Origin of the sequence: Methylobacterium longum (assembly GCF_022179385.1) — a bacterium.
Taxonomy (GTDB): domain Bacteria; phylum Pseudomonadota; class Alphaproteobacteria; order Rhizobiales; family Beijerinckiaceae; genus Methylobacterium; species Methylobacterium longum.
Genome location: NZ_BPQS01000039.1, coordinates 1 through 49,023 on the forward strand (window position 1 = coordinate 1; position 49,023 = coordinate 49,023).

Here is a 49,023-nt window from a genome sequence, read left to right on the forward strand (position 1 = left end):
AGGTTGCGGGCCGGACGGAGCTCGAGCGCTTCTTCCAGTCGCAGTCCAGCCGGCCGGCCGGGAAGGAGGAAATCTACCAAGCCTATCTGAAGTGGCGGCAGGCACGCTGACCGCCGCTACGGCCAGGGAGGCCGATACCGGCGGACCTCGGCAGCAGGAACGCTGCACGCGGTCGAGGAGGGACGCGCCAGCCACCGCGATGACGTCGCCGCGGCCGGGCCCCGTACCGGCCGCGACCGCACAGGTGGGCGGCCCGCGAGCCGGCGGCGTAGCGGGTCCGTGACGGCGGTGGCCACCTCGAGCCCGTTCAGCATCACCTCGGACCCGTGGCGCGGGTCGCCATCTGCTGTCACCATCAGGTCGCTGACCTGCGGGAATGTGTGGCGGGTCGTCCGCGGCCGCCCGGCCAGTCCGCGCGCCGGGACCGGCGCCCGGGCTACGCGCTGTCACCGCGATGCAGGCGCGATCAACGCGGCATGGGGCGGACTGCCTGCCGGGACACCCGCTCCCCGTGGTCGACCGCTCGACCCGACCGCGACCCACCGAAGCCGCCCCTGTTCCACACCAAGTAGCCGAGTCCGGCCGCCACGCCGGCGAGCGTGGCGATCATGGCGACCTCGCTCGACATGGCCCCGGCCCTGGCACCCCGGCGCCGGGCCTGGAGAGCACTCGTCTTGGCGCGCACGAAAGCCCGCGTGGCGGCCCCGGTCTCCTCGGCCGAGAGCAGCTTCCGGGCTGCCGGGATCAGCTCGTGGACATGGCGGTGCAGATGCTGGTCCACGAGGAAGGTGACGTCCTCGAACGTGTTGAGCCAGCCGGCCGAATCTCTCCGCCGGTAGCGGGCGAGCTGTTGGAGTTGCCGCGTCACCTCCGCGTGGCCGTTTCGGAGGTCCTCGGTCAGCGCGCGCGTCTGGCTGTCCCGGCTCAGGGGACCGTACAGGCTCGCCCCGATGGCGCGCGCGTGCAGCTCAAGCTCGTCGATGAGATCGGCCAGCATCCGCTCGCGGCTGCCGACCGAACGGCGGGCATTCAGCGCATAGGGAATATCTCGGATCAGGCTCCCGATATTCTCGTGGTCGCGCTCGATGAGTTGCCATACGTCCATTCTCACGATCCTCGCTGGTGATATAGCAACAGCTTCGAACCCCCCGCCGCCGCCGACCGTTCCCATTCGAATCTGCGCCGGCCGGATTCCGCTCTCGGAAGGGCGCGTGCGGATGGCGTGTCGGCGCGCCGGCCGGGCGCGAATGGACCGGCTTGAAACGGTCGGGTTCGGGCATGGACGAGGATGCCCTTCAATGGGCGGCTTTCCGAGGAGGGGAGCCGCTGGCATGTGCCCTGTCTGCGGATCTGAACGCGCGGACATGCAGCCCCGGCGCTCCCACGAGGGCGTTTTCCCGTCGCCACATTCCGGTTCGCCGCCTCTGGCAGGCTGACGCGCCCGAAGGGCGTCGCGTTAATCGGACTGGGTCCATGGTCTCGGCTCATGCGAGTGGCCTCCACTCTCAATCACACCGGCACCGGACACCGATAACCGCATCGCGGACGGCCCGTGAGTTCCAAGTTAATCCTGCTGAGGAAGTAAATCGTGACGATAGGGCAGATCGTGAGACGAATACTCGGAAAAAACTTTCAGCCCGTGGGGAAGTTGTATAGATCAATATTTGTAGATATTCACAAAATTGCAGCATTTATCGGGGATCAGATACCGGCGGGGAGCCGATGCCTCGATATCGGCGGCGGGGACGGGATGATCGTGAGCGCGATGCTCGAGCAGCGTCCAGACCTTCACGTCACGATGACGGATATCGCGCCCAACATCGGTAGTTTCATCGATCCGAAATTCCTGGATCGCGTGATGCTCCATCCTGCGACGACAGCTAAAAGCGTAGCCGGGACTGGGCGGTCATTCAACGCCATCACGATAGCGGACGTTCTCCATCATGTGCCCGCCGACGCGCGATCGATGTTCTGGTCGGATCTGCGGGAAATCTGTCGAGATACCGGTTGCAGGACGATCATCGTAAAGGATGTTTGCCCGGGCACGCTCAGAGGCTTTCTCAGCCTGATGTGTGACAGGTACATCACCGGAGACCGGCACGTCACCCTGATAAGGCCGGATGACATGATCGCCGACATCAAGCATATATTTCAAACAGATGCTGTAGATATTTCTCACTCGGAACCCGACAAGGCCAATTACTGCCTCGTTGTGAATTTGAAATAGCGCAAGCAGGTCCGTTTCGTCTCGCGCCTCAGCCGATCAGACCGGCACGCAAGCGCGGAAGCACCCTGTCGATGAGGCGCGTGTCGTGCAGGAAGCTTGGCAGGTGAGGGCCGAGCGAGAGGATGGCGAGAAAGGTGCGCAGTAGCGCACTCGCACTGCCTCGGCTTGCCGCAGCCAGGCCGGTATTGACCCGGATCGAGGCCTCGGCCTTGCGCAGAATGCCGGCGCGCGCCGCAGCCGGCAGAAAGTCCGCGTGAGCCGCCAGGACGATGCGCATCTGCGCCTCGAAATCAGCGGCGTCGCGGCTGCCGCTGACCGTCATGGATTGCCCATGGACCCGAAATCCCGTCAGGACATCGGCATGGTAGACGGTGTCGCCGTGCCGGGCGATCTTGAGGTAGAGATCCCAGTCTCCGGTGTACCAGAGGTCGTCGCGGATGCCCCCGACTGCCATGAAGGCATCGCGGCGGATCACAGGTGCCGGCACCGCGATGAAGTTCTGGACCATGAGTTTGCGCAGCAGCAGGCCGGGTTCCAACGGCGCGTTGCCGGACGGCAGGGGGGAACGCCAGATTCCGATCGCGCGTCCGCTCGCGTCGATGACTTGCGACGGGTGCAGGTGCATCGCGGCTTGGGGGGTGTCGGCCAGCCATGCCTTCAGATGCGCGGCGCGGCCGGGAAGCCAGATATCGTCCTGATGCAACATTGCGACATGTTCGGCCCGCGCCTGCGCGAAGCCAAAGTTCGTCTTGGCGCGCCAATGTCCCAGGTCCGGTCGGCGGAGGATATGGAGGTCGAGACGGTCGCTATAGCTTGAACTGAGTCGTGCCGTGCCGTCGCCCGGGGAGCTGTCGACAACGAGGTATTCGATGCCGGAGCTTGATTGGGCAACGAGTGAGTCGAAGGTCTCGCCAAGCCAGCGCTCGCCATCATGAACCGGTATGACAACGGTGAGCCAGGGCTTCATACTACCTCGCACACGATCCTGAGCTTCCCGATGGCGGCTCGGCGGGATGAGTTTCGCGCAGATCCGTCGCCTCGGTGGAAGCCTCTCTGCTGACGATCATCGCGAGCCCGTGCCGCCGCCGCGGCGCCGATGTCTCATAGTCATTGCAGCCAATCGAACAGCGATGAACGCGGGATTAAGATCGTGCGACCGACGGGGTCGTCCGACCCGCGGGAGCGGTCCGCCCTGATGCAGGCTTCCGATCCAGAACGAGGACGGACAGATCGGCGACGGGCGGCGACACCCGGGGGACCGCGTCACCGAACCCTCTTAGCTGTGCCTTCGCCCTCGCTCGTGTCCGCCCTGCCGCGGACCGGCGAAACGGTTTTGTCCCTCGCTCTTAGCTGATAGACCGGATCGTCTGTTCGAGAGGGGGCATATCCATTTCCGACGATGCGTGGTCGACGGCGCTGGGACTGTTTGCGGTTCTGCTCCTGGTGTTCGCCAATGGGTTCTTCGTGGCGGCGGAATTTGCCCTGGTCTCGGTGCGTCGCAGCCGCGTCGCCGAGTTGGTATCGGAGCAGCGGGCGAACGCGACGGCGCTCCAACGGGCGACGGACCGGCTCGACGCCTATCTCGCCGCGACCCAGTTCGGCATCACCCTGTCCTCCCTGGCACTCGGCTGGATCGGCGAGCCGGCCCTCGCGCACCTGATCGAACCGGGCCTGGACTGGCTGCCGTTAGGCCTCGGGGCCGTCGCGTCCCACACGGTCGCAGTCGCGATCGCCTTCTCGATCATCACGTCCCTGCACATCGTGCTAGGCGAACTCGCCCCGAAGAGCCTGGCCCTGCAGCGGAGCGAGCGGACCGCCCTCGCGGTGGTCCGGCCGCTGAGCCTGTTCCTGCTCGTATTCCGGCCGGCGATCCTGGTTCTGAACGGGCTCGGCAACGGTGTGCTGCGACTGCTCGATCTGAAGGCCGGGCACGGCGAGGGCTCGCTTCACTCCACGGCCGAACTCAACCTGCTCATCCAGGCGAGCCAGGAGGCGGGCCTGATCCGTGAGGTCCAGCAGGAAGCCGTGGAGCGCATCTTCGCCATCGGCGAGCGCAAGGTCCGAGACATCATGACCCCGCGCCACGAAGTCGAATGGGTCGACGCCGACGACCCGCGTGAGGAGATACTCAAGGCCGTGCGCGCGTGTGATCACGCCCAGGTCGTGGTGAGCCGCGGCGACGTGGACGAACTGGTCGGCGTGGTGCGCAAGCAGGATCTGCTCGACCAAGTGCTCGACGGCAGGGACATCGATATCGCCGTCGCCACCCAGCCGCCCATCGTCGTGCACGAGAGCATGACCATCCTGGCCGTGCTGGAGACCTTCCAGAGCCAGCCGATGCGGATGGCAGTGGTCGTCGACGAGTACGGCAGCCTGGAGGGCATCGTCACCCAGACCGACCTGCTGGAGGCCATCGCGGGCGACATACCGGAAGTGGGAGAGGAGCCCGACGTGGTCGAGCGCCCTGACGGCTCATTGCTGATCGACGGCATGATGTCGGCCCGCGAGGCTTTCGAACGACTCGACCTGTCTGAGAACTCGGCCTCGGACGACTTCAATACGCTGGCCGGCTACGTGATCTTCCAGCTAGGACGGATACCGACCGCGGGGGACGCCTTCGAGGCCGGCGGGTGGCACTTCGAGGTCGTCGACATGGACGGACGCCGGATCGACAAGGTCCTCGCGATTCGGACAGCCTGATCGACGCACCGGTCCGGTGTGACGCGCGAGGTCCGCCGCACGCGTCCTGCGGAGCGGAGCCGTCGAACCGGAGCGCCCGCCTCCGGCACTCGCGTGGCCGTGCGCTTGGGCGGGGGCGGCCCGGGCTCGCTCATCCGGGCTGCCTATCGGATCCCGCCATCGCTGAGGCGGTACCACGCGATGATCGCCGAGACGTAGAGGCGATGGAGCGCGTGCATCGGCAGCGGTGCAACCGGTGTGAGCGGCAGCGGCAAGGCGTCGGCGTTGCCGGTCGCGAGATAATCGGCGATCGCCCGTCCCATCGACGATTGGAGTCCGACGCCGCGCCCCTGGCAACCGATATCGATCAGGAGCCCCGGGGCCGGTTCGTGGAGGTGCGGGAGGAAGTCCCGGGTGATCGCGACCCGTCCACACCAGCGATGGTCGAACGCAGTCCCGTCGAGCTGTGGGAAGAGCTTGCCGACGATGCGTTCGAGATGGGCCCAGTCCGCGGGTCCGCGGGGCTCCCGGAACGGGCCCCGGCCGCCCATCAGGAGGCGCCCGGTATGGTCGAGGCGGAAGTACAGCAGCAGCTTGCGGGTGTCCGAGCTGACCTGTCCCTCCGGCAGGATCGAGCGGCGCAGGTTGTCGGAGAGCGGCGCCGTGGCGATTTGGAACGAGTTCGCTGCGATCACCGTCTGGGCGAGGCCCGGCCACAGGGCGCCGGTATAGCCGTTGGTGCACAGGACGACGCGCTCGGTCGAGAGCCGCGCGCCCTGGGCCGTCGTGACGGTCCAGCCTGATCCCGTCCGGGCGAGGCCGGTGACGGGGCTGCCCCCGTGGATCGCGGCGCCGGCTTTCAGCGCCGCGCGGGCGAGGCCGCGGGCGTAGCTCAGCGGCTGGATCGCGCCGCCGCGATGGTCGAGCCAGCCGCCGAGGTACCGCTCGGTCCCGAGCAGCCGGTCGGTCTCGGCCTTGTCGAGGACCTGGGCCGGCGCGCCGAGCGCGATCCATTGTTCGGTCCGGCGCGCGACCTCCGCCAATCCGGCCTCGGTGTGCGCCCCCTGGATCCAGCCCGCGCGCCGGTGCGGCACGTCCATCCCGTGCCGGGCGATCAGGTCGAAGACCGTGTCGGCCGTGCCGCCCGCGAACCGCGCGAGACGTTCGCCACGCTCGCGCCCGAGCTTGGCGACGAGGTCGGCGGGATCGTATTTCAGGCCCGGGATGACCTGCCCGCCGTTGCGGCCCGAACCCCCGAAACCGACGTCCCGGGCCTCCAGCACCACCGGGCGGATCCCGCGCTCGGCCAAGTGTAGGGCGGTCGAGAGCCCGCAGAAGCCGCCGCCGACGATCACAACGTCGGCCCGCCCCGATTCGGTCAAGGGCGGCGTTTCCGGCGCGGGCGCTGCGGTCGTGGCCCAGAGGGCCGGTGCCAGGGGGAACGGTTCGGCCAAGGCGGTTCCTCCGGTGCGCGTCCGCGGAACCGGAGGCCGGTTTCGCGGATGGGAGCGCGTCACGATAGGGGGGTGGGGCCGTTCCCGACGGCGGCGCGATCGGGAGCGGCGCTAGAGCGGATGCAGCACCCGCTGCAGGAAATCCTGGGTCCGCGGGTGCTGGGGACGGTTGAGGATCTCGGTGGCCGGGCCCTGTTCGACGAGCACGCCACCGTCGAGAAACAGCACCCGGTCGGCGACCTCGCGGGCGAAGCCGATCTCGTGGGTCACCACGATCATCGTCATGCCCTCGTCGGCTAGCCCGCGCATCACCCGCAGCACGTCGCCGACGAGTTCGGGATCGAGCGCGGAGGTCGGCTCGTCGAACAGGATCGCGTCGGGCCGCATGGCGAGCGCCCGGGCGATGGCGACGCGCTGCTGCTGGCCGCCGGAGAGCTGATCCGGTCGAGCGTGTTCCCGGCCCGACAGGCCCACCCGCGCCAGCAGGGCGCGCGCCTGCTCTTCGGCCTGCGCGCGGGATTCGCCCTTCACGTGGATCGGCCCCTCGACGACGTTTTCGAGCGCCGTGCGGTTGGCGAACAGGTTGAAGCGCTGGAACACCATCGAGACCCGGGTCCGGATCGCCTTGATGCTCCGCTTGTCCCGCTCGACGCGCTGGCCGCCGACGCGGATCTCGCCGCCGTCATAGGCCTCCAACCCGTTGATGCAGCGCAGCAGCGTCGACTTGCCGGATCCCGAGGGTCCGATGATGCAGACGACCTCGCCCTTGGCCACCTCGGCGGATACGCCTTTGATCACCTCCAGCGATCCGTAATGCTTGCGCACGTCGGTCAGCACGATCATCGCTGGCGCGCCTTCCCCTCGAGATGCCGCACCAGCAGGATCAGCGGCAGGCTGAGCGCGAGGTACATCAACGCGACCATCGTGTAGACGCTGGTGTTCTTGAAGGTCGAGGAGGCGATGAGCTTGCCCTGAAGCGCCAGCTCGGCGACCGTGATGGTCGAGGCCTGCGAGGAATCCTTCAGCATCATGATCATGATGTTGCCGTAGGGCGGCAGGGCGATGCGCACGGCCTGGGGCAGGATCACGCGGCGCATGGTCATCCACCAGCCCATGCCGATGGAATGCGCCGCCTCGATCTGTCCGCGATCCACCGCCTCGATGCCGGCCCGGAAGTTCTCGGCCTGGTAGGCGGAATAGGCGATCCCGAGCCCGATGATCGCCGCCTGGACGGCCGTGAACGACAGTCCGAAATCCGGCAGCACGAAGTAGATGTAGAACAGCTGCACAATGATCGGGATGCCGCGCAGGACGTTGATCATCACAGCGCTGAGGCCGGAGAGCAGGCCGATGCCGGAGACCCGCAGCACCGCCCAGAACAGCCCGAGCAGGGTCGAGACGGCGAGGGAGGCCAGCGTGATCAGGATCGTGAGCTGGACGCCCTGGAGCAGGATCGGCAGGTATTCCTGCGCGTCGGCGAGGAACTCCCGCACGCCGCTCACGACCGGTCGGCCGAGGGCGGTAGGCCCCACTTGGTCAGGATGCTCTGGAGGGTCCCATCCGCCTTGAGCTTGGCGAGTGCGGCATCGATCTTGGCCAAGAGCTCCGTATCGCCTTTGCGCACGCTGATGCCCACGGAGGCGACGACGCTCGGCTTCAGGGTGTCGACCAGGCGGACCCCCGGGAATAGCCCTTGCTTGACGTAGTAGGCGAGGATCGGCGCATCGGCGAAGCCTGCCTTCAGGCGTCCGGAGTTCACATCGCGGATGATGTCGGGGATCGTGTCGTAGATCTTCACCTCGGCGAACAGGCCGGACTTCTTCAGCGGCTCGACGAAAGCGGTGCCGACCTGGGCGCCGACGGTCTCACCCTTCAGGTCCGCGAAGGCGGCGTAGTCCTTGGTGTCGGCCTTCGGGACGATCAGGCCCTCGCCGTACGCGTAGACCGGCGCGGAGAACGCCACGACCTCCTTGCGCGCGGGGGTGATGAACATCGCGGCCGAGATCAGGTCGATCTTCGAGGCGGTGAGCGCCGGGATCAGCGTCGAGAATTGCAGGGGCTCGACGGCCACCGCGAAGCCCGCCTCCTTGCCCACGGCACTCACGAGATCGACCATCACGCCCTGGATGGAGTTGGTCTTGGTGTCGAGGAAGGTGAAGGGCAGGCCGGTCGGCGTGGCGCCGACGCGGAGCGTCGGCTCCGCCCGGGCCGGTCCGCCGGCCAGCAGCGCCATCACCAGGCACAGGCTCGGAAACAGGCTTCTCATCGCGCGGCTCCTCAGGCATGGCGGCTCGGTCACCGGCCTGTTTTCATGCTGATGAAGATTACCGCATGCTTGGTGTCTCGACGCAAGCTCCTTTCACGTGCATGAAATCGGTGTCGAACCAGCAGGATGAAGCCGCGGTGAGCACGCCGAAGGTCGAAACGACGATGCCCGCCGATCCGGTCGACCGGGCGGTGGGGCGGCGTCTGCGCGCCCTGCGCCAGGAGCGCCGCCTGTCCCTGGAGACGGTCGCGGCGAGCACGGGGCTCTCGATCGGTTTCATCAGTCAGGTCGAGCGTGGCCTGTCATCGCCGTCGCTGCGGGTCCTCGCGCTGCTGGCCGACACGCTCCAGACCGGGATCGGCGGCCTATTCGAGCCTGCCGCCGCACAGCCGGACGCCGACCCGATCGTCGTGTTCGAGAAGGATCGGCCCGAACTCCAGCTCTGGCGCGCCGGCATCACCAAGCAGTTGCTGACGCCGCCGGGCGGGGCACAGGGCCTCAGCCTGTTCCACATGGTGCTCAAGCCGGGAGCGAGCACCGGCGCGGAGCCGTTCGCGCACGACGGCGAGGAGGCCGGCTTGGTGCTCGAAGGGCGCCTGACCCTGGTGGTCGAGACGCGCACGCTGGATCTCAAGGCGGGTGACAGCTTTCGCTTCGCCAGCCGCCGGCCCCATCGCTTCGGCAATCCCGCCGCGCGGGGGCGGACCGTCGTGCTCTGGGTCAACGTGCTGGGCGCGCCGCAGGCCGTGTGAGGCCCCGCCCGGCGCCCTGCGTCCGACATCTGCGAAGATCGATCCTGAAGCCGTCCGGCCCGGCGTAGCCCTTGTCCCACGGCGATCGGCCGTCGATGCTGCGCCGCATCGGCCGTGACGCGAGGCGGACAAGACATGGAAACGATCGGTCGTGATTTGCGCGAGATGCAGCGCGTCCCCCTCGCGGCATCGCATATCGCTGCGCTTCAGGCGGTGGGCACCGAGCGGCACTTCCCGGCCGGGACGTTTCTCGTTCATGCCGGCGAGCCGGCCGATCGCTTCGTCTATGTCCGGGACGGCGAGATCGAGGTGGTGAACCCGTTCACCGGTGAGCGCCACCTGCCGTCCACGCTCGGGCCGACGCAGTTCATGGGGGAAATCTCGTTCCTTAACGGCGGCACTTGGTCGATGCCCATGCGGGCGGTCGTCGAAACGACCGTGATCGAGGTGCCGCGGACGGAGATGCTTCGTCTGATGTCCGAGATCCCCGAGATGTCGGACATCGTCATCACGGTCCTGGCCGCCCGGCGGCGGCGGCAACTCGACTCCCGCGACGGCACTTTGGTGCTCCTCGGCGAGGACGACGATCGGGCCGTTCGACGGATTGCGGAGTTCGCGAGCCGCAACCGCTTTCCCTACAGATCCTACCCGCTCGGCAGCCCGGAAGCCGGGGCCGTGGCGACGAGCTGCGGGATCGCGTCCGACCGGCCGGCGGTGATCTTCGGGCGCAACATCCTCGTGGCGGACCCGACCCCCGACAAGGTCGCCGACCTGCTCGGCCTCAACTACGCGCTCGTCGACGACGAGGCCTTCGACGTGCTCATCGTCGGCGGGGGACCGGCCGGCGTGGCAGCGGGGGTCTACGCGGGCGCGGAGGGGCTTCGCGCCCTCGTGGTCGAGGATATCGCGATCGGTGGCCAGGCCGGAACGTCGAGCCGCATCGAGAACTACATGGGTTTCCCGACGGGGATCTCCGGGGCCGATCTCGTCTGGCGCGGGGAGGTCCAGGCCATGAAGTTCGGGACGCGGTTCGCGATGCCGCGGCGGGTGACCAAGCTGGAGCGGCTCGACGACGGCGCGTTCTGCGCGACGTTCGACAACGACCAGCGCGTTCGCGGTCAGGCCGTCGTCGTGGCGACCGGTGTCCAGTACCGGCGCCTGCCGATCGAGCGGCTCGAGGCGTTCGAGGGCGCGGGCATCTACTACGCGGCGACCGAGATCGAGGCTCGCTACTGCAGGAATACGGAGGCGATCATCATCGGTGGCGGCAATTCCGCCGGGCAGGCGGCGATGTATCTGAGTCGCTCGGCCCGGTGCGTTCGTCTCCTCGTGCGCGGGCCGTCGCTCGCGACCTCGATGTCGCGCTATCTCTCGAGTCGCCTGGAGGCGGACCCGGCGATCACGATCGAATATGGCGCCGAACTGAGCGCGCTCCACGGAGGCGAAAGTCTCGACGCCGTGACGATCCGCAACGCCGTCGACGGGACGGCCCGAACGATCCCGACCCGCGCCGTGTTCGTCATGGTGGGAGCCGCTCCCAATACCGGGTGGCTCTCGGGTCTCGTGGATCTCGATCACAACGGCTTCGTGCTGACCGGCGAGAGGATCGGCGCCGATTCTCCCTATGCAACGTCGCACCCGGGAATCTTCGCAGTTGGGGACGTACGCGCCGGATCGGTCAAGCGAGTGGCCTCGTCCGTGGGTGAAGGCTCGGTCGTTATCTCCAAAGTCTGGGATCATGTCCGACGCTGAGGGTCCCGCGCGTCAGGTCGGCTCCGTGAGCGGGGATCGGGCGCGAGGATCCGGTCGACGATGAGGCTCATGCGATCGGCGGATCAACGCGCGTCAGGTATCGTCGGGCGCGACAATCTGCACGATCCCCACCCGACGGCAGGCGGCACCGTGAGCAAGGGGCAAGATCAGGAAGCCCTTGGATCGGTTCTGATAAGAATGTTCGATGCCCGCGCGCTCGCTACAGCGATGACGATCCTCAATCGCTTTGCCGGCAAGCTTGTGGAATAATGCGGCCACATGCTACCGATACAATTCTGCTCCGGTCTCTGCACCCGTTCAGGTTCATGGAAGCGCGAATCAATTGGAACTCATGGCTGAGCTGATCGAGGCGCCAGGATGCGCAGGCGGCCCCGCGCGGGACCCGAGGCGGTGAATTCAATTTCGGGGCTGTCCGACTTTCTGCTCTATCTCGCGACGGCGCTCAGCCTGATCGGCCTCTATCTCGCCACCTACACCTTCGCGACCGCGCATAATGAGCTCGCGCTCATCCGGCAGGACGTGACGGCCGCCGCGGTGGCGCTGGGACTCAGCCTCGCCGGCTTCGCATTGCCGCTCGCAGCGGCGATCTTCAACGCGCAGTCCCTCCTCGACTGCGTGGTCTGGGGGCTGATCGCCCTCATCGTCCAGATCCTCGTCTACTGGCTGGTGCGCCTCGCGATACCGGACCTGTCGCGGCGCATCGCCGACGGGCGCATGGCCCCGGCCGTGCTGCTCGGTGCGGTCTCCTTCGCGGTCGGGATCGTGAACGCCGCCGCGATGACCTACTGAGACGCGCCGCGATGCCGCCGATCCTCCCATCGGACGAAGCCGGGACGGCCCGGCGTTCCAAGCGCTCGGCGACCATCTCCCTCGTGCTGCTCGCCGGCGCCGGCGCGGCCGCGTTCTCCTTCGCGCGCCGCGATCCCTCGCAGCGCGAGGAGGACGCCCTGGTCTACGCCACCGACGGCGCCTGTATCGCGGACGGCGTGCGCCCGGCTGACGCCTGCGTCGCGGAATACCGCGCCGCGCTCGACAATTACGCCGCCAGCGCGCCGCGATACCCGGATCAGGCGGAGTGCGAGCACCATCACGGCCCGGGCGGATGCACCGCCAGGACGGGGGCGACCCCCGGCGACACGCTCAGCTTCGTGCCGCTGATGGCGGGCTACATGATCGGTCGCACCGCGGCACAGGGCCTTCCGGTCCAGCCGCTCTACCGGCACGCTCCGGAGGAGCAGCGCCAAGCCTCCGCCGGCACCTCTGGCGGCTATTGCACCGGTTCTGGCGGCCGCGTGTTCACGACGGGCGGCGGGTCCGTCGCCCGCGTCTCCTCCGCGGTGGCCCGCACCACGACGGGCGCGCCGCGCACGATCGCCCGCGGCGGCTTCGGCGGAACGGGACGGGCCGTCTCCGCCTCCGGCGGTCATACGGGCGGGTCCGGGGGCGGCTGATGCGCCGCGTGACCATCCCGGAACGGCCCGACTGGCGGGCGCGTGCGGCCGAAGCGGGCTTCGCCTTCCATACCTTCCCGGACGGCCCGTACTGGGACGAGGGTGCCTATTACGCCTTCAGCCTCGCGGAGATCGAGGACGATATCGAGGCGCCGACCCGCGAACTCCACGCGCTCTGCCTTGCCTTCGCCGAGCGCGCCGTGCGCGACGGCGCCATCCTGACCTCGCTGGCCATCCCCGAGCACGCCTGGGACGCGATCGCCGACAGCTTCCGGAGGCGCGATCCCACCCTCTACGGGCGAATGGATCTCTGCTACGGCGGGGCCGGAACCGGGCCGGCCAAACTCCTCGAATACAACGCCGACACGCCGACGGCCCTCTATGAGAGCGCGGTGTTCCAGTGGCTCTGGCTCGAGGACGGCCTCGCGCGCGGCTCCCTGCCGCCGGGCGCCGACCAGTTCAACGCGCTGCACGAGCGGCTGATCGCACGCCTCGCAGAGATGGGCCTGCCCGGCACGCTCGCCTTCGCGTGCTTCCCCGACGCGCCGGAGGATCGCGGCACGGTGGCCTACCTTCAGGACTGCGCCGTCCAGGCCGGGCTGCGCGCGCCCTTCGTGCCTGTGGAGGCGATCGGCCTGGGCGGCGACGGCCGCTTCCTCGGCGCCGACGGCCGGTCCCTCGACGCCGTGTTCAAGCTCTACCCCTGGGAGTGGATGTTCGCCGACGCCTTCGGGCCCGCCATCGGTGCCTCGCCGACGCGCTTCCTCGAGCCTCCCTGGAAGGCGATCCTATCCAACAAGGGAATGCTGGCGCATCTCTGGGCCATGGCACCCGGCCACCCGAACCTGCTGCCGACCTATTTCGAGGACGATCCCGCCAAGGCCGCTCTCGGCACCTCCTTCGCGAAGAAGCCGCTCTATGCGCGAGAGGGCGCGAACGTGCTCCTCGTCCGCGACGGCGCGGTCCTCGAACGCGACGAGGGCCCGTATGGCGCCGAGGGCCATGTGCGCCAGGCGCTCGCGGAACTGCCGGCCTTCGCGGGTCGCCATGCCCTGGTCGGGAGCTGGGTCGTCGGCGCGGAACCCGCAGGCCTCTGCGTGCGCGAGGAGGCGCGTCGCATCACCACCGACCGGGCGCGGTTCGTGCCGCATCTGATCACCGGATGAGTGCGATCGGCGCCGTCCCTCGGCCAAGCAGGCGAGGCTGCGGCGGTTCGACAGAGACCCGGCACTGACTTTGGCTGATGCAGTCCGTCATCCCCGAGCTCCGCGCACAGGGGCTCGTCGGACCGACGGAACGGCGTCCGCCTCGACCAGGATCGGCGCGATCGCTGTGGGGCTGATCGGAGCCGCGGGAGAACGTCGCCTTGGGGCCGCTTCGTGCAGGGCGCAGGCCGCGACGCGATCCGGGCCCGGCGTGAAGCGCGGCGCGTCATCCTGACCGTCGCGGTCCGGTCGCGGACCGGTGCCGCATCCGCGGTGGCGCGGACTTTTTGTTGTCCCTGCGTCTCACGGCCGTCTCGGGCACCGGCAGACGCGAGGATCCGACATTCTGGGATCATTTTAAAATCGCTCATGAGCGCGTTCTTCTGCCGACGCCTCGAAGTAATAATGATCTGTGGGGCATCCAAATCCGAGTATACAAATCTTCAAACGGCCAGTGCGCCGAGGATCTTGACGTGGCGAACCCGCCCACGTTTACTCACCATCGACTTGGAAGAGTTTGCGGATATCGACGATATCGCAGTCGATTCTGTCTTCGAATACGCGATCAAGCGTGACGAAACGTTAAGGAAGTTTGGGGATCGCGCGATCCTCGATCGCAGGGGCCGCGCAGCCGAGTTCCGCCCGGGCTTCGTCGTCACCGACGCCCACCCGAGGGGCGATCGCGAACGGGCATGGTGGGGACTACGATCATGGCACGTCTTGAAGGTCAGCGATGAATCTGTCGACGATCGTCGAAGTCAAGCGACCCACGTCGCTGGATGAAATACAGGGCTGGCACGACGGCTGCTCCTGGCTGGCCGGGGGGACGTGGCTGTTCTCCGAGCCGCAGGCGGCGCTGGACACGCTGATCGACCTCGATCGCCTGGGCTGGGCGCCGCTGACGGTGACGGAGGCCGGCCTCGAGATCGCCGCGACGTGCCGCATCGCGGACCTGCGGGCCTTCGAGGGGCCACCGGCATGGCACGCTGTGCCGCTGTTCCGGCAGTGCATCGATTCCTTCCTGATGTCCTTCAAGATCTGGAACGCCGCCACCATCGGCGGGAACGTCTGCATGTCGCTGCCCGCGGGCGCGATGATCTCTCTGACGGCGGCGCTCGAGGGTGCCTGCACGCTGTGGCCGCGCGACGGCGCACCCCGCGCGGTCCCCGTCGTCGACTTCGTGACCGGCAACCGTGCCAACGTTCTCCGGCCCGGGGAGCTGCTGCGAAGCATCCAGCTACCCGCCTCCGCCCTGACGAAGCGCACGGCGATGCGGCAGGTGTCGCTGACCAAGCTCGGGCGGTCGGCCGCCCTGATCATCGCCACCGTGCGCGCGGACGGCTCGGACTTCCTGCTGACGGTATCGGCGGCGACGCCCCGGCCTGTGCAGCTGCGCTTCCCCGCCTGTCCGTCGGCCGACGATCTGCGCGACGCCCTCGACGCGCGGCTGCCGGCGGACGCCTACTTCGACGACGTGCACGGATCGGCCCCCTACAAGCGCCACGTCACGCGATACCTCGCCGAACAGATCCGTACGGAGCTCGCGTGACCCAGTTCTCGATCAATGGCCGCGGCTACGCCGCCGAGCCTGCGCCGGGCCAGTGCCTGCGGACCTTCCTGCGCGACCTCGCCGTGTTCGGCGTCAAGAAGGGCTGCGACGCGGGCGATTGCGGCGCCTGCACCGTCCATATCGACGGCAAGCCGTTCCATTCCTGCCTGGTCCCCGCCTTCCGGGCCGAGGGGCGCGAGGTCACGACGATCGAGGGCCTGTCCGGCTGCGGCAACGATCTGCACCCCACGCAGCAGGCGTTTCGGGACGCGCAGGCCTTCCAGTGCGGCTTCTGCACGGCCGGCATGATCATGACGGCGGTGACCCTGACCGACGCGCAGAAGGCCGACCTGCCGCACGCGCTCAAGGGTAACCTCTGCCGCTGCACCGGTTACCGCTCGATCGACGACGCCCTTCACGGCCGCTGCAACATCGAGGCGGACCTGCCCGGCAGGGCGCTCGGCGCCAGCCTGCCCAACCCCTTCACCGATGCGATCCTCACGGGGACTGCCCGCTACACGATGGACGTGGCCGTCGCGGACTTGCTGCACCTCAAGGTCCTGCGCTCGCCCCACGCCCACGCCCGCATCGTGACGGTCGACAAGGCGGCGGCGCTGGCGGTGCCGGGGGTGGTGGCGGTCTACACCTGGGAAGACGTGCCGAAGCGCCGGTTCACCTCGGCCCTGCACGAGGATCATCTCGTCGATCCCGACGACATCCTGCTCCTCGACGACGTCGCGCGCTTCGCCGGCCAGCGGGTCGCGGCCGTGGTGGCCGAGACGGAGGCCGCTGCCGAGGCGGGATGCCGGGCGCTGCAGGTGACCTACGCGGTCCTGCCGGCGGTGTTCGACCCGGTTGCCGCGATCGCGCCCGGTGCGCCGCTCCTCCACGACAAGGACCACGTCGAGTCCAACAGCAACATCTACTGCACGCTTCAGGGCGAGATCGGCGACGTGGCGCAGGGCTTCGCGCAGGCCGACGTGGTGCACGAGGAGACCTACTCCACCACCCGCGTCCAGCACGCGCACCTGGAGACGCACGGATCGATCGCGTGGAAAGGCGAGGACGGCCGCTGGCACGTCCGGACGAGTTCGCAGGCGCCGTTCGTGGTGCGGACGAAGCTCGCCTACGTGATGGGCCTGTCGCCCCGGGACATCCACGTGTTCACCGAGCGGGTCGGCGGCGGCTTCGGCGGCAAGCAGGAGATGGTCTCGGAGGACCTCGTCCTGTTCGCCACCATGAAGCTCGGCCGCCCGGTGAAGTGGGAATGGACCCGGGAAGAGGAATTCATCGGCGCCACGACCCGGCACCCGATGACGACCCGGGTGAAGATCGGCGCCCGCCGGGACGGCACGCTGACGGCGCTCGACGTCGAGGTCTTCTCCAACACCGGGGCCTATGGCGGCCACGGCGGCGAGACCCTGGCGGCCGCGATGGGCAGCCCGATCGCCGCCTACCGGTGTCCGAACAAGAAGGGCATCGGCCACGCCGTCTACACCAACATGGTGCCCGCGGGGGGCTTCCGCGGCTACGGCGCCTCGCAGACGACCTTCGCCATCGAGGGCGCGCTCGACGCGCTCGCCGGCCAGCTCGGCATCGACCCGTTCACGATGCGGCGGAAGAACGTGGTGCAGCCGGGCGACAACGTCGAGTCGATCTGGAAGGAGCCGAGCGACGCCAGCTTCGGCAGCCACGGCATCGGCGAGTGCCTCGACATCGTCGAGCGCGCCCTCGCGACGGGCAACGGCGTGGCCAAGCCCGAGGGGGCGGACTGGGCCGAAGGACGGGGCATCGCCCTGGCCATGCTGGAATGCGGGCCGCCGACGGAGCATCGCTCGGGCGCCGAGATGCGCCTGCTGCCGGATGGGACCTATCATCTCGCCTGCGGATCCACCGAGATGGGCAACGGCATCACCACGGCGCACAAGCAGATCGCCGCCGCGATCCTCGGAACCCGGGTCGAGGCCGTCGCCATCATCAACGCCGACACGGACCGGACGCCCTACGACACCGGCACCTTCGCCAGCACCGGCACGGTGGTGGGCGGCAAGGCGGTGCACCTCGCCGCGCAGGCCATGGTCGAGGACGTGCTCGACTTCGCCGGCCGGCACACCGGGGTGCCGCGGGATCAGTGCCGGCTGGACGAGGACGGCGTCATCTGCGGCAACCGGCGGATCGCGCTGTCCGACCTCCACGCAGAGGGCGCGAAGGTCGATCACCGCTTCATGGTGACCCGCCGGGCCTATCTCTCCCCGCGCACGATCGCCTTCAACGTGCAGGGCGTCCGCCTCGCGGTGCATCGCGTGACCGGCGAGATCCGGGTCCTGCACAGCGTCCACGCCGCCGACATCGGGAAGCCGATCAACCCGATGCAGTGCCGCGGCCAGCTCGATGGCGCCGTGGCCATGGGCTACGGCTGGGCGCTGGTCGAGACCATGGTGCACGATCGGGAGGGCCGGATGGTCAATCCGCAATTGCGCAACTGCCGGATCCCGACCTTCGCCGACACCCCGCACACCGAGATCTACTTCGCCGACACGGTCGACAGCATCGGGCCGCTCGGGGCGAAGTCGCAGGGCGAGTGCGGGATCAACCCCGTGGCGCCGGCGATCGCCAACGCCCTGGCCGACGCCACGGGGGTGCGCTTCACGCACCTGCCGTTCACGCCCGACCGCCTGTTCACAACGCTGTCTGCGGCATGAGCGCGGTCGTCCCCAGCGTCAGCATCGTGACGCAGACCTCGGTGCGGCCGGACTGCGCGGAGGCCTTCGCGCAATGGCAGGGCGGGACCAGCGCGGTGATCGCGTCCTTCCCGGGCTTCATCGAGCAGCGCCTGATGCCCCCGCACCCGCCGCTGCAGGTCGACTGGGTTATCCTCCAGCGGTTCAGCAGCCAGGACCACGCCAAGGCCTGGCTCGGCTCCCCTGAGCGGCAGGCCCGCATCGAGGGCGCCACCCCGATGCTCGTCGGCCGCGACGACGTTCACATCGTCAAGGACGACGCCAGCGCGGCCCGCACCGCGCCGGTGAGTGCCGTGATCAGCACCCGCGTGAAGCCCGGCATGGAGGCCGCCTACCGCCAGTGGGAGCAGAAGATCGCGGCGGCTCAGTCGAAGGCGCCCGGTCTGCAGGGCTACCGCTTCGAGCCGGCCGTGCCGGGGGTGCAGGAGGACTTCGTGGCGATCCTGCGCTTCGACAGCGAGGCGAACCTTCAGGCCTGGATGGACTCGCCCGCGCGGCAGGCCTTGGTCAGGGAAGCGGCACCGCTCACCGCGGAGTTCCACACCCGGACGGTGCAGAGCGGCTTCGAGCAGTGGTTCCGCGACGTCACGCCGGCGGGGGGCGCAGCGCCCGCGGCGTGGAAGATGAACATGATCGTCGTGCTGACGCTCTATCCGACCGTTTTCCTGTGGGGGCTCCTGATCGGCACGCCGATCCTGTCCCGGACCCTGAAGCTGGATTTCCCGGTGGCCCTGTTCATCGGCAACGTGTTCAGCGTGCTCGTCACCGCCCAGCTTGTGCCGTGGACCGCCCAGCGGCTGAGCTGGTGGCTGTCCCCCAAGCCGGAGCGGCGGGCCCGCGTCGATCTTCAGGGGGCTGCGCTGCTGGCCGCAGCCTGCGCGATCATGATCCTGATCTTTTGGAAACTGTTGTGACGGGTGCGGCGATACCGGGGGCGGTGCCCCGTCCCGGCCTGCGCCGCGCGGCGATCCTCCTGGCACCGGTCTGCGCGGGGGGCTGGCTGATCGGCGCCGCCCGGGCCGAGACGGGGAGCGATGCGGGCCCGCCTCCGGCCGCCCGAGCCGCGGAAGCGGGGTTGAGCACGGTGCACAAGGTGTCGGCCCGCCAGGACCGCCAGGAGGCCGGCGTCACGACCGCGGCCGCGACCGTGATGGCGGCCCCGCCGCCCTCGGTCTTCAGCTTTTCCGACACGGTGGTGAGCTACCGCTTCCAGGGGCCCGCGGCAGAGCCGGGCCTCTTCGTGCGCCGCCCCGACGGCGCGGCAGGGGGCGGGTTCGCTCCGCGCGAAGTGCCGAAGAACGTGGTCAACCTGTTCCACGCCAATTCGTGGGCCTACGGCACCAATCTCGTCTCCCTCGACATCCTCCGTTCCGGATCCCAGGATCCGGCCGGCGACAATCGACGCCTGTCCAAGGATTACGGGGCGACCGAGGCCTACCTCATCTACCGGGGCGTCCTGAGCCTGAACAGGATCTTCGACACCGAGACGTTTGCCATCCCGGGCTTCGTCAAGGATATCGGCCTGTCGTTCGGGGCCGACATCAACACCAAGGACACGGCCTTCGATTCCGAGAAACGGGCCGGGACCTTCGGCCTCAGCTTCGCCTTCGACGTACCGGCCGGATTCGTGAACCTGAAGGTTCAGGGCTACAAGGAATTCTCCCGCAACGGTCTCGCCGGAAGCATCCTTCAGAGAGGACTGGTCCCGACCTTTGATTACTCGCACTTCCGAAGCGTTGAGTACAAGATGACGCCGGAGTTCGAGATCACCTACACCATTCCGCTGCCCTTCACCGGGCTGCCCCTGTCCCTCGCCGGCTTCAACACCATCATCCTGCCCAAGGGACGCTACGGCTTCCTCAACGAGAACGACACCCAGCTGGAGTTCGTCTCGCAGACCAACCTAGTCCTGGATGTCGGGCAGCTCATCGCCAACTCGCCCAACCGCGTCGAGGTCTTCGCGGGTTTCCAGTACTGGCACAACAAGTTCGGCGCCGACCCGCGACGCACCATCAATACGGAGGAGAAGGCGCTGATCGCGGGGATCGCGTACCACCTGAAGTAGCGCGAGACCGCCGATGGGGGGTGGGCGGCCCGCCGTGGCCCGTCCCGACCGCGTGGCGATCGAGGCCCGCTCCAACTCCCCGGTTCGGCATGTCCGGGTGCTGCCGGACCCGCGGGGAACGACGGAGGCCGCAGCACGGAGCCTGCCTCACGCCGTTGCGGAACCCGGCCTCACTCCGCAACGCGACGGGGGGCGTCCTCGCGGAGAGGGACCGGTTCGTCCGCTGCGCGCCGGGGCGGTCCGGGAACGGCGCCGACGACGTCGCCGTTGCGGATCGCCTCGCGGAGGTTCCGCTGCGCCGCGCGACCTTCCGTGCCCCCCGGCTGGGTGACGGCCGAATCACCCGACGGGGCCAGAACTGTCTGGGCCTGCGCCGAGTCCGCAGCGCAGAGCAGCGCGATCATGGCGAGTGCCGATCGGTGTCGCATCGGGAACGTCCTCCGGATCAGATCCGCTCTGAGGCGAGCGCATGGACCCAACCTAGGTAGGGCGCCGATGGGGCCGGCGTCATCCCCGCCGGCCCGATCTACGCAGGCCCGGACCGGTGCCGCACGGGCCGGTCTTCGCCGGATCCTCGGCGCCGTGGCCCGGAACTGTCCCGATCACCTTCGGTTCCCTCGGCCTACAGTGACCGGCGCCCCGAGGTGTATCGTGCGTCACCGCGGGACAGTCTCACGCCGCCTCATGCTCCGATCCGGCAGCCTTGCCGCTACCGCCACCCTGCTCGGGATCAAAGGATCCGCAGGCTTGGCGATGGAGTCCGGAAGCCCGGCGAGGGCCCCGTCGGGGCGGCGGCCGACCACCCTCGATACCGATTACTTTAAGGGCATGTACGCCACCGAATCCGACCCCTGGAAGTTCGCCACCAGCCCTTACGAGCGTGACAAGTATGCGGCGACGCTCGCGGCCCTGCCGCGCGCCCACTACACGTCCGCCCTGGACGCCGGGTGCTCCATCGGCGTCTTCACCCGTCAGCTCTGCCGGCGCTGCGACGCGCTGATCGGGCTCGACGTGGTTCCCTCCGTGCTCGACGCGGCCCGGGCACGCTGCGCCGATTGCCCGAATGCGCGCTTCGAACTCGCCGCCGTTCCCGGCGCCTGGCCGGACGGGAAGTTCGACCTCGTGGTGATCTCGGAGGTGGCCTACTATCTCGACCGCGCCGACCTCGCCCGCCTCGTCGCCCGGGTCGAGGGCGCTATCCTGCCGGAGGCGGACATCATTCTGGTCCACTGGCTCGGAGTCACCCATTATCCCCTCTCCGGCGACGATGCGGCCGAGGGCTTCATCGCGGGCGCACGCGGCTTCGCACGAGTTTTCCAACAGGCGCGAACCGCCCAATACCGCCTCGACGTGTTGCGCGCGTCCAAGTCCGACGCGTCCAGGCCCGAACCGTCCAGGCCCGACGCGTCCTCCGGCCGGTGATCACCTCCGCCCGTAGGCGCGGCAGACGGCGTACAGCGCGAGGCCCAGGAGCATCACCGCGAGCCCGCCGAGGGACTGGAAGGGTCGCGCCACGACCAGATAGACCAGCATGAACAGGGTCACGCCGAGGAAGATCATCGGCGTGACGGGGTAACCCCAGGCGCGATAGGGCCGCGGCAGGTCCGGCCGCAGGATCCGCAGCCTGATCAGGCCGAGCACCGTGAGGAAAGAGCACAGGGTGAGGCCGAACTGGATGAACTGCAGCACGGCCTCGTAGCTCTGGGTGAGGAGCAGGAGGCTGGCGACGCCGCACTGGAGGAGGATCGCGGCCGCGGGCACGCCGCCGCTCGTGCGCCGCGCGAACAACCGCAGGAGCCGCTCATCCTCGGCCATCGCGACCGTGACGCTCGGGCCGATCCACATCATCGCGCCGATCGTCGGGATCAAGCCGACGCAGATCACCGCACCCACGACGCGGGCGCCATCCGCGCCGAAGACGTGCCGGCCACTGATCATGGCGACGTCGATCTGTCCGGCGAGCTCGTGCAACGGGGTGGTGCGGAGGAACACGGCGTTCAGGGCGACGTAGAGCACGATGACGAGGCCCGTCCCGAGGAACAGGGCCCGGGGCAGGCTGTAATGCGGATCGGCCAGATCGCCGGCGATGTAGGTCGCGGCGTTCCACCCTGAGTAAGCGTACATCACGAAGACGAGGCTGACGGCGAAGCCGGCGCTGAACACCTGCGCCGGGTCGAAGGCGCTCGGCGCGAAGCTGACGGGCTGCCCGTCCCCGGCCGCGAAACCAGCCGCGATGAACGCCGCGACGAGCAGGAGCTTCAGCAGCGTCGACCCGACCTGGAACGCCTCACCGAAGCGCCCGCCCGTCAAGCGGATGGCCGTGACGATCCAGATGACCGCGAGGCCGAGCGGCAGCGGCGGTGCCGCCGGATGGAAGGCCCTGGCATAGTGCCCGAACGCCATCGCGGCCAGCGCCACCGGCGCCGCGAAGCCGATGGTGGCCGAGAGCCAGCCCGCCATGAAGCCGACGGCCGGATTGTAGGCGCGTGTGAGGTAGATGTACTCGCCGCTCGATCGGGGAAACATCGTGGCCAACTCGGCGTAGCTGAACGCCCCGCACAGGGCGACGAGCCCGCCGATCCCCCAGAGCAGCAGCAGCCCGAACCCGGACTGGATGTCCGTCACCTGGAAACCGAGGCTGGTGAACACCCCGACACCGATCATGTCGGCCACCACGAGGGCGGTCGCCGCCGGGGTCGCGACGGCCGATGCCGGCCGTTCGATCGATGGGCGGGTCGCGCCTTCAGTCATCGCCGGCCACCGGGTTGATCGATGGCGGGACTAGCCGCCTGGATGCCGACGCTACCGGAAAGCGACGGCCTCCGTTCCGAGCACACGCGATGACGCTGCGCGACCGAGTCCGGCTTGCCGTACGGGCGTGCGAAGCGGGCGCTCCGTTTCGGGGCCGCGCGCTCGAGCGGGCCGGGCGCCGATGACGGGCGCCCGGAGCCGCCTCAGCGGCCGGGTGCCGAACCCGTCGCGGCCGGGTTGCCGCCGGGCCCCGGCTTGATGGCCCAGAGTTCCGTCGGCAGGCTGATCGGTGCGCCGGGCTTGTAGTCGGCCGAGTCCTGGATGTGCGAGGTCGTCACGTAGATCGTGCCGTCCGGGCCCTCGCTGAGCGTGTCCGGCCATCGCAGCTTCGGATCCTGCACCAGGGTTGTGAGGCCGGTTTCCCGGCCGGACAGGTCGCGCACCTTCACGGAATCGTCCTGCGGCGAGGTCACGTACATCCGCCCGTCCGCGCGGGAGATCAGCAGGCCGTCGGCGGGACCGTTCTCGCCGACCGTGACGATCTTCCCGCTCAGGGTCTTGTCGCTGAGCATCTCGGGCACGAACGACGACGCGGCCCAGCCGGTGAGCGCATCCGTCGGCAGGCTGTAGAGCGTCTTGCCCTTGATCGCCTGCCAGTACAGCGTCCGGCCGTCCGGCGAGAGCGCGATCCCGTCCGCCGAGAACTCCACGCCGCGGCCATCCGGACGACGCAGGGGCTTGCCGTCGTACTGCACGGTCACGCTCGCGTCGGGCATGGTCGTGGGATGGCCGGACAGGACGCGCTTGGCCGTCCCGCCGTCGAGGTCCACCACGATCAGTGCGCCCTCGGCGCCGGAATCGGTGAGGTAGGCGGTCTTGCCGTCGGGCGAGATGCGCACGTCGTTGATGTACGAGGCCTGCAGCACCGTGCTGGTGTCGAACGGGATCGTCTTCACGACCTGATTGGTCTTCAGGTCGATGCCGACGAGCTTGGGACCGTCCTTGACCACGTGCGCCATCGCCGGGGCTGCAGCATCGACCACCCAGAGCCGGTTCTGCCCGTCGGCCACCACGCTCTGAACGCAGACGAAATGCGTCTTCGGATCGAGCGCGTCCGCCTTCGCGTTGCGCCAGCCGTTCCACGCGTCGTTCGGATAGGGCACCGGCTTGCCGTCCTTCAGCTCGGCCACCGAGACCGGCGCGTCCTCGCTCCAGCGCGGGAAGTTGACGAAGATGCGCCCGTCCCGCGCCACGGTGATGCCGGTGACCTGATGCGCGAAGCCCGCGACCTTGGTGAGGCTGCCCGGAGCGGCCGTCTCCTGGGCCACGACCGGCGAAACCACCGCCATCACGCCGGTCATCAGGACCACGGCCAGCCCGAAGCGGGCGTTGGTTGCTCTCGTCATGTTGCGACTCTGATCTGGAAGGCGCCGGCGAATCGGCTCGGGTGAGCCGGCCACCGATCGCGGATGCTGCGACTGTTCCGTGAGCCTAACGCGCGAAAGGCCCCTCGTTCTCGTGCGTCATCGAAGCGGTGCTCCCGCCCCGAGGCTCGGCCTCGTGCGACGCGGTCGTCCCGATCTCGTCCCGGCGGTGGGCGGAGTCCGGGAACCGCGGGGGCTTCGTGGGAGCTGCCGCGTGCCGGCGAGACGCATTTGCACGGCGGGCGGCGTGCCGCGAGAAGGATGCACGGCCCGCCGGGATGACCGATCGGATCCGGCATGCGCTCGGTATCGAAACGCCTGACCTGCGCGGCCCTCGGCTTCGTCGCCACATCGGTCGTGCACGCGCAGTCCCTGAACCATCCGGGGCCGCAGGCCCCCACGCCCGAACCCGATCCCCATGCTTGACCGTTGACCACCGTGGGCAGGTTGAACGTCCTCACGGGTCCCGAAGGTCGGAACCACTGCACGACGACGCTTGTCGGCCCGCGTCACGCGCTCACGGCCGCCGAGTGTCGCTGGGACGGGGCACGGCGGCGCCGGGCCGACGCCGCCGACGTTCACTTCTCTCCGGGTACGAGCAGGGCCGCTACACCGCGCACGCGATCGCCAGGGCCTGCGCGAAGCCGGATGCCGACCGGTTCGCCACGACCCGTGAGGATCTCAGCCGCGACTGGGCCGTCGTGGAGCTTGCCGGCTCGATAGCCCGCAAACCGCTGGGCCTGAGCCGGGCCATCGGCCCAGGCACCGGCGCCACCGTCCTGACGGGCATCGTCCACGCGGGCTACGATCCTACGCGAACCAGATCGTCAGCGTCGTCCGCGGCTGCCGGGCCCGTTACGGGCCGTCTTCCCTGCCGCTGCTCGACCAAGACTGCCGGGTCGCGCCCGGTGCGTCCGGCTCGGCGTTGATCCTGCGCGAGGGCGAGCCCGGCATCGTCGGCCTTCGCGTACCCGGTTCGTCGACCGGCACCTCCATCGCCGTGCCGGTCAGCAGTTCAAGCCGCCCCGCCGGCCCGCAGGCTGGACTCCTCGCCGATCGCAGCCCCCGTTCCGGCCAGCCAGCGCTCGGCCGTCGCCCGCCCCAGATCGCGCAGGCCGCCGAGGGTCGACCAGCGCGTGTCGAGCTTGCTCACGCCGCCGCCGGCCAGCGAGCAGGGCGCCTGCAGGAGATGGATGTTGATGGCGGCGATGGCCCGCATCCGCTCGGATCGCGGCTCCGCCGCCAGGGCGTAGGCCTGCAACTCGGTCAAGGTTTTCAGGTCCCGCATCAGGCAGGCGTTGAAGCTGATGTCGCTGACGCGCGATGCCATCTCCGAGGGCAGCATCCCGACCTCGTAGGTCTCGAAGGGCGTGAGTTGGACAACGATCAGGTCGGTGGCGCCGTGATCGCCGAACACCAGTGGATCCAGGGCCGGGTTGGCCGAATAGCCACCATCCCAGTAGCGCCGGCCGTCGATCTCGACCGCGTCGAACAACTCGGGGAGGCAGGCTGAGGCCATCAACGCGTCGAGGGTCACTTCGGCCCCGGAGAAGAGGCGCGGGGCGCCGGTCAGGATGTCGGTGGCCGAAACGTACAGCGGCAGATGGTCTTGGCGCGCCAGAAGGTCGAGATCCAGGCTCGCGCTCGCCACGGCCCGCAGCGGCTGCATGCTCCGCAAGGCCGGCAGGAACGGGGACACATAGGCGGCGAAGTCACGGCCGAACGCCAACGATCGGTTCAGGAACGGCTCGAACAGCGGTCCGGATGCGCCGAGGAGATCCAGCCCCCGCAGCGGCGAGCGGTCGGCTACGGCTCGCCACAACCGCGCCAAAGCCGCCTGCGCCGCCGCATCGCCACCGGTGGCGAGACCGGTGACCAGGGCGGCGCCGTTGAGCGCGCCGGCACTCGCGCCACTCACGGCCACGATCTCGACGTGCTCCTCCAAGAGGCGATCGATGATGCCCCAGCCATAGGCGCCGTAGGCACCACCGCCCTGCAGGCCCAACGCCACCCGAGGTTTTGCCCGCAACGCGCAATCCTTTCCACTCAGCATGGCAGGTCCACCCCGCCGATGCTGGTGTAGAGCGGAGCCCGCAGCTGCCCAGGTCTGGTCGATTCGAACTCTGCTTGGGATACCGCCCGCTCTTAAGCTCCGTCGATCTTCCAGCGAACCGGTCCCTTGCCGTCACGTCGGGCCGGTCGCTCCGCGGGGTGGCGGCGGTCATAGCGCGGCGCGTGAGACGTCCCCGGACACACGCGATGGGCCCGTGCCGTCGCGGCGTTGCATTTTCTCGGTTACCACGAAACGTCACGGTTAGGCGTTTATCCCCGCGCCTCTTCCAAGTGGATCTGAAGAAAAATTGAATGCAAAATAACATATTGACGCGGCGTGATCGAGGATACGGTTCGACTCGACATCGCATGTGCGTTACAGCACCGTGAACTCGGAACGTCATAACTTCGCCGAAGTTGTTGGGCCAGCAAACGCCCGGATAGGCGGAGTGTTGAACAAGTGAGACTCCAAGCCACGATGAAGACCCGTATCGCCGCCGTCGTCACCGCACTTACCCTTGGCGCAGCTCCGATCCCGTCTGCTCTGGCTCACGATATCGGCGCCCGCCATACCGGCGTCACACCCTATGACGTCTACACCCCCGGCCTCCGCACCGTGGTCGACCTGCCCTTCTACGATGCCTGTCCGGTGAGTTCGGGCACCGCGGGGAACGCAGACCCGCAGACCCGCTCACTCAAGCGATACGGCCAGACCGCCGGCGGCAACCGCTGCTGAGCGCGCAGCCTTCGTGCATGTTCCCACCTTCTCGACGGCACGGTCCGCCCCTTGGTGATGCGTCGCCGGCAGAACGATGCGACGACGGGGAGCTGTGACGTCCGGCAGACCGTCGCGCGAAGTCTGCAACCGCACAGCGCGCGGTTGCGGCTGCGCACGCCCGGCCTCTTCACGCGAGATCGCTCGAGGCCTCCGAGACATTCCGCGAAGCGACATGCGGGAACGCATGCTCAGAACCACCCTCAGACCTGATCGGAGACACCATGTTCCCCGCTGCCCTGACGCAAGGCTATCGCTCGTTTCTCTCCGCCCGGTTTCCCGAGGAGAGCCGCCGCTTCAAGGATCTCGCCACCAGCCAAGCACCCGAGATCCTGGTGATCAGCTGCTGTGACAGCCGGGTTGCGCCGGAGGCGATCTTCGATGCCGGGCCGGGCGAGCTGTTCGTGATCCGCAACGTGGCCAACATCGTGCCGATTTACGAGACCGGGGGCGACTATCACGGGACCTCGGCGGCGATCGAGTTCGCCGTGCAGGCGCTGGAGGTGAAGCACATCGTGGTGCTCGGCCATGCCACCTGCGGGGGCATCAAGGCCTACGCCAACAAGGCGCAGCCGCTCTCGCCGGGCAACTTCATCGGCAAGTGGGTGTCGCTGGTGGCGCCGGCCGAGGCGAAGGCGGGCGATTCCAGCGCGCCCGACTACCTGACCCGGATGGAGCACGCCATGGTCAGCCAGAGCATGGAGAACCTCCTGACCTTCCCGTTCGTGAACGAGCGGGTCGCGGATGGCCGGCTCCAGATCCACGGCGCCCATTTCGGCATCGGCAACGGCGTGCTGCTCGTGCGCCAGCCGGAAACCGGCGATTTCGCACCCATCGCCGATGGTTCGGGCATGCCGATCCGCCCGTCCGCCACGATCGCCTGCACCTGACGCGGTCGCGCGGCCGGGACGGGGCGCTGCGCCGCGAGAACCTCCGGAACCTGGGATCCGGTGCAAATAACTGGATCCGGTGCCGCGGTGAGGGGCACCGGGCCCTCGCGGCTCGGCTCCGTCAGCGGCTCGGACTTGCGACGGTCAGAGATCTTCGCCTCGAACCTGTCGGATCGCGGAATCTCGCATTTCACCGGCGCCGAGACCGCCGATCTTCCAGTCGCGCCTCACGCTGGAGGGCCGGGGCGCAGCGGAGGCTTCGCAGAGGGTATTCGGGCTTCGCGCGGCGTGCTCCGTCGAGGCTTGCCGCCGCGGGCGTCCCAGGATCACGGTCAGGAGCGGCGTGATGGGGTCGAGCCGGCTCTCAGTTCGCGGGCTCGAATAGGCTCGCGCCTCGGACATGGCGTGAGCGCGCATCGCAGCGACGTCCGTTTCCTTCATCGCTGCCGAAAGGGCGGCGGATGTCCAGGCCTGGAGATCCAGCCTCGTGGCGCGACAACCGTGCTTCGTTGTTGTTCGGGATTCTGATGCAAACGAGACAACCTGAACAAGCGAGGGATCGCTGCCTTCTGCAGTTCTTCTCTGCGAAACGGCCTCGCAGCATGATTGTGCGTCCCACGCCCCCAGCTCCGTCGCGCGTGACAGATCCTCACCAGAGGCGCGCGGTCTTGGCGAAGGCTTTCCCCGCCACCGTGAGACCGTCGAGCACCGCCCGCCCATCCGGGGCAACCCGGACCTCGACGAGAACGTCCTTGCGGGCTGTCCGGTCGAGCTTGGCCGGATCGCCCTGCGCTCCGTACCACTGCTCGATGCCGTAACTCACGGCGCCGGTCAGACAGGCGGGACGCTGGCAAGTCGCAGGCTCGGACGGCTGGCCGCCTGGCCTGGCTCGGATGCCCAGGGGAGCCCCCTGGCGGGCAAGCGTGGCCGAACCCAGTTGGCCCCTGATGAACAGGCTACCCTCTTGCGGAGGCTCGAACAGCACCTCTTCCGCCCTGTGGATGCCCTCGGCATCGGCGGCGAGCCTGAGATAGACGACCCGACCGGTCTCGAGGCGGCAGCTCTCGCGAGCATCGAGATCGCAGCCGAGCGGCCGTGATCGTACGCCCAGACCCTGGAGCCGTCCGATCTCGTAGGCGAGGACGCTGTACTCGCCGCGCAGCAGGTCGCGCGGATCTCGCGTTTCGACGGCAAGCCGGACGGAGCGCCCGTCGTGCAGCCGTTGCGTTTGCTGCCACGCCAGATGCAGCGAGGGCATCACCTGGATCGCGAGCAGGCCGGCGAAAGCCGCGCCGAGCGCGAGACCGTTCATGCGGCTCTCCCGTCGATGCGCCGGGCAGCCCAGCGACAGGCCACCAGGGCGAGGGTCACCAGGAGCGCGCAGAGCAGCAGGTTACCCGAGAAGGCGATAAGATTGCTGGACGCGGCGAGCATGCCGACCGTCAGACCGGCGGTCAGCGCCAAGCCCCAGCCGTACAGCTCGCGCCTGTCCTCCAGCTCACCGGCCACGACGAGGGTGAGCGCCGGAACGATGCCGCCCCACACGGTCCAGAACGTCGAGGGCTCCCGGCTTGCGCCGGCGATGAGCCACACCAGAAGCGCCAGGGCGGATGCCGCGAGGACGAGGAGATCGCTCGTGAGGAGTGTCGCCCGGGCCGGCGACCGGCGGCGAGCCAGGATGAAGGCAGCGAGCGCGATCGCGGCAAACGCCAGGGCCACCGTGAAGGCGGGTCGCGCACCGCCGAAGCCGAGCGTCCGAACGGCTACCATGACGATGCCGATCAGGTTGAGTCCGACCGCGGCGCGCGCCAGGGCCTGGGCGCCGTCGTGGAGGCGAGGGGGCCATCCTCCTCGCGGCGGCACGCGGGACAGGAGGTGCCCCAAGGCGAGGGCGAGCGCCGCGACGGTCAGGATCCGGTCCGGCGGCAGGAGGACCGTCAAGCCCGCCGGCGCGCCCCCGAGGTGATTGGTCAGCACGATCAGGAGCAGGAGCAGCGTGAACTCCCGGGCCGGAAGCCAGCCGGTCAGACTCGCGACGAACAGGGCTGGGCCCAAAGTCCAGAACCAGAGCCCTGCTCCGGAACCGGTCTCACCCCGCAACGAGCCGAGATCGAGACCATTCAAGCCCGCATCGGCCGCGATGAGGGCGATGCAGGCGACGATGGCCGCTCCGCCGGAGCGCGTGATCAGCGCCGTCGCCGCGCCGAGGATCGCGACGGTGACGGCGAAGCCCCGGGGATCGGCGGCCACGTGGAAGGTCTGGCCGACCAGTGCGAGGGTGGCGGCCGCGATCGCGAGGGATAGCGTCGCCAATCCATCTACGACCCGGCGCGATGATCTGATGCGATCGCGGCTGAGGCGGCGGGCCGCGAGATAGGTGCCGGCCACCGCCGCGGTGTCGGCGAGGACGAGCACGACGAGCCGCGCGGGGGGTGACATCGCGGACCAGTTCGCCGCCACGAAGGCGATGACGGACGGCGCCACGAGCAGGAGGATGCAGAGCGCCAGGGCCGTCTGAAGGGGCCGCAGGCCGCGGGCCGCGAGGGCGTGAGCGGCGATGCGCTCAGCCTGCTCCGGCTGGATCAGGCCGCGCTCCTGCCAGTCGCGCAGATCGCGCCGCAGGCGTGCGGAATAGGACAGCGGCATGGGCAGCCTTCATGCGATACTGCGCATTCTACGAGGCGAGAATTAAAACGGGGCTGTCGACGTGGAATGTAAGTTTTCGCACCTCAAGATATGCTTATCATCGGCTGAATATTCTGAAACTGATTGACGGGGCGGATCGGTCGTCGCTGGTGACGCCGATCCTCGCGTCGTCGCCCGCGTGACCGAACGGAAGTGGCGATGCCGGTTCGGCGGCCAGACGTCCGGGGCGCTTCCGGTCGCGCCGGGGATCGCTGACTTCGGCGGGAGAGGGGCGGGACAAGCGTGCCCGCGCATTCTCAGGGCTCGATCCGAAACCAACATGCTGGCCCGGGCCGGATGTGCCCGACCGCTTCGCGCTTCATGGACCACTCGGCGGCGCCTCGAACGCGGACGTCGGCGCCTCGGTCATGCCGCTGATTCACCTCTGACTCTCTGCGCGCCTGATCGTTCGGGGCTTGGCAGTCGCGCGGGACGCGCGGCGCAGATCGGACGTCGTCGGCGCTTCTCGAGGCTCACCGGCGCGGCGCCCTCGCGGCTTGCGCCGTCGCCCCGCTTGCCGCGTCCCGCTCCGATGCTGTCGCAGCGCTCGGCGGTCGTTCCGGTCGTATCGGCGCTCTATACCGCCCGGTCCCGCGTTCGGTTCTCCGCTGCCCGGCCTCGGGCTGGGAGAGGGCGCACCCATGCGGCCGGCGAGGCGCGGTCGAACGCCGTCCGCTCCCGGTGATCGCGCCGGGATACGCCGCGCGGGGGTTCTGCGTTCAAGCTTCGCGAGCGTCACGAGGCATTCGCCCCTGCCGGGATCCGCCGCCCGCCACCGTGACGGTCGCCCGCGGCATGGTCCGATCGGGAGCGTGCGCGCGGGCATCGTCACGCGGGCCGTCATCGGCCGGAACGCCGGCTCTACGCTGCGCACAAGGTCTCCCGCGCCGCCAGACCTCACGCGGTCGGAAGCAGGCGGAAGGTGGGAGATCGGTTCGGCCGCGTGGCGAAGGAGCCGACCGGCATTACCGGGCCGTCATCGTCGAGGACAAGGTCGTTGTCCCGCAGCAACCGCGCCAGGACCAGCACTGCCTCCGAAGTGGCCAGTTGCGCCCCGATGCACACGCGGGGCCCCGCGCCGAACGGCAGGAATGCGTGGCGATCAGGCTTCTCGGAGCCGAGGAATCGTCCGGGGTCGAAGCGCTCGGGGGAGGCCCACAGGCGCGGATCGGTGTGCAGCAGGGTGAACGGCATCAGCACGATGGCACCGCGCCTGACCGGTACACCGCCCAGGTCGTGGTCCGCCACCGCCTGGCGCGCCGTCATGTAGGCCGGCGGGTAGAGCCGCAGCGCCTCATCCACCACGGCGCGCGTGCGCGGCAGGGAGCCGACAGCCGACGCGGCCCCGCTTGGGGACAGGTCTGCCCGCCGCGCCTCCCGCCGGATGGCGCGGCGCCACGCGGGCGCGTTGGCCAGCAGGTAGCAGGCCCAGAACAGGGTCAGGCCCGTCGTCTCGTGCCCGGCGAAGATCATCGTCGACACCTCGTCGGCCAGGAGATCCTCGTCCCGGTTCCCGTAGGCCTCGGCCAGGAGGGCGAAGAGGTCGCGCGGCGCCCCCGGGGGGTGAGAGGCCCGGCGCTGCGCGATGATCGCCAGGATGAGAGCCCGCCAGCGCCGGCGGAAGCGTGAGCGGCGGACGGTGGTGAACGTCGGCACCCAGTGCGGCAGGATGAAGTCGCTGGCGCGGGGCCGTCCGATGCCGCCGGCGTAGGACAGGAGCAGGCCGCGCAGCTGCGGTCCGAAGGTGCCGGACACCAGGGAGAACATGCTCGTGCAGGCGACCCCGAGGCTGAGGTCCTGCATGACGCCGAGCAGATCCACCGGTGCCCCGCGGGATGCCTCCAGCGGGGCGAGCGTGGCCTCGGCACAGGCGGCCATGTGGTGGGCGAGCAGGGTTACGGTGCGGGGTGTGAAGGCCGGCGCCAGGGTCCGGCGCTGCCGACGCCAAGCCTGCCCCTCGCTGGCGGCGACGCCGCGTCCGATGAGAGCCCCGAAGATGCGGTCGCCGGCCGCGATTCGCCGATAGAGCTCCGGACGCGTGGCCAGCACGTCGCGGATCGCCTGCGGACCGGAGGCGACGACGACATCGCGGCCGAACATCGGCAGCACGAGGACCGCCTGCTCGCGGCACCGGTGCGGAAAGGCGGAGTAGGCGTTACGGCGCAGGCCGTGCAGGACGCCGAGAGCGCCCACGCGGTCCGGCGCCAGCGGCGGCATGGGCGGGGTGAAGGAGGCTTGCCCGGGCGTGTCGGTCGCCTCGCTGATGATGTCCATCGGGTATCCTCATCGCAGGCGATGGCGGCCGTGCGTCGCGCCCCGCGTTGATACCGGGCCGCCGACGCTTGGCGCGAGGTCGGATCACGCGGGTCGGGTCAAGCATGCCCAAGATACCGACGTGCCGGGCCGGCCGATCCGGGGGGCACACCGCTACGCCCGTCTCCGCGCGTCGCTGATCCCATGGCGCTCGACCCGTCTGCGAACTGGCGCCGACCGGTCCGTGCGGATCCTGATCAGTCGAAGCCGGAGGACGTCTCCGGCGCCGACATCGCGGGGTCGGCCACCCGCAATGGCTCGCGCGTTGGCTTGCCCCGTGCGAGCACGGCCGAGGCGGTCCTGCCCGCCGACGACAGGGACGACCCCGCGCGCCTGCTCTCGGGGTTGGCGATGCGCGCGAGGTAATCGGCCTTGCTCGCCTGCATGTGATCGACGGCGAGCTGCGCGAGCGCCCAGCGATCGCGCCCGCGCAAGAGCTCGATCATGGTCCCATGCTGATCGACCGAGAGCCGGAGGCCGTCGGCATCCGCCAGGTTCTTGGCGCGCATGGGCAGCGTGAGGCCCATGTAGTCGGTGAGCGTGCGCACGAGGTATGGGTTCCCGCACGCATCGAACAGGGCGATGTGGAAGGCGTCGTTCGCCTCGTGGATGCCGCGCAGGTCCCGCTTCTCCACCGTGTCGCGGTAGGCGTCCTGCAGCGCGTCGAGGCTGGCGATCAGACCGGGCTCGGCCGGCAGCGCGATCATCAGCATCGCCTGCCGCGTGAGCATCTCGCGGACTTCGTAGATCTGCCGCACCTCCTCGGCGGAATAGGACCTCACCGTCGCCCCAACGTTCCGCTCCCGCTGCACGACGCCCCGGCGCTCCATCTCCACGAGGGTCTGGCGGATGAAGTGACGGGAGGCGCCGAAGCGCACCATCAGGGCATCCTCGGTCAGGCGCGCTCCGGGCGCGAGGCGCCCGAACATGATGTCCTCCTCCAGGAGCGCCACGACGCCGCCGATGCCCTCGTGCCGGAGCGGCGGGACGGGACCCGCTTGCCGGTCCGCGGTCACCGCGCTTCCGCCCGACCGGCGAGTCGGTAGCAATCCTCAACGAGCCGCAGCGTCTCGAGATTGTCGGCCGGTGCCGTCTCGAACGGAGCGCCGTCGTCCAGGCGATCGACGAAGTGGGCGATCGTGGCCGCGTAGGATTCCTCGTAGGCGGCGGCGAGGTCGAAGGTCCGGAGCCGGGTCTCGCGCCCGGTCATCGACAATTCGGAGCCTTGGAGCCGGATCGCACCGTCAGGACCCAGGATCTCGAGGCGATCGGGGGCCGCGGGCGGGGCTCCGTGTGCCGCCAGGGTCGCGAAGACTTGCACCGGCAGTTCGCCGGCGCCGGCAAGTTGGATCAGCGCCGTATCCTCCCCCGCGAGGTCCGGGCAGGTCCGGCTGGTCGTGCAGGCGGCGACCTGCAGCGGACCCAGCAGCATCCGCAGGGTATCGAGGTGATGGATGAGGACTTCGGCGACGAGCATCCGCGCCTCGTCACGCATGAACGGCTGGCGTTCCAGGGCGGGGAAGTGCCCGGCGTCGTCCGGAAGGGTGCCGCTCGTGACGAGCTCCAACCGGGCCGCGAAGGGGCGCCCGATGATCCCGGAGCGAAGCCACGTCGCGATCTCGCGGTAATAGGTGCGGAACCGCCAGTTCTCGTGCACCATCAGGCGCGACCGGCCCTGCACCGCGGCCACCAGAGCCTCCGCCTCGGCGAAGGTCGGGGCCAGGGGCTTCTGGCAGAGGATCGGCAGCCCGTGATCGGCCGCCAGGCGGACAAGCTCCGCATGCACCGCGCGGGGGGCGGCGACATCGACGGCGTCGAGTCCGCCCGCCGCCAGCATGTCGTGGGCGTCGGCGTAGGTGTGCGGGACGTGGAACGCCCGGGCGCGCGCTTCGCGCTTCTCGGCGGACGGGTCCGCGATCGCCACGACCTCGGCACGGCCCCGCAGGGCGGCCCAGCCCTTGAGATGATGCTGCGTGACCCATCCGGCCCCGATCAGGCCTATCCGTCGGACGGCGCTCAATGGACCCCTCCAGCCCGACCCGGGTCACCGCCCGGTCGCGAGAGCGCGGGGACCGCCGCGGTGGACCGGGGGTCGAACAGGAAGGCCGCATCGGGCCGGAAGAACAGGTCGACGACCTCGCCCACCCTCGCGCGGGTGTCGCGCGGCAGGCGCGCCGTGCACTCGGTTCCGCCCTCCGTCTCGACGGCGAGGAGCGTCTCGGCGCCGAGGGGTTCGACGGCGAATACCCGCCCGCGGATCCGGCCCGCCGCCGCGGCCCCGGCGGCCTCAACGGACAGGTGTAGGTCCTCCGCCCGGACGCCGAGCACGACCTCGCCGGCGGCAAGGGGGGCGAGCACGGCGGGCGACCAGCGCGTGAGGGCGGTCTCGATCGCGGCCGTGCGGACCCGATCACCGCCGGAGACCGGCACGGTGAACAGGTTCATCGGCGGCGCGCCGAGGAAACGGGCGACGAAGGTGTCGGCGGGGTTCCAGTAGACGTCGAGCGGTTTCCCGACTTGGGCAACGCGCCCGCCGTTCATCACGCAGATCCGCGTCCCCATGGTCATCGCCTCGACCTGGTCGTGGGTCACGTAGATCATCGTGGAGGCGAGCCGATGATGCTGCTTGATCAGCTCGTTGCGCGTGTTGACGCGCAGGGCCGCGTCGAGGTTCGAGAGCGGCTCGTCGAACAGGAACACCATCGGCTCGCGCACCATGGCGCGCCCCAGGGCGACGCGCTGGCGCTGCCCGCCCGACAGGGCCTGCGGTTTGCGGTCGAGGTAGGGGATCAGGCCCAGCATCGCGGCAGCCTCCCTGACCCGCCGCTCGACCTCGGCGGACGGCGTGCGGCGGCGCTTGAGGCCGAAGGCCAGGTTCTCGGCGACCGTCATGTGCGGGTAGAGGGCATAGGACTGGAACACCATCGCGATGTCGCGGTCCTTGGCAGGCACGTCGTTCATCGTCCGCCCGTTGATCGAGAGCGTGCCGGACGAGATGGTCTCCAGGCCCGCGATCATGCGCAGCGTCGTGGACTTGCCGCATCCGGACGGACCGAGGAGCACCATGAATTCGCCGTCCCCGACCGTGACGTCAACGTTGTCGACCACGACCGGCCCGCCGGAGCCGTAGCGCTTGCAGATCCTGGACAGCTGAACGACCGCCATCTCGGCCCCCTTACTTGACGGCGCCCGCGGTCATGCCGCGGATCAGCTTTTCGGAGAAGAAGACGTAGGCGAGGATCACCGGAACGACCGAGATCATGACCCCGGCCGCGATCATGCCGATGTCTTGGAAGTGGTCGCCCATGAAGGCCCGGATGCCGATCGGCAGGGTGCGCTTGTCCGGGTCGGTGATGAGCACCACCGCGAACAGGAACTCGTTCCAGAGCTGGATGAAGTTCAGGATCAGGGTGGTGGCGATCGCCGGCATGCCGATCGGCAGGACGATGCGGCGGAAGATCTCGATGTCGCCGTAACCGTCCATCTTGGCCGCATCGAACAGATCCTGCGGGATCCGGGCGAAGAACCCCTCCAGCAGGTACACCGTCAGCGGCAGCTGGAGCGAGACGTAGACGAGCGTCAGCCCGAGCAGGCTGTTGTATAGCCCGTAATCGACCAGGATCTGATAGAGCGAGATCAGGGTGATCTGCGGCGGGAAGATGATCGACGAGAACAGGATGCCGTAGATGATGCGGTTGCCGCGGAAACGGTAGCGGGCGAGGGCGTGGGCGGCCGCGGCGCCAACCAGCGTCACCGCGGCGACCGCGGCGACGACGACGATGGTCGAGTTCCAGAAATAGGTGGCGAAGTCGGAATCGACCCAGGCGATCCGGAACTGCTCCCAGTGGAACGGACGGGGCCACGCGTAGTGGTCCGCCGAGATCTCGCCCGTGGTGCGCACCGACATGGTGGCCAGCCACAGGAACGGCCCCAGCGTGTAGGCGGTGTAGGCGGCGATCACGACCGCGAGGGCGGTCCGGCTCGCCAGGAAGCCGCCCCGCCCGCGGGCCGGGGGCAGGGTCGCGTCGGCGCTCACGTCAGTACTCCAACCGATCGCGGGATTTGAAGACCCGGTTGAGAACGATGACGGCCGCGCAGACCACGCCGAACCAGACGGTCGCGATGGCCGACGGGTAGCCGAGATCGAAGGTGTTCCAGTTGAAGGCGCGCTTGTAGACGTAGGTCGAGACCGTCTCGGTCGCCCAGAGCGGCCCGCCGCCGGTCATGATCCAGACGAGATCGAACACCTTCATCTTCCCGATGAAGGCGAGGACGTAGAGGTTGAGCAGCGTGGGCCGCAGCATCGGCACGATCACGTAGCGGAGCTTCGCGCCCCAGCCGCAATTGTCGAGTTCCGCCGCCTCCAGAACCTCCGACGGCAGCGCGTGGATGGCGGCCAGACAGACCACCATGTTGAACCCGGCCCATTTCCAGGCATGCGTCACGATGAGGGCCGCCAGCGCCGTGTTCGGATCGCCGAGCCAGGACCGGGTCAAGGCGTCGAGCCCGGCGGCCCGAAGGCCCTCGTTCACCACGCCCCAATCGTAGTTGTAGATCCACATCCAGAGGATCGCGACCACCACGTAGGAGAGAAGGACGGGCGTGAACCACGCCACCCTGAAGAAGCGCGAGAAGGGAATGCCCGCATAGAGCGCGAGCGCCAGGAGGAGGCCGGTGGCGACGTCCAGGATCGGGGCGACGAAGGCCCACACGAACGTATTGCGGACCGCAATCCAGAACGTCTCGTCGCCGAGCAGGTCGCGGTAGTTGGCGAGCCCGACATAGCTGCGCTCCGAGCCCTCGATCGTGAACAGGCTGTCGAAGATCGTCCGGAAGGCCGGGTAGGCCGTCAGGCCGAGATAGATCACGAGCGCGGGGGCGAGGAAGACGACCAGGACAAGCCAACTCGCCCGGCGCGGATCCGACACGCGCCCGATGGCCGGTGCGCGTTCCAAGGGTGCCGCCTCGGTCTCGAGCGCAGTGCTGCCCGCCACCGCGTCAGCTCCCTTTGCGGCAGGCCGCGTCCATCTTGTCGGCGGCCTCACCCACGCCGATGAGCCCGGCCGGAAGGGCGTTGTTGATGACCTGGGTATAGGTCTCGGCGCACTTGCCGCGATAGTACATCAGCGGAGTGCCGAAGAAGTAAGTGGCGCCCGTGTTGCGGGCGTTCAGTTCCGCGAAATAGTCGGCATGGCTGGAGTTGATCTTTGAGGGATCCGACTTCAGGCCGGTCTGCAGGGATACCTGCTCCGTCCATTTGTCGCCGTTCCCGACCGTGGCCATGGATTCGAGCAGCGCCCCGGCGCACGCCTTGTTCTTCCCGCGCGCGTACATCACGAAGCTGCCGGCGACCGCCAGCGTCTTGCAGGTCGGGCATTTGCCCTCGTCCATGGAGGGGAACTGCATGATGCCGAGGGGAAAGCTCGTCGGCATGCCGCCGCTCTCCGGCGAGGCGAAGGCTCGTCCCGTGAACCAGCTCGGATCCGGGAAGGTCAGCGAACCCGGCTTCTGGTAGAAGTAGTAGTGAGACTCGCCCAGTTTCAGCGTCGCGAAGCTCTTCGGATAGGCGCCGGCATCGACCAGACCCTTGAGCCAAGTCATTACCTCGACGACGCGGGGGTCCTTGAACGACAGGTTCCCGTTCAGGAGCTTCCCGTAATCCTCGGTGCCCAGCTTGCGCAGGAGCGACTCGAAGAGAAGCAGGCCGCCGGGGAACGGCCGGTCGCCGACGCCCTGGGACACCGGCGTGATGCCGGCGGCGGCGCCCTTCCTGACCAAGTCCGCGAAGCCGGATTGCGTGAGCTGGAAGGAGGGCGGTACCTCGACCCCGACTTTCTTCACCAAGTCCTTGTTGTAGTACAACTCGACCGTGTACGCCTCGACGGGCAGACCGTAGACCTTGCCTTTGTAGGTCCAGGCCGGCTTCGCCCAATCCTCGAGCTTGGCCAAGTCGACATGACCGTCGAGCGGTTCGAGGAAGCCGCCCGTCAGGAACTCGGGTTGATCGGGCTCCAGATAGAAGACGTCGGGTGCCTGCCCTGTACGGACGGCGGATTTGGCCTGCGTGTAGATGTCGGCTTTGGGGATGAAGCTCAGCTTGACCGCGCATTGCTTGTTGGCGGCCTCGAAGTCCCGGACGCGCGCGGCCACCCAATCCTTCTTGGCCGGTTCGTCGGGCCAGTTCGACCACATGGTGATCTGGACGGGCTCGGCCGCCGCGGCCGTTCCGGCCGCGAGCAGGCTCCAGGCGAACACGGCCGCCATCCCGGTGCCCGCACTGCGCATCGCACCTTCCTCCCTCGTGATTGTTGCGCTGATCGTCCGTGACCGGTCCGAAGTTGTCAATAAAAATGCGGTCTGTGAGCACGGCCGTGTCGACGGTGCCGCTGATCCCCTATGTTTTATCGATAATCTCGTGGGCGGCAGCGCATTCGCGACCACCAGCACTGTCAGCTCCCTCCAAGTCCTCCGTCGGACGGGGTCACGGGTCGTCGAGGCCGGCCGGGGCATTCACGCACAGCCGCCACGATGCGCGGATCGCAGGGATCCTGACGGTCGTCGCACGCGCGATAGGGTCGACGACGCCGGTCGACACGGCGACCGGGATGGCCGCCGGCAGGACGACCCGATCCTGTTGCCGGATTGCACCGGGGTGCCACGTCCGTCTGGCCGGGGTCGCGGGCCGGGACCGGATCCTCAATCCTCGGCGGGATGACAGAATCTGGAGATTGACAAAGCCCTGTCAGATAGCAGTAGCATAAAATTAACGCTTACGGAATCTGGCGGCTCGGAGACGTTTGATGGCATGGTCGCCGTTTCGGAATGGTTTGTTTTCGGCGGATCGGGCGGTCGACCTTACGGACAGCAAGCGGTCGCAGGCGGCAGTACAATACCCTCAGCGTGAAGAATTGCGTTCTAGTGGTGCGGCTGAGTTGCAGACAGCAGCAGTTCAGTCGCCGTCGCGTGATCCGCTCGATGCCATCGGGCAGCGCGACGAATTGGTCCGCATGCGCGTCAGCGAGATGAGCGGCCGGCTCGAAGAACTGAAGTCGCTGCAGGAAGACTTTTCCTCGGTCCTCACGCCCCTGATCGCCATCTCCGAGGAGCTTCCGCGCGCCACGATGCGGCTGGCCGAGGTCGAGGCGCTGTTCGCCAAGGAGCAGCAATCCGCCCTCGCGGCGCGGCGGGAGGTGGGCGAACTCGCCGTCAGGACGGCGACCCTGACGAACGAGTGCGCGGCGATGACCGCGGAGGTCACCCGTCTGGAGAGCGGTATCCACACACGGGATATCGAACTGGAGCAGCTGCGCGTCAGCGTACGCGACAAGAGTCTCGCGACCGAGAACTACGAACGGCAGCTCGCCGCCGAGGTGGAGCAGACGAAGGCCCTGTCCGGCGAGAACAAGGCCCTGCGCCTCGAGGCGCAGGCCGCCGATCAGGCCCTGTCCCGGTCGGAGCGCGACCTGGCCGAGACGCGCGAGCGCTTCGCGATCCTCGACCAGGACAATCGTCGCCTTCAGCTGCTGTGCGAGGAGCAGGAGGCGCGGCTGGCCGACACGGTGGCCCGCTACGAAACCTTGCGCGAGGAGGCCGAGACCGAGCGGCAGCGGCTGCTCGCGATCGAGGCCGATTTCGCGGCCGAGGTCGCGGCCCGCCAGAAGGCGGATGCGCAGCACGAATCCGAGATTGGCGGGCTGCGGACGGAGCGGGCGAGCCTCACGATGAAGCTCGAGGCCGCGACCAACCGCGCGTCAGCCACCGAGCAGCTGCTGGTTCAGCTCCGCGCCCAGCTTCGGGAGAAGGACGAGGCGCTGCGCGTGGCGGAGCGGACCGTCAAGGAGGCGGTCATCGAGCGCGCGACGGCCGACCGCCGGGTCGAGGCGGTCCAGGCGGATCTCGCCCGCCAGACCGAGCGCCTGCTCGACGCGCAGCGGATCCGGTCGGACCTGGACAACCGGTGCGACATGCTGGCCAAGGCGCTGGCGGCGAAGGATGTCGCGGTGGAGCAGGCGACCTCGCGCGCAGCCCTCCTGTCCGAGCGCATGGAGCAGCTGGCGCGGCGCCACGAGGCCGAGATCCAGGAACTCGAGGTGGCCAACCGCAGGCTCGTGGAGGATCTGCAGTCCGAGCGCTCCGAGCGGGCGATGACGCAGGGGGCGCTCGACATCGCCCGCGAGAGCCGCATCGCCCTTCAGAAGCAGTACGAGTCGCTCAAGCGGGACACGCGGCGCTTCCGCAGCTTCGACGACGGCGACGCGTCCGCGCAGGCCGAGCCCGCAGCCGGACGACCCGCGGCGGCCGCGGACGCGAAGAGTAACGTTCGGCCCTTCGTTCCCTCCGACCGCGTCAGCTAGCTTCGAAATCGGAGATTCTCATCATGCTACGTGTGGAGGCGGCATTGGCAGACCAAGCGTTCAAGGACTCGAACTCGTCGATGACCGCGACGTGGCTGATGCGCGGGATCAAGCCGGACGGTTCGATGCCCCTGCAGCAGGAGGCCGCGGTCAATACCCGGTCCGAGACGCTGCATCGCGAGGCCTCCGAGGTTCACAAGATGCCGGGCGTGTCCCGGGACTGGTCCTCGGCGCTCGATCTGATCCGCGAGGCGACGGAGGCGATCAGCATCAACGAGGAGCGCGTCGCCGATCTGGAGGCGCAACTGCACCAGGTCACGACGACCGCCAACGAGGAGATGCGGGAGCTCAACGTCAAGATCGCGGCCGCCGAGCGTCGGGCGCAGAAGGCCGAGGAGCGGGCGCGGACGGCCGAGGCGAGGGCCAACGAGGCCGAGACGTGGCTCGTCCGCATCCACGATGCGGTATTGAACGGCTTCCGCCGCAAGCCCAGCGCAGGGTTCGCCCCCATCGAAGTCGGCGGTCAGGACCTCATCGAGGCGCAGCAGGCGTCGGAGAACTGATGCGCTGATCGTCAGCCGCTCATGGACGCGCAGTCGCTGAGCCGGACCAGTCTGGTTGCCGAGCGCTCCCCGGATCCGCGCGCCCCGGAGGGGGATCGCGGGCTTCCGCAGCGTCTGCCGGAGCCGGCCCTGACCCTGCAGATGATCGAGGCCGCGATCCAGAGGCAGCGCTTCGTCGAGGACGAGGGCGAGCGGATCTTCGAGCGCGCCCAGCACCTGCTGGCCTCCGTGAAGGCGGAGCGGACGCGCCTGCTCGGCGAGATCGAGCACCTGCGGGCCGACCTTACCGAGACGCGCAACCTGTTGCGGCAGACCTGCCGGGACCTCGCGGAGGCCGAGCATCGCGCGGAGCTGGCGGAACGCCGCGCGACGGATCTGGGGGCCCGCAACGAGGAGATGACGAGCTTCTGCGTCCGCCTCGTCGATGCCGTCGAGCCGATGCTGGGACCCGACGCCGTGCTGGCGGCCGGCAGCACGGACCGGTAGCCCGAGTCGGCAAGTCTTCCGGCCACCCCGTGAGCCCGACATGCCGGGGATCGTGATCCGCCGAGGCGGGCAGGCCGGGGCGAGGTTCAGGATCGGGGAGACGCGGTCGAGCGAGCCCGGAATTCACATGCCCGCACCGGCACTTTGACCGAGCGGCGGGATGGAAATGTTCCGGCCGGTCGCCTCTTGAACCTGACGACCCTGAGGACGGACCGGAGCGGGAGACCCCGGGGCCTCCCGCGCTTCTAAGCGTCGACCGGTCACCAGAAGTGCATCAGGGTTTCCAGCATCCGGTTGGCCAACCCGGCGCTTTCCGGGTGTTTCTCGGCGTACTGGACGATCTTCTTCTGTGCTGACAGCGCGGCCGCTCGCGCCTTGGGTGAAGCCGTGAACGCCCGGAAGGCGTCGTTGCCGCCCGTCGAACTGGGCAAGCCGTTGTATCCGGTGGACGTTGCGGCGACGGGATTCGGCGCGCTTCCCGTATCGACGGGAGTGCTCGAAGTCGTGGCCGCCGGTGTGGGGACCGTGTCCGTACCGGGCGGCGACACAGGTACGGTGTGATCTGCCACGGTGGCAGTCGGTACGCTCTGCGTTTCGCTTCCACTCGCTGCCGTGCCGGTCGAGCCGGCGCTGGAGAGAGAAGGAGCCTGCGGCGCGACCACGACGGGCTCGGTCTGACTTGGCGTGCTCGCGGTGTTCGCGGCGCCGGTTGTCAGCTGATGATCCGTGTCCGCCCCGGCTAACGTCGGGCTTGGGCCTGTGTTCGTGGCGGTATCGCCCGAGCTGGCGGTCGTACCGCCGGAAACGGTGTTGCCGTCGCTCTGGCCGGTAGTGGAGCGGCCCGGGTTGTCGCCGGGGCCGCTGGTGTTCGTCGCGGTGGTGGTGGTCTGCCCGGCGGTGGCGGTCTGACCGGTGGTGGTGCCCGAGCTTGTGCCGGTGCCGCCGCTGGCCGTCGCGGTGGCGGCTCTCGCGCCATACAGGCCCGGATCGCGCCCATCCGGCGCGGAGACGGCACCCTGCGTTACGGCTGTCGCATTCGGGTCGTTCGAGTAAGCGCGGATGTAATCGATGTGCGACGCGATGGAGCCGCCCGAGGCGCCGTCCTGCGTCGCCAGGTTGGTCATCAAGTACATCGGACTTCGCATGTCCGACGGCGTCGCCTGGGACCCCTTCAGCTCGCCGTCGACGTAGAAACTGATCCGGTCCGACTGCCAGTTCACGCCGTAGGTGTGATAGCCGGCCGGATTAGCGCTCGCGCTGAAGACCTGACGATTGTCCTGCCACGGCACGCCGTTCTGCGAGTCGGTGGTGTGGATCGTGCTGTAGACACCCGCGTCGTAGTTTCCGTAATGCTCGACGACATCGAGTTCCTGCCAGCCCCCGGCCTTGTTCGGATCGGCGATCTGCTTGTCGGGCATCAGCCAGAACGCGTCCCAGGCGCCGGACTGGGACGAGAAATCGGCCCGGACTTCGAAGTGGCCGTACTTCTGCGAGAAGTTGCCCTGCGTGGTGATGAGGCCGGATTCCCAGCTTCCCGGATAGCCGGACGTGGTCGGATCAGGCTTGGCTGTGATCGTCAGCGCCCCGCCTTGCACGCTGAACGGATCGTAACCCGAGCCTGAATCGACGAACGATGAACGGCCGAAACCGATGTCGGAATTGGCATCGTAGCGCTAATCCGGGCGGATATCGGCATAGGTGGTGCCGGCACCTGTCTGGGAAATGCTGCGCGTATCGAACTCGTCATCAAAGGTTAGCTTATAACCCGACAGATCCGGAAAGGATATTTTCCCCATTTCGACGGCAAGAATCAGCCATTCGTCTTTGTTATAAGACATCTTGCCTGCATTGCTCGGGCCGGACATCGCGACCGGCGCCATGATCAGACTGGTATTCCTATTAATTTATCTGTGGAAACACTACTCAGGCGGTTGTGATGCTGTCAGGCTTTATGTCCGGGATGTGCCTGTAAACGATGATCACCCCGTCGGCGGCAGCACGCCCCAAGGGGAGGTGGCCGCGCGATCGCGGCTGACGCCACACGATCCCCTGCGCGAAGACGGACTGGAAGGCGCGCCGCAGCGAGGCGGTGCCTTCCGGACACACCGATATGGCGCGCGGCGCGCACAGGCGGCCTCGCCCGATCCGTCCCAGCCCATCGTCCCCACTGCGACGGCTGATCACGCCGACGTTACCAGTAGCCTAATGTTACACTCTTTGCGTGGGCGACCGGCCGCGCAGTCGTTGCGACCGGGGCGGCTGTGGCCTGGATGGGGGCATCATGGACCAACGGACGCCTGCCGACCTGACGCACGACGTGGTGGGCGCGGCACGCGCCGTGTCCCTGTCGGCGGCGCAGCGCGCGCGGGCCGAGGATCGCGACGACGGCTTCCCGAGCGACGATGTCGCCGACCTCGTCCGCCTCGGCTTGTTGGCGGCCCCCGTTCCGGCGGGGTGGGGCGGGGCCGGCCTGGGCGAGGAACCGGGAGCCCGGAACCTGATCGACGTTCTCCGTCTCGTCGGCTCCGGCAGCCTCGCGCTCGGACGGGTCTACGAGGGCCACGTCAATGCCCTGCAACTCGTCGCCCGCCACGGCGATCCCGATCAATGCGCGCGCCTGTTCGCCGATGCCCGGGCCGGCCACCTATTCGGCGTCTGGAACACGGAGCCACCCGGCGGAGGCCTCCTCCTCGCGGAAGACGAGGCCGGGTATCGCCTGACCGGCGTGAAGACCTTCGCGTCGGGGGCGGGCTTCGTGACCCGTGCCCTGGTCACCACGCGAGCGCCGGGCGGGGAGGGGACCCTCATGCTGGTCGTTCCGCTCGCGCCCGGGGCCGGTGCCGACCTGTCCCCCTGGCAGGCGCAGGGCATGCGCGCCTCGGCCACCGGCACCCTCGATTTCGACGGCCTGCGGGTTCCGGCCGACGCCGTGCTCGGCGGACCCGACGGTTACTTCCGCCAGCCGGATTTCTCGGCCGGCGCGTGGCGCTTCACGGCGGTTCAGCTCGGCGGCATCGAGGCGGTGTTCGACGCGTGGCGGACGCACCTCGTCCAGCTCGGGCGCGGCGCGGATCCGCATCAGCTCGCCCGCCTCGGCGAGGGGGCGATCGCCGTCGAGGGAGCGCGGCAATGGGTGGTCCGGGCGGCCGCCCTGGCGGCCGACGGAGTGCTGGCCCCGGAGCGGATGGTGGCCTTCGTCAACCTGTGCCGGCTCGCGGTGGAGAAGGCCGGCCTCGACGTGCTCCGGCTGGCGCAGCGCTCCGTCGGCCTCCAGGGCTTCCTGCGGACGCACCCGCTGGAGCGGCTGTCGCGCGACCTCGCCACCTATCTGCGTCAGCCCGGACCGGACCGGGCCCTCACGGCGGCGGCGGCCGAGATCCTCGCGACGCGCGACAGGGTGGGCGATCTCTGGGGCGGAGACGCGGCGTGACCGCCGTCTCCCGCTTCCCCGCGCCGCCGCTCGGGGAGGGGCGCCGATCCGCGGTCTGGCGCGACACGCCGCGGCGCTACGGCCGCATCAGCCGCGGCTTCCACTGGGTGATGGCCGCGCTGTTCGCGTGGCAGTTCACCGGCGCGATGCTCTACGTCACCATCGGCGACACCGCGGTGACGCGCTTCGTGGGCGGCAGCCACTTCACCCTGGGCGCGACGCTGTTCGTGCTGGTCCTATTGCGCGGGGCCTGGGGATTCGCGAACCTCCGGCGGCGCCCGCCTCATACGGGCCGCCTGGGGCGCGCCGCGACCATCGGGCACGGCGTGATCTACGGCCTGATGATCGTCGTGCCGTCTCTGGCGTTGCTCCGCCAGTACGGCTCGGGCAAGCCCTTCGCGCCCTACGGCATCCCGTTCATGCCCGGGCGGGACAACAAGATCGCCTGGATGATGGTTCCGGGCGACCTGTTCCATTACTGGCTCGCCTTCGTCCTGCTGGCCGTCATCCTGGGTCACGCCGCCATGGCGGTCCTGCACCGCATCCTCTGGAAGGACGACGTGCTGGTGCGCATGACCTGACGGCCAGAGGGCGGGCGGGGCTTCGCCCCGCCCGCCCGCATCCGCTCAGACGAAGTGCGCGGGCAGGCCCAGCGCCTGCGCGTACACCATCAGCGCGATCGCGCCGCCGATCAGGGTGGTGGCGATGGTGATGCGGTTGGTCCAGGTCATTGTAGCCTCCATCGGGTTCGCGACTGTGTTCGCGCTGTGACCCCGATGTATGCTCAAGCTTTCGCGAACGACGTGCTCCGGAACACCTTCGGATCAATGCCGCCGCGGTGCCGGGAGCGGCGGCCGGTCTCGATCCGGCCGATCATCCTCTCGTCCGTGGACGGACCGGGGATCGTCGGCGGCCGGCACTTACCGGCGCCGGCTCCGCACGGAGGCAGTCCCGAGCACCGCGAAGGCCGTTGCGGCGCCGACACCGAGGAGGCCGGCCGCCGCGGTGAGCGGGTGCAGGGTCGCCCGCGTGTATGCGCTGCTGCGCATGACCGGCACGGGCGGATCGCCCCGGGTCTCCCCGGCCGGGATCGGCGCGTGCAGGGCGCCGTCCGGGTTGCGGGGAGCGCTCGCGCGCTTCTGCAGGGCGACGATCGCCGGGGCGAGGTAATCGTAGGCGCCCGGAGCAAATTCCTTACCGGCCGTGAAGGCCTTGCCGGCGCCGCCGACGAAGATATCGCGCTGCGGATGGACGGCGGCGTGCAGGACGGCGTTGGCGACCTCGTCGGGCGGATAGATCGGCGGCGGCAGGCTCGGCTCGCGGTCCATGTAGTTGCGCGCCCGCTGAGGCAGGGGCGTGTCGATCGAGGCCGGCTTGATCAGCGTCACCGACACCGGCGCCTTCTCGACCATCAGCTCCATGCGCAGGGCGTCGGTGAAGCCCTTCACCGCGTGCTTCGAGGCCGCGTACATGCCCTGGAACGGGAAGGCGAGGTCCGAGGCGATGCTCCCGACGTTGATGAGCGCGCCGCCATGCTGGCGCAGGTGCTCGGTCGCCACCAGCGATCCGAACACCGTCCCCCAGAAGTTGGTTTGGATCAGGCGCTCATGGTCCGCGTCGCTGATCTCGCGCAATCGCCCGTAGATCGAGACGCCGGCGACGTTCACCCAGGTGTCGAAGCCGCCGAAGGTCGCCTCGGCCGAGTCGGCGACGGCCTGCACGTCCGCGCGGTTGCCGACATCGGCCACGACGTGGATCGCCTTGCCGCCGACGCCCTCGATCTCGGCCCGGATCCGCGCCAGGGCGTCGCCGCTGCGCGCCGCCAGGACGACCCGGGCGCCGCGCTTCGCCGCCATCCGGGCGGTGGCGAGGCCGATGCCCGACGAGGCGCCGGTGATCACGATGACCTGCTCGCGGAGCGGCTTGTGCTTCATGCGGTGAACCCCGATTCCATCGTGCGCCGGCGCGGCCGTCGCACGTCAGGCTATCCCCTCAGCAGGGGGCATTGTTCCTGGAACGGGGGTGGTGTCTGCGTCGCAGGGGCCGACCGGTCTCTGCCGGAGCGCTGGAACCCTGACGGTTTCCGTGGTGCCGTGCGCTCCTCAGGGAGGAGGTTCGGCGAGGCCGTGCGCCAAGCGGGTTCGGGCGCCAACTCGCAGCGGTGGGAATGGCTGGCGACCGCCGTTCACGGCTCGCCGCGATCACGGCGCCGACCCTCGTCGTTCACGGGACGGACGATCCTCTCATTCCGCCTGCCTGCGGTGCGGACACGGCGGCTTCGATCCCGGATGCCGAGATGATGTTGATCGCCGGGATGGGCCATGACCTGCCCCCATCCCTGTACCGGGTCATCGCCGATGCGATCGAGCGAACCGCTCGCCGTTCAACCAGCTTGGCGTGAGGAGGGTAGGAAGGGCACCATCAGACGGGCACCATTCCAGGGGGGCCGAGCGGCTGCCTCCGAGAAGGCGGTTGTGTCGTCCCTACGGTCGCGATGGGTCCGAAGCGGCCGTGAATGACGGTCTGCCGGTTGCGCCTGCGTGACGAACCGGCCGCACTCGGTCTTCGCGGCATGATCCATCGGCCTAGCGTCGGGCGCGGGGCCGGGATCGATTCGGACTGGATCGAACATCGCCCGCGTGACGTTCCTCTCGAGCTACACTGGCCAAACAGGAGGAACGCTCGTGCGTATTCGCTATCTGCTGCCGCTCGTCGGCTTGCTCGCGCTCACGGCCTGCAAGGACGAGAAAAAGGCCGAGAACCCCGCGCCTCCGCCGCCCCCAGCCAGCACTGCGCCGGCAAACCCCGCGCCTCCAGCGACGACGACGAATCCGGCCCCCGCCACCAAGCCGTAACCAGGGTGCCGTGACGCTGGCGAGCCCTGGGGCGTTACCCGAAGCCGCAGGGCTCGCCCATCCGACCGGAGCGCCTGACGCCGCACCGGTCTGGAGACTTCGACCCGACCGAACCGCGCGGGACGGCTGCGACGGATCGCAAGCAGCCGCCCGTTCCCTGTGTTCGAGACGGGTTCTGGTGTCAGCGTCCGTAGATATCCTCGACGCGGATGATGTCGTCCTCGCCGGTGTAGGATCCGACCTGGACCTCGATCAGCTCGAGCGGGATCTTTCCGGGATTGGC

The 49,023-nt window shown here is 68.9% G+C and carries 43 protein-coding genes and 1 pseudogene; 22 read left to right on the forward strand and 22 right to left on the reverse strand.

Annotated elements, in window-relative coordinates:
- Positions 1–466: 466 nt before the first annotated feature.
- Positions 467–1,105 carry a hemerythrin domain-containing protein gene (locus MFF58_RS23740; protein WP_238291476.1) on the reverse strand — a complete coding sequence of 213 codons (639 nt, stop codon included), beginning with the start codon at positions 1,103–1,105 and terminating at the stop codon, positions 467–469.
- A 483-nt stretch (positions 1,106–1,588) separates the two neighbouring features.
- Here MFF58_RS23740 and MFF58_RS23745 point away from each other — a divergent pair, with 483 nt between their 5' ends.
- Positions 1,589–2,227, forward strand: a complete 639-nt coding sequence (locus MFF58_RS23745; protein ID WP_238291477.1) for a class I SAM-dependent methyltransferase — start codon at positions 1,589–1,591, stop codon at positions 2,225–2,227.
- 28 nt (positions 2,228–2,255) lie between these two features.
- Here MFF58_RS23745 and MFF58_RS23750 read toward each other — a convergent pair whose 3' ends face one another.
- Entirely contained in the window at positions 2,256–3,194 is a 939-nt protein-coding gene (locus MFF58_RS23750; RefSeq protein WP_238291478.1) for a glycosyltransferase, read from the reverse strand.
- A 416-nt stretch (positions 3,195–3,610) separates the two neighbouring features.
- Here MFF58_RS23750 and MFF58_RS23755 point away from each other — a divergent pair, with 416 nt between their 5' ends.
- Positions 3,611–4,927, forward strand: coding sequence for a hemolysin family protein (locus MFF58_RS23755; RefSeq protein ID WP_373323381.1), 1,317 nt, complete (start codon positions 3,611–3,613; stop codon positions 4,925–4,927).
- A 143-nt stretch (positions 4,928–5,070) separates the two neighbouring features.
- On the opposite strand, the gene MFF58_RS23760 is transcribed toward MFF58_RS23755, so the two are convergent.
- From MFF58_RS23760 to MFF58_RS23775, 4 genes are all read right to left on the reverse strand, one after another.
- Positions 5,071–6,360, reverse strand: coding sequence for an NAD(P)/FAD-dependent oxidoreductase (locus MFF58_RS23760; protein ID WP_238291481.1), 1,290 nt, complete (start codon positions 6,358–6,360; stop codon positions 5,071–5,073).
- 111 nt (positions 6,361–6,471) lie between these two features.
- Positions 6,472–7,203 carry an amino acid ABC transporter ATP-binding protein gene (locus MFF58_RS23765; RefSeq protein ID WP_238291483.1) on the reverse strand — a complete coding sequence of 244 codons (732 nt, stop codon included), beginning with the start codon at positions 7,201–7,203 and terminating at the stop codon, positions 6,472–6,474.
- The gene (locus tag MFF58_RS23770) at positions 7,200–7,853 is read right to left on the reverse strand and encodes an amino acid ABC transporter permease (RefSeq protein WP_238291517.1); all 654 of its coding nucleotides are present in this window, start codon (positions 7,851–7,853) and stop codon (positions 7,200–7,202) included. Before MFF58_RS23770 ends, MFF58_RS23765 begins: the two co-directional genes overlap by 4 nt.
- Before the next feature lie 5 nt (positions 7,854–7,858).
- Positions 7,859–8,626 (reverse strand): ABC transporter substrate-binding protein, encoded by a 768-nt coding sequence (locus tag MFF58_RS23775; RefSeq protein ID WP_238291485.1) that lies wholly within the window; start codon positions 8,624–8,626, stop codon positions 7,859–7,861.
- 164 nt (positions 8,627–8,790) lie between these two features.
- Between MFF58_RS23775 and MFF58_RS23780 the strand changes: the two genes are divergently transcribed.
- The 12 genes from MFF58_RS23780 (at position 8,791) to MFF58_RS23835 (ending at position 21,584) form a co-directional block, all read left to right on the forward strand.
- Entirely contained in the window at positions 8,791–9,378 is a 588-nt protein-coding gene (locus MFF58_RS23780) for a cupin domain-containing protein (RefSeq protein ID WP_238291518.1), read from the forward strand.
- 135 nt (positions 9,379–9,513) lie between these two features.
- On the forward strand, positions 9,514–11,130 hold the full coding sequence (locus MFF58_RS23785; RefSeq protein WP_238291486.1) for an FAD-dependent oxidoreductase: 1,617 nt from the start codon (positions 9,514–9,516) through the stop codon (positions 11,128–11,130).
- A 69-nt stretch (positions 11,131–11,199) separates the two neighbouring features.
- Positions 11,200–11,400: a hypothetical protein gene (locus MFF58_RS23790; protein ID WP_238291487.1), complete on the forward strand. Its 201-nt coding sequence runs from the start codon at positions 11,200–11,202 to the stop codon at positions 11,398–11,400.
- Between the two features lie 141 nt (positions 11,401–11,541).
- Entirely contained in the window at positions 11,542–11,940 is a 399-nt protein-coding gene (locus MFF58_RS23795) for a DUF350 domain-containing protein (protein WP_238291519.1), read from the forward strand.
- Between the two features lie 11 nt (positions 11,941–11,951).
- Entirely contained in the window at positions 11,952–12,602 is a 651-nt protein-coding gene (locus MFF58_RS23800; protein WP_238291488.1) for a DUF1190 domain-containing protein, read from the forward strand.
- Positions 12,602–13,768, forward strand: a complete 1,167-nt coding sequence (locus tag MFF58_RS23805) for a glutathionylspermidine synthase family protein (RefSeq protein ID WP_238291489.1) — start codon at positions 12,602–12,604, stop codon at positions 13,766–13,768. Before MFF58_RS23800 ends, MFF58_RS23805 begins: the two co-directional genes overlap by 1 nt.
- Before the next feature lie 408 nt (positions 13,769–14,176).
- Complete coding sequence (locus tag MFF58_RS23810) at positions 14,177–14,590, forward strand: hypothetical protein (protein ID WP_238291490.1); 414 nt, start codon at positions 14,177–14,179, stop codon at positions 14,588–14,590.
- Positions 14,541–15,356 (forward strand): FAD binding domain-containing protein, encoded by an 816-nt coding sequence (locus tag MFF58_RS23815; protein ID WP_238291491.1) that lies wholly within the window; start codon positions 14,541–14,543, stop codon positions 15,354–15,356. The genes MFF58_RS23810 and MFF58_RS23815 overlap by 50 nt, the downstream gene beginning before the upstream one ends.
- A complete protein-coding gene (locus MFF58_RS23820; protein ID WP_238291492.1) occupies positions 15,353–18,058 on the forward strand; it encodes a molybdopterin-dependent oxidoreductase in 2,706 nt (901 codons plus the stop codon). The genes MFF58_RS23815 and MFF58_RS23820 overlap by 4 nt, the downstream gene beginning before the upstream one ends.
- Positions 18,055–19,011: an antibiotic biosynthesis monooxygenase gene (locus MFF58_RS23825; RefSeq protein ID WP_238291493.1), complete on the forward strand. Its 957-nt coding sequence runs from the start codon at positions 18,055–18,057 to the stop codon at positions 19,009–19,011. The genes MFF58_RS23820 and MFF58_RS23825 overlap by 4 nt, the downstream gene beginning before the upstream one ends.
- A gap of 23 nt (positions 19,012–19,034) precedes the next feature.
- Positions 19,035–20,162: a hypothetical protein gene (locus MFF58_RS23830; protein WP_238291494.1), complete on the forward strand. Its 1,128-nt coding sequence runs from the start codon at positions 19,035–19,037 to the stop codon at positions 20,160–20,162.
- A gap of 828 nt (positions 20,163–20,990) precedes the next feature.
- Positions 20,991–21,584: an SAM-dependent methyltransferase gene (locus MFF58_RS23835; RefSeq protein WP_238291495.1), complete on the forward strand. Its 594-nt coding sequence runs from the start codon at positions 20,991–20,993 to the stop codon at positions 21,582–21,584.
- Here the strand turns inward: MFF58_RS23835 and MFF58_RS23840 are convergent, their stop codons facing one another.
- From MFF58_RS23840 to MFF58_RS23850, 3 genes are all read right to left on the reverse strand, one after another.
- Positions 21,585–22,913 (reverse strand): APC family permease, encoded by a 1,329-nt coding sequence (locus tag MFF58_RS23840; protein WP_238291496.1) that lies wholly within the window; start codon positions 22,911–22,913, stop codon positions 21,585–21,587.
- Positions 22,914–23,116: 203 nt separating this feature from the next.
- A complete protein-coding gene (locus tag MFF58_RS23845; protein WP_238291497.1) occupies positions 23,117–24,319 on the reverse strand; it encodes an L-dopachrome tautomerase-related protein in 1,203 nt (400 codons plus the stop codon).
- A 1,033-nt stretch (positions 24,320–25,352) separates the two neighbouring features.
- Positions 25,353–26,366 (reverse strand): patatin-like phospholipase family protein, encoded by a 1,014-nt coding sequence (locus tag MFF58_RS23850; RefSeq protein ID WP_238291498.1) that lies wholly within the window; start codon positions 26,364–26,366, stop codon positions 25,353–25,355.
- Positions 26,367–26,867: 501 nt separating this feature from the next.
- Between MFF58_RS23850 and MFF58_RS23855 the strand changes: the two genes are divergently transcribed.
- Positions 26,868–27,125, forward strand: coding sequence for a hypothetical protein (locus MFF58_RS23855; protein ID WP_238291499.1), 258 nt, complete (start codon positions 26,868–26,870; stop codon positions 27,123–27,125).
- 263 nt (positions 27,126–27,388) lie between these two features.
- Positions 27,389–28,054 carry a carbonic anhydrase gene (locus tag MFF58_RS23860; RefSeq protein WP_238291500.1) on the forward strand — a complete coding sequence of 222 codons (666 nt, stop codon included), beginning with the start codon at positions 27,389–27,391 and terminating at the stop codon, positions 28,052–28,054.
- A 649-nt stretch (positions 28,055–28,703) separates the two neighbouring features.
- On the opposite strand, the gene MFF58_RS23865 is transcribed toward MFF58_RS23860, so the two are convergent.
- The 9 genes from MFF58_RS23865 to MFF58_RS23905 form a co-directional block, all read right to left on the reverse strand.
- Positions 28,704–29,366 carry a GDYXXLXY domain-containing protein gene (locus tag MFF58_RS23865; protein ID WP_238291501.1) on the reverse strand — a complete coding sequence of 221 codons (663 nt, stop codon included), beginning with the start codon at positions 29,364–29,366 and terminating at the stop codon, positions 28,704–28,706.
- Complete coding sequence (locus MFF58_RS23870; RefSeq protein ID WP_238291502.1) at positions 29,363–30,700, reverse strand: DUF2157 domain-containing protein; 1,338 nt, start codon at positions 30,698–30,700, stop codon at positions 29,363–29,365. Before MFF58_RS23870 ends, MFF58_RS23865 begins: the two co-directional genes overlap by 4 nt.
- Before the next feature lie 936 nt (positions 30,701–31,636).
- The gene (locus tag MFF58_RS23875; RefSeq protein WP_238291503.1) at positions 31,637–33,013 is read right to left on the reverse strand and encodes a cytochrome P450; all 1,377 of its coding nucleotides are present in this window, start codon (positions 33,011–33,013) and stop codon (positions 31,637–31,639) included.
- Positions 33,014–33,249: 236 nt separating this feature from the next.
- Positions 33,250–33,981, reverse strand: coding sequence for a GntR family transcriptional regulator (locus MFF58_RS23880; RefSeq protein WP_238291520.1), 732 nt, complete (start codon positions 33,979–33,981; stop codon positions 33,250–33,252).
- Between the two features lie 83 nt (positions 33,982–34,064).
- Positions 34,065–35,072, reverse strand: coding sequence for a Gfo/Idh/MocA family protein (locus tag MFF58_RS23885; protein ID WP_238291504.1), 1,008 nt, complete (start codon positions 35,070–35,072; stop codon positions 34,065–34,067).
- Entirely contained in the window at positions 35,069–36,217 is a 1,149-nt protein-coding gene (locus MFF58_RS23890) for an ABC transporter ATP-binding protein (protein ID WP_238291505.1), read from the reverse strand. The genes MFF58_RS23885 and MFF58_RS23890 overlap by 4 nt, the downstream gene beginning before the upstream one ends.
- Before the next feature lie 10 nt (positions 36,218–36,227).
- Positions 36,228–37,088: a carbohydrate ABC transporter permease gene (locus tag MFF58_RS23895; RefSeq protein WP_238291506.1), complete on the reverse strand. Its 861-nt coding sequence runs from the start codon at positions 37,086–37,088 to the stop codon at positions 36,228–36,230.
- A gap of 1 nt (position 37,089) precedes the next feature.
- Positions 37,090–38,046, reverse strand: coding sequence for a carbohydrate ABC transporter permease (locus MFF58_RS23900; RefSeq protein WP_238291507.1), 957 nt, complete (start codon positions 38,044–38,046; stop codon positions 37,090–37,092).
- A gap of 4 nt (positions 38,047–38,050) precedes the next feature.
- Complete coding sequence (locus tag MFF58_RS23905) at positions 38,051–39,337, reverse strand: ABC transporter substrate-binding protein (protein WP_238291508.1); 1,287 nt, start codon at positions 39,335–39,337, stop codon at positions 38,051–38,053.
- 722 nt (positions 39,338–40,059) lie between these two features.
- On the opposite strand from MFF58_RS23905, the gene MFF58_RS23910 reads away from it, so the two are divergent.
- Genes MFF58_RS23910 through MFF58_RS23920 form a run of 3 tightly spaced genes read left to right on the forward strand, consistent with a single transcriptional unit; the run spans position 40,060 to position 42,455 of the window.
- A complete protein-coding gene (locus MFF58_RS23910) occupies positions 40,060–41,406 on the forward strand; it encodes a chromosome partitioning protein ParA (RefSeq protein ID WP_238291509.1) in 1,347 nt (448 codons plus the stop codon).
- A 23-nt stretch (positions 41,407–41,429) separates the two neighbouring features.
- Complete coding sequence (locus MFF58_RS23915; protein ID WP_238291510.1) at positions 41,430–41,969, forward strand: hypothetical protein; 540 nt, start codon at positions 41,430–41,432, stop codon at positions 41,967–41,969.
- Between the two features lie 21 nt (positions 41,970–41,990).
- Positions 41,991–42,455 carry an ATP synthase subunit B family protein gene (locus MFF58_RS23920; protein WP_238291511.1) on the forward strand — a complete coding sequence of 155 codons (465 nt, stop codon included), beginning with the start codon at positions 41,991–41,993 and terminating at the stop codon, positions 42,453–42,455.
- A 260-nt stretch (positions 42,456–42,715) separates the two neighbouring features.
- On the opposite strand, the gene MFF58_RS23925 is transcribed toward MFF58_RS23920, so the two are convergent.
- The gene (locus tag MFF58_RS23925) at positions 42,716–44,050 is read right to left on the reverse strand and encodes a glycoside hydrolase family 16 protein (RefSeq protein ID WP_238291512.1); all 1,335 of its coding nucleotides are present in this window, start codon (positions 44,048–44,050) and stop codon (positions 42,716–42,718) included.
- A 78-nt stretch (positions 44,051–44,128) separates the two neighbouring features.
- Entirely contained in the window at positions 44,129–44,335 is a 207-nt protein-coding gene (locus MFF58_RS23930) for a hypothetical protein (protein WP_238291513.1), read from the reverse strand.
- Between the two features lie 401 nt (positions 44,336–44,736).
- Between MFF58_RS23930 and MFF58_RS23935 the strand changes: the two genes are divergently transcribed.
- Both MFF58_RS23935 and MFF58_RS23940 read left to right on the forward strand, forming a co-directional pair.
- Positions 44,737–45,885 (forward strand): acyl-CoA dehydrogenase family protein, encoded by a 1,149-nt coding sequence (locus tag MFF58_RS23935; protein WP_238291514.1) that lies wholly within the window; start codon positions 44,737–44,739, stop codon positions 45,883–45,885.
- The gene (locus MFF58_RS23940) at positions 45,882–46,466 is read left to right on the forward strand and encodes a cytochrome b (RefSeq protein WP_238291515.1); all 585 of its coding nucleotides are present in this window, start codon (positions 45,882–45,884) and stop codon (positions 46,464–46,466) included. The genes MFF58_RS23935 and MFF58_RS23940 overlap by 4 nt, the downstream gene beginning before the upstream one ends.
- A gap of 339 nt (positions 46,467–46,805) precedes the next feature.
- Here MFF58_RS23940 and MFF58_RS23945 read toward each other — a convergent pair whose 3' ends face one another.
- Positions 46,806–47,819, reverse strand: coding sequence for an SDR family oxidoreductase (locus tag MFF58_RS23945; RefSeq protein ID WP_238291516.1), 1,014 nt, complete (start codon positions 47,817–47,819; stop codon positions 46,806–46,808).
- A gap of 191 nt (positions 47,820–48,010) precedes the next feature.
- Between MFF58_RS23945 and MFF58_RS23950 the strand changes: the two are divergent.
- Positions 48,011–48,286 (forward strand): annotated as a pseudogene (locus MFF58_RS23950) (alpha/beta fold hydrolase); the annotation flags it as partial.
- 635 nt (positions 48,287–48,921) lie between these two features.
- Here MFF58_RS23950 and MFF58_RS32350 read toward each other — a convergent pair.
- The coding region (locus MFF58_RS32350; RefSeq protein ID WP_132368140.1) for a hypothetical protein at positions 48,922–49,023 on the reverse strand (102 nt) is incomplete at its 5' end.

What these genes read in the sequence shown, in the direction of transcription:
- MFF58_RS23740 (WP_238291476.1), bottom strand. Translation starts at nt 1,105, where the DNA reads ATGGACGTATGGCAACTCATCGAGCGCGACCACGAGAATATCGGGAGC.
- MFF58_RS23750 (WP_238291478.1), bottom strand. Translation starts at nt 3,194, where the DNA reads ATGAAGCCCTGGCTCACCGTTGTCATACCGGTTCATGATGGCGAGCGC.
- MFF58_RS23765 (WP_238291483.1), bottom strand. Translation starts at nt 7,203, where the DNA reads ATGATCGTGCTGACCGACGTGCGCAAGCATTACGGATCGCTGGAGGTG.
- MFF58_RS23775 (WP_238291485.1), bottom strand. Translation starts at nt 8,626, where the DNA reads ATGAGAAGCCTGTTTCCGAGCCTGTGCCTGGTGATGGCGCTGCTGGCC.
- MFF58_RS23780 (WP_238291518.1), top strand. Translation starts at nt 8,791, where the DNA reads ATGCCCGCCGATCCGGTCGACCGGGCGGTGGGGCGGCGTCTGCGCGCC.
- MFF58_RS23785 (WP_238291486.1), top strand. Translation starts at nt 9,514, where the DNA reads ATGGAAACGATCGGTCGTGATTTGCGCGAGATGCAGCGCGTCCCCCTC.
- MFF58_RS23790 (WP_238291487.1), top strand. Translation starts at nt 11,200, where the DNA reads ATGCGATCGGCGGATCAACGCGCGTCAGGTATCGTCGGGCGCGACAAT.
- MFF58_RS23800 (WP_238291488.1), top strand. Translation starts at nt 11,952, where the DNA reads ATGCCGCCGATCCTCCCATCGGACGAAGCCGGGACGGCCCGGCGTTCC.
- MFF58_RS23805 (WP_238291489.1), top strand. Translation starts at nt 12,602, where the DNA reads ATGCGCCGCGTGACCATCCCGGAACGGCCCGACTGGCGGGCGCGTGCG.
- MFF58_RS23810 (WP_238291490.1), top strand. Translation starts at nt 14,177, where the DNA reads ATGAGCGCGTTCTTCTGCCGACGCCTCGAAGTAATAATGATCTGTGGG.
- MFF58_RS23815 (WP_238291491.1), top strand. Translation starts at nt 14,541, where the DNA reads ATGAATCTGTCGACGATCGTCGAAGTCAAGCGACCCACGTCGCTGGAT.
- MFF58_RS23825 (WP_238291493.1), top strand. Translation starts at nt 18,055, where the DNA reads ATGAGCGCGGTCGTCCCCAGCGTCAGCATCGTGACGCAGACCTCGGTG.
- MFF58_RS23835 (WP_238291495.1), top strand. Translation starts at nt 20,991, where the DNA reads ATGTACGCCACCGAATCCGACCCCTGGAAGTTCGCCACCAGCCCTTAC.
- MFF58_RS23840 (WP_238291496.1), bottom strand. Translation starts at nt 22,913, where the DNA reads ATGACTGAAGGCGCGACCCGCCCATCGATCGAACGGCCGGCATCGGCC.
- MFF58_RS23845 (WP_238291497.1), bottom strand. Translation starts at nt 24,319, where the DNA reads ATGACGAGAGCAACCAACGCCCGCTTCGGGCTGGCCGTGGTCCTGATG.
- MFF58_RS23855 (WP_238291499.1), top strand. Translation starts at nt 26,868, where the DNA reads ATGAAGACCCGTATCGCCGCCGTCGTCACCGCACTTACCCTTGGCGCA.
- MFF58_RS23860 (WP_238291500.1), top strand. Translation starts at nt 27,389, where the DNA reads ATGTTCCCCGCTGCCCTGACGCAAGGCTATCGCTCGTTTCTCTCCGCC.
- MFF58_RS23865 (WP_238291501.1), bottom strand. Translation starts at nt 29,366, where the DNA reads ATGAACGGTCTCGCGCTCGGCGCGGCTTTCGCCGGCCTGCTCGCGATC.
- MFF58_RS23870 (WP_238291502.1), bottom strand. Translation starts at nt 30,700, where the DNA reads ATGCCGCTGTCCTATTCCGCACGCCTGCGGCGCGATCTGCGCGACTGG.
- MFF58_RS23875 (WP_238291503.1), bottom strand. Translation starts at nt 33,013, where the DNA reads ATGGACATCATCAGCGAGGCGACCGACACGCCCGGGCAAGCCTCCTTC.
- MFF58_RS23880 (WP_238291520.1), bottom strand. Translation starts at nt 33,981, where the DNA reads ATGTTCGGGCGCCTCGCGCCCGGAGCGCGCCTGACCGAGGATGCCCTG.
- MFF58_RS23890 (WP_238291505.1), bottom strand. Translation starts at nt 36,217, where the DNA reads ATGGCGGTCGTTCAGCTGTCCAGGATCTGCAAGCGCTACGGCTCCGGC.
- MFF58_RS23905 (WP_238291508.1), bottom strand. Translation starts at nt 39,337, where the DNA reads ATGCGCAGTGCGGGCACCGGGATGGCGGCCGTGTTCGCCTGGAGCCTG.
- MFF58_RS23910 (WP_238291509.1), top strand. Translation starts at nt 40,060, where the DNA reads ATGCGCGTCAGCGAGATGAGCGGCCGGCTCGAAGAACTGAAGTCGCTG.
- MFF58_RS23915 (WP_238291510.1), top strand. Translation starts at nt 41,430, where the DNA reads ATGCTACGTGTGGAGGCGGCATTGGCAGACCAAGCGTTCAAGGACTCG.
- MFF58_RS23920 (WP_238291511.1), top strand. Translation starts at nt 41,991, where the DNA reads ATGGACGCGCAGTCGCTGAGCCGGACCAGTCTGGTTGCCGAGCGCTCC.
- MFF58_RS23930 (WP_238291513.1), bottom strand. Translation starts at nt 44,335, where the DNA reads ATGGCGCCGGTCGCGATGTCCGGCCCGAGCAATGCAGGCAAGATGTCT.
- MFF58_RS23935 (WP_238291514.1), top strand. Translation starts at nt 44,737, where the DNA reads ATGGACCAACGGACGCCTGCCGACCTGACGCACGACGTGGTGGGCGCG.
- MFF58_RS23945 (WP_238291516.1), bottom strand. Translation starts at nt 47,819, where the DNA reads ATGAAGCACAAGCCGCTCCGCGAGCAGGTCATCGTGATCACCGGCGCC.